Annotated in this window: 54 protein-coding genes (2 of these 54 running past the window's edge); 15 read left to right on the top strand and 39 right to left on the bottom strand. The window is 65.9% G+C overall.

Annotated features, from left to right (window positions below; translation table 11 throughout):
• The 6 genes in view from FGS76_RS04305 to FGS76_RS04330 are tightly spaced (at most 37 nt apart) and all read left to right on the top strand, a layout consistent with a single transcriptional unit that may run on beyond the window.
• Positions 1–502: the end of a FimL-related protein gene (locus FGS76_RS04305; RefSeq protein WP_138771395.1), read on the top strand. 1,196 nt of this gene lie to the left of the window's left edge; the window shows 502 of its 1,698 coding nt (coding positions 1,197–1,698); the start codon falls outside the window, past its left edge; it ends in the stop codon at positions 500–502.
• The gene (gene nudC, locus FGS76_RS04310; RefSeq protein ID WP_240692409.1) at positions 495–1,313 is read left to right on the top strand and encodes an NAD(+) diphosphatase; all 819 of its coding nucleotides are present in this window, start codon (positions 495–497) and stop codon (positions 1,311–1,313) included. The genes FGS76_RS04305 and nudC overlap by 8 nt, the downstream gene beginning before the upstream one ends.
• On the top strand, positions 1,310–1,960 hold the full coding sequence (locus FGS76_RS04315) for a hypothetical protein (protein WP_138771396.1): 651 nt from the start codon (positions 1,310–1,312) through the stop codon (positions 1,958–1,960). The genes nudC and FGS76_RS04315 overlap by 4 nt, the downstream gene beginning before the upstream one ends.
• Positions 1,961–1,997: 37 nt before the next feature.
• Positions 1,998–3,050 carry a protease SohB gene (gene sohB, locus FGS76_RS04320; protein WP_138771397.1) on the top strand — a complete coding sequence of 351 codons (1,053 nt, stop codon included), beginning with the start codon at positions 1,998–2,000 and terminating at the stop codon, positions 3,048–3,050.
• 28 nt (positions 3,051–3,078) lie between these two features.
• Positions 3,079–4,071, top strand: a complete 993-nt coding sequence (locus FGS76_RS04325; RefSeq protein WP_138771398.1) for a YhdH/YhfP family quinone oxidoreductase — start codon at positions 3,079–3,081, stop codon at positions 4,069–4,071.
• A gap of 27 nt (positions 4,072–4,098) precedes the next feature.
• Positions 4,099–5,142, top strand: coding sequence for a zinc transporter ZntB (locus tag FGS76_RS04330; RefSeq protein WP_138771399.1), 1,044 nt, complete (start codon positions 4,099–4,101; stop codon positions 5,140–5,142).
• 75 nt (positions 5,143–5,217) lie between these two features.
• On the opposite strand, the gene FGS76_RS04335 is transcribed toward FGS76_RS04330, so the two are convergent.
• The 4 genes from FGS76_RS04335 to FGS76_RS04350 form a co-directional block, all read right to left on the bottom strand.
• The gene (locus tag FGS76_RS04335; RefSeq protein ID WP_138771400.1) at positions 5,218–5,778 is read right to left on the bottom strand and encodes a DUF934 domain-containing protein; all 561 of its coding nucleotides are present in this window, start codon (positions 5,776–5,778) and stop codon (positions 5,218–5,220) included.
• The gene (locus FGS76_RS04340; RefSeq protein ID WP_138771401.1) at positions 5,771–7,420 is read right to left on the bottom strand and encodes a nitrite/sulfite reductase; all 1,650 of its coding nucleotides are present in this window, start codon (positions 7,418–7,420) and stop codon (positions 5,771–5,773) included. Before FGS76_RS04340 ends, FGS76_RS04335 begins: the two co-directional genes overlap by 8 nt.
• Positions 7,421–7,571: 151 nt before the next feature.
• Positions 7,572–7,823 carry a DUF2970 domain-containing protein gene (locus FGS76_RS04345; protein ID WP_138771402.1) on the bottom strand — a complete coding sequence of 84 codons (252 nt, stop codon included), beginning with the start codon at positions 7,821–7,823 and terminating at the stop codon, positions 7,572–7,574.
• 33 nt (positions 7,824–7,856) lie between these two features.
• Complete coding sequence (locus FGS76_RS04350; RefSeq protein WP_138771403.1) at positions 7,857–9,185, bottom strand: MATE family efflux transporter; 1,329 nt, start codon at positions 9,183–9,185, stop codon at positions 7,857–7,859.
• 161 nt (positions 9,186–9,346) lie between these two features.
• Between FGS76_RS04350 and nfuA the strand changes: the two genes are divergently transcribed.
• Positions 9,347–9,940, top strand: a complete 594-nt coding sequence (nfuA, locus tag FGS76_RS04355; protein WP_138771404.1) for a Fe-S biogenesis protein NfuA — start codon at positions 9,347–9,349, stop codon at positions 9,938–9,940.
• Positions 9,941–10,072: 132 nt separating this feature from the next.
• On the opposite strand, the gene FGS76_RS04360 is transcribed toward nfuA, so the two are convergent.
• From FGS76_RS04360 to FGS76_RS04370, 3 genes are read right to left on the bottom strand one after another with little or no spacing between them, the layout of a single operon-like run.
• Positions 10,073–10,858 carry a M48 family metallopeptidase gene (locus FGS76_RS04360; protein ID WP_138771405.1) on the bottom strand — a complete coding sequence of 262 codons (786 nt, stop codon included), beginning with the start codon at positions 10,856–10,858 and terminating at the stop codon, positions 10,073–10,075.
• A gap of 40 nt (positions 10,859–10,898) precedes the next feature.
• Entirely contained in the window at positions 10,899–12,563 is a 1,665-nt protein-coding gene (locus FGS76_RS04365) for an ABC1 kinase family protein (RefSeq protein WP_138771406.1), read from the bottom strand.
• Between the two features lie 4 nt (positions 12,564–12,567).
• The gene (locus FGS76_RS04370; protein WP_138771407.1) at positions 12,568–14,028 is read right to left on the bottom strand and encodes a haloalkane dehalogenase; all 1,461 of its coding nucleotides are present in this window, start codon (positions 14,026–14,028) and stop codon (positions 12,568–12,570) included.
• A gap of 68 nt (positions 14,029–14,096) precedes the next feature.
• Here FGS76_RS04370 and FGS76_RS04375 point away from each other — a divergent pair, with 68 nt between their 5' ends.
• The gene (locus FGS76_RS04375) at positions 14,097–14,420 is read left to right on the top strand and encodes an SET domain-containing protein (protein WP_138771408.1); all 324 of its coding nucleotides are present in this window, start codon (positions 14,097–14,099) and stop codon (positions 14,418–14,420) included.
• Positions 14,421–14,505: 85 nt separating this feature from the next.
• On the opposite strand, the gene FGS76_RS04380 is transcribed toward FGS76_RS04375, so the two are convergent.
• The 6 genes from FGS76_RS04380 to rimO all read right to left on the bottom strand — a co-directional run bounded on the left by FGS76_RS04380 (position 14,506) and on the right by rimO (position 22,109).
• A complete protein-coding gene (locus tag FGS76_RS04380) occupies positions 14,506–15,243 on the bottom strand; it encodes a pseudouridine synthase (RefSeq protein WP_377900211.1) in 738 nt (245 codons plus the stop codon).
• Positions 15,227–17,608: an endopeptidase La gene (gene lon / locus FGS76_RS04385; protein ID WP_138771409.1), complete on the bottom strand. Its 2,382-nt coding sequence runs from the start codon at positions 17,606–17,608 to the stop codon at positions 15,227–15,229. Before lon ends, FGS76_RS04380 begins: the two co-directional genes overlap by 17 nt.
• Positions 17,609–18,024: 416 nt before the next feature.
• A complete protein-coding gene (locus tag FGS76_RS04390; RefSeq protein ID WP_138771410.1) occupies positions 18,025–18,696 on the bottom strand; it encodes a class I SAM-dependent methyltransferase in 672 nt (223 codons plus the stop codon).
• A 68-nt stretch (positions 18,697–18,764) separates the two neighbouring features.
• Positions 18,765–19,724, bottom strand: coding sequence for an alpha/beta fold hydrolase (locus FGS76_RS04395; RefSeq protein WP_138771411.1), 960 nt, complete (start codon positions 19,722–19,724; stop codon positions 18,765–18,767).
• A 199-nt stretch (positions 19,725–19,923) separates the two neighbouring features.
• Positions 19,924–20,796, bottom strand: a complete 873-nt coding sequence (locus tag FGS76_RS04400) for a DMT family transporter (protein WP_240692410.1) — start codon at positions 20,794–20,796, stop codon at positions 19,924–19,926.
• A complete protein-coding gene (gene rimO / locus FGS76_RS04405; RefSeq protein ID WP_138771412.1) occupies positions 20,793–22,109 on the bottom strand; it encodes a 30S ribosomal protein S12 methylthiotransferase RimO in 1,317 nt (438 codons plus the stop codon). The genes FGS76_RS04400 and rimO overlap by 4 nt, the downstream gene beginning before the upstream one ends.
• Positions 22,110–22,194: 85 nt before the next feature.
• Between rimO and thpR the strand changes: the two genes are divergently transcribed.
• A complete protein-coding gene (gene thpR, locus FGS76_RS04410; protein WP_170214395.1) occupies positions 22,195–22,698 on the top strand; it encodes an RNA 2',3'-cyclic phosphodiesterase in 504 nt (167 codons plus the stop codon).
• Positions 22,699–23,055: 357 nt separating this feature from the next.
• Here thpR and FGS76_RS04415 read toward each other — a convergent pair whose 3' ends face one another.
• From FGS76_RS04415 to FGS76_RS04430, 4 genes are all read right to left on the bottom strand, one after another.
• The gene (locus FGS76_RS04415) at positions 23,056–24,438 is read right to left on the bottom strand and encodes an NAD(P)(+) transhydrogenase (Re/Si-specific) subunit beta (RefSeq protein WP_240692413.1); all 1,383 of its coding nucleotides are present in this window, start codon (positions 24,436–24,438) and stop codon (positions 23,056–23,058) included.
• Between the two features lie 3 nt (positions 24,439–24,441).
• Positions 24,442–24,717, bottom strand: coding sequence for an NAD(P) transhydrogenase subunit alpha part 2 (locus FGS76_RS04420; protein ID WP_067611132.1), 276 nt, complete (start codon positions 24,715–24,717; stop codon positions 24,442–24,444).
• On the bottom strand, positions 24,717–25,940 hold the full coding sequence (locus tag FGS76_RS04425) for a Re/Si-specific NAD(P)(+) transhydrogenase subunit alpha (RefSeq protein WP_138771458.1): 1,224 nt from the start codon (positions 25,938–25,940) through the stop codon (positions 24,717–24,719). The genes FGS76_RS04420 and FGS76_RS04425 overlap by 1 nt, the downstream gene beginning before the upstream one ends.
• A 184-nt stretch (positions 25,941–26,124) precedes the next feature.
• Entirely contained in the window at positions 26,125–27,555 is a 1,431-nt protein-coding gene (locus FGS76_RS04430; protein ID WP_138771414.1) for an ABC1 kinase family protein, read from the bottom strand.
• A gap of 120 nt (positions 27,556–27,675) precedes the next feature.
• On the opposite strand from FGS76_RS04430, the gene FGS76_RS04435 reads away from it, so the two are divergent.
• Together FGS76_RS04435 and FGS76_RS04440 are read left to right on the top strand one after the other, a co-directional pair.
• Positions 27,676–28,449, top strand: coding sequence for an alpha/beta fold hydrolase (locus FGS76_RS04435; RefSeq protein ID WP_138771415.1), 774 nt, complete (start codon positions 27,676–27,678; stop codon positions 28,447–28,449).
• A gap of 98 nt (positions 28,450–28,547) precedes the next feature.
• Complete coding sequence (locus FGS76_RS04440; RefSeq protein WP_138771416.1) at positions 28,548–29,690, top strand: oxygenase MpaB family protein; 1,143 nt, start codon at positions 28,548–28,550, stop codon at positions 29,688–29,690.
• On the opposite strand, the gene FGS76_RS04445 is transcribed toward FGS76_RS04440, so the two are convergent.
• Positions 29,687–31,795, bottom strand: coding sequence for a carboxy terminal-processing peptidase (locus FGS76_RS04445; protein WP_138771417.1), 2,109 nt, complete (start codon positions 31,793–31,795; stop codon positions 29,687–29,689). The two genes, FGS76_RS04440 and FGS76_RS04445, sit on opposite strands and share 4 nt — an antisense overlap.
• Before the next feature lie 148 nt (positions 31,796–31,943).
• Here FGS76_RS04445 and FGS76_RS04450 point away from each other — a divergent pair, with 148 nt between their 5' ends.
• Positions 31,944–33,167 carry a nucleoside recognition domain-containing protein gene (locus FGS76_RS04450; protein WP_138771418.1) on the top strand — a complete coding sequence of 408 codons (1,224 nt, stop codon included), beginning with the start codon at positions 31,944–31,946 and terminating at the stop codon, positions 33,165–33,167.
• 55 nt (positions 33,168–33,222) lie between these two features.
• Here FGS76_RS04450 and FGS76_RS04455 read toward each other — a convergent pair whose 3' ends face one another.
• Positions 33,223–33,855, bottom strand: coding sequence for an alpha-ketoglutarate-dependent dioxygenase AlkB family protein (locus tag FGS76_RS04455; protein ID WP_138771419.1), 633 nt, complete (start codon positions 33,853–33,855; stop codon positions 33,223–33,225).
• Between the two features lie 66 nt (positions 33,856–33,921).
• Between FGS76_RS04455 and corA the strand changes: the two genes are divergently transcribed.
• Entirely contained in the window at positions 33,922–34,872 is a 951-nt protein-coding gene (gene corA, locus FGS76_RS04460) for a magnesium/cobalt transporter CorA (protein WP_138771420.1), read from the top strand.
• A 96-nt stretch (positions 34,873–34,968) separates the two neighbouring features.
• Here corA and FGS76_RS04465 read toward each other — a convergent pair whose 3' ends face one another.
• The gene (locus FGS76_RS04465; RefSeq protein ID WP_138771421.1) at positions 34,969–35,802 is read right to left on the bottom strand and encodes an MBL fold metallo-hydrolase; all 834 of its coding nucleotides are present in this window, start codon (positions 35,800–35,802) and stop codon (positions 34,969–34,971) included.
• Between the two features lie 87 nt (positions 35,803–35,889).
• Positions 35,890–36,366 carry a hypothetical protein gene (locus FGS76_RS04470; protein WP_138771422.1) on the bottom strand — a complete coding sequence of 159 codons (477 nt, stop codon included), beginning with the start codon at positions 36,364–36,366 and terminating at the stop codon, positions 35,890–35,892.
• Between the two features lie 123 nt (positions 36,367–36,489).
• On the opposite strand from FGS76_RS04470, the gene yaaA reads away from it, so the two are divergent.
• Positions 36,490–37,263: a peroxide stress protein YaaA gene (gene yaaA / locus FGS76_RS04475; protein WP_138771423.1), complete on the top strand. Its 774-nt coding sequence runs from the start codon at positions 36,490–36,492 to the stop codon at positions 37,261–37,263.
• Between the two features lie 38 nt (positions 37,264–37,301).
• On the opposite strand, the gene FGS76_RS04480 is transcribed toward yaaA, so the two are convergent.
• From FGS76_RS04480 to ccoN, 14 genes are all read right to left on the bottom strand, one after another.
• Entirely contained in the window at positions 37,302–37,703 is a 402-nt protein-coding gene (locus FGS76_RS04480; protein WP_138771424.1) for an ectoine synthase, read from the bottom strand.
• A gap of 45 nt (positions 37,704–37,748) precedes the next feature.
• Positions 37,749–39,164, bottom strand: a complete 1,416-nt coding sequence (locus FGS76_RS04485; RefSeq protein WP_205717175.1) for an amidase — start codon at positions 39,162–39,164, stop codon at positions 37,749–37,751.
• 169 nt (positions 39,165–39,333) lie between these two features.
• Complete coding sequence (locus FGS76_RS04490; RefSeq protein WP_138771426.1) at positions 39,334–40,245, bottom strand: universal stress protein; 912 nt, start codon at positions 40,243–40,245, stop codon at positions 39,334–39,336.
• A 66-nt stretch (positions 40,246–40,311) separates the two neighbouring features.
• A complete protein-coding gene (fnr, locus tag FGS76_RS04495) occupies positions 40,312–41,028 on the bottom strand; it encodes a fumarate/nitrate reduction transcriptional regulator Fnr (RefSeq protein ID WP_138771427.1) in 717 nt (238 codons plus the stop codon).
• A gap of 105 nt (positions 41,029–41,133) precedes the next feature.
• Positions 41,134–42,507, bottom strand: coding sequence for an oxygen-independent coproporphyrinogen III oxidase (gene hemN / locus FGS76_RS04500; RefSeq protein ID WP_138771428.1), 1,374 nt, complete (start codon positions 42,505–42,507; stop codon positions 41,134–41,136).
• Positions 42,508–42,588: 81 nt separating this feature from the next.
• Positions 42,589–43,317, bottom strand: a complete 729-nt coding sequence (locus FGS76_RS04505; RefSeq protein WP_240692414.1) for a sulfite exporter TauE/SafE family protein — start codon at positions 43,315–43,317, stop codon at positions 42,589–42,591.
• On the bottom strand, positions 43,310–43,459 hold the full coding sequence (ccoS, locus tag FGS76_RS04510) for a cbb3-type cytochrome oxidase assembly protein CcoS (RefSeq protein WP_138771429.1): 150 nt from the start codon (positions 43,457–43,459) through the stop codon (positions 43,310–43,312). Before ccoS ends, FGS76_RS04505 begins: the two co-directional genes overlap by 8 nt.
• Positions 43,438–45,819: a heavy metal translocating P-type ATPase gene (locus FGS76_RS04515; protein WP_240692415.1), complete on the bottom strand. Its 2,382-nt coding sequence runs from the start codon at positions 45,817–45,819 to the stop codon at positions 43,438–43,440. The genes ccoS and FGS76_RS04515 overlap by 22 nt, the downstream gene beginning before the upstream one ends.
• Positions 45,816–46,328, bottom strand: a complete 513-nt coding sequence (locus tag FGS76_RS04520) for a FixH family protein (protein WP_138771431.1) — start codon at positions 46,326–46,328, stop codon at positions 45,816–45,818. Before FGS76_RS04520 ends, FGS76_RS04515 begins: the two co-directional genes overlap by 4 nt.
• A complete protein-coding gene (gene ccoG, locus FGS76_RS04525) occupies positions 46,297–47,712 on the bottom strand; it encodes a cytochrome c oxidase accessory protein CcoG (protein ID WP_138771432.1) in 1,416 nt (471 codons plus the stop codon). The genes FGS76_RS04520 and ccoG overlap by 32 nt, the downstream gene beginning before the upstream one ends.
• Positions 47,713–47,715: 3 nt before the next feature.
• Positions 47,716–48,627 carry a cytochrome-c oxidase, cbb3-type subunit III gene (gene ccoP, locus FGS76_RS04530; protein ID WP_138771433.1) on the bottom strand — a complete coding sequence of 304 codons (912 nt, stop codon included), beginning with the start codon at positions 48,625–48,627 and terminating at the stop codon, positions 47,716–47,718.
• Positions 48,627–48,806, bottom strand: coding sequence for a cbb3-type cytochrome oxidase subunit 3 (locus FGS76_RS04535; protein WP_138771434.1), 180 nt, complete (start codon positions 48,804–48,806; stop codon positions 48,627–48,629). The genes ccoP and FGS76_RS04535 overlap by 1 nt, the downstream gene beginning before the upstream one ends.
• Complete coding sequence (ccoO, locus tag FGS76_RS04540) at positions 48,806–49,438, bottom strand: cytochrome-c oxidase, cbb3-type subunit II (protein WP_138771435.1); 633 nt, start codon at positions 49,436–49,438, stop codon at positions 48,806–48,808. Before ccoO ends, FGS76_RS04535 begins: the two co-directional genes overlap by 1 nt.
• A gap of 2 nt (positions 49,439–49,440) precedes the next feature.
• Entirely contained in the window at positions 49,441–50,874 is a 1,434-nt protein-coding gene (ccoN, locus tag FGS76_RS04545) for a cytochrome-c oxidase, cbb3-type subunit I (RefSeq protein WP_138771436.1), read from the bottom strand.
• Between the two features lie 181 nt (positions 50,875–51,055).
• Between ccoN and FGS76_RS04550 the strand changes: the two genes are divergently transcribed.
• Positions 51,056–51,523, top strand: coding sequence for a MarR family winged helix-turn-helix transcriptional regulator (locus FGS76_RS04550; protein ID WP_138771437.1), 468 nt, complete (start codon positions 51,056–51,058; stop codon positions 51,521–51,523).
• Between the two features lie 745 nt (positions 51,524–52,268).
• Here the strand turns inward: FGS76_RS04550 and FGS76_RS04555 are convergent.
• The 4 genes in view from FGS76_RS04555 to FGS76_RS04570 are tightly spaced (at most 12 nt apart) and all read right to left on the bottom strand, a layout consistent with a single transcriptional unit that may run on beyond the window.
• A complete protein-coding gene (locus tag FGS76_RS04555; protein ID WP_138771438.1) occupies positions 52,269–53,780 on the bottom strand; it encodes a tripartite tricarboxylate transporter permease in 1,512 nt (503 codons plus the stop codon).
• An 11-nt stretch (positions 53,781–53,791) separates the two neighbouring features.
• A complete protein-coding gene (locus FGS76_RS04560) occupies positions 53,792–54,316 on the bottom strand; it encodes a tripartite tricarboxylate transporter TctB family protein (protein ID WP_138771439.1) in 525 nt (174 codons plus the stop codon).
• 3 nt (positions 54,317–54,319) lie between these two features.
• On the bottom strand, positions 54,320–55,285 hold the full coding sequence (locus FGS76_RS04565) for a Bug family tripartite tricarboxylate transporter substrate binding protein (RefSeq protein WP_138771440.1): 966 nt from the start codon (positions 55,283–55,285) through the stop codon (positions 54,320–54,322).
• A 12-nt stretch (positions 55,286–55,297) separates the two neighbouring features.
• A protein-coding gene (locus FGS76_RS04570; RefSeq protein WP_138771441.1) for an N-carbamoylsarcosine amidohydrolase crosses the window boundary here: on the bottom strand, positions 55,298–55,663 show its 3' portion. Its footprint extends 294 nt past the window's final position; only the last 366 of its 660 coding nucleotides appear in the window; its start codon lies off the right edge, out of view — the gene reads right to left on this strand; it ends in the stop codon at positions 55,298–55,300.

Genomic DNA, 55,663 nt, shown 5'->3' on the forward strand with positions numbered 1-55,663 from the left:
CGTGGCCAGCCTTGAGCGCAGCCTGGCGCCCTCCGACGATGTGCGCCGGGCCGCCACCAACAGCAATATTTCCCTGTACCAGCTGGACGACGCCCGCATGACGGTGGTGGGGGAGTGCCGCGCCGGGCTGGCCCTGGCCAAGCGTTCCCTGGCCAGCTATATGGACAACCAGTGGGACCCGATGCACATCACCAACCTGCCGGGGGCCTTCGCCACCATCAGCGGCGGCCTGATGTTCCTGGAACTGGAACGGGCCTGCCAGGTGATCGGTGCCTGCCGGCGGCATATCGAGGAACGTCTGCTGAACGGCACCGAGCCGCCGGGCCTGGCGACCATGGAAACCCTTGCCGACGCGCTCACGGGCATCGACTATTATCTGGAGAGCATGGAGGAGCGCAAACCCATCGGTGAAGGAGTGTTGGACGTGTCGGAACAGGCGGTGGCGGAATTGGGCTATCCGGTAACCGGGCAGGCAGCCGGCCGGGAGAGCGCCCGTGGTTGATACCGATCCCATGGATCTGTCCGCCCCGGAACCCGCTGACGCGGACCAGGGCTGGGTATTCGTGATCCACGACCAGCAGCTGTGCGTGGACACCGCGCAGCTGCCGGAGCCGGGCATCCCGCGGCTGCCCGCCTTTCTGCTGCGCGGCCATCCGGATTACCGCTTTCTCGGCCTGCTCCATGGCGAGCCCTGCTACGTGTGCCGGCAGACCGACCATGAGCTGGCCGACCGGCCGCTGTACCCGACGCCGTTGCGGCAGTTGCTGGGTCAGATGGACGAGGCCCTGTTCACCATGGCGGCCCGCGCCCTGCAGGTGTTGAGCTGGCGCCATAACCACCGTTTCTGCAGCCGCTGCGGCCACCCCACCGAAGCCCATCCCACGGAACTGGCGATGCTGTGCCCGGCCTGCGATTACCGCCAGTACCCACGCATTACCCCCTGCATCATCGCCCTGGTCACCAATGGCGACCACGCACTGCTGGGCCACTCCGCCCGCTTTCCCGAGGGCTTCTATTCCTGCCTGGCCGGCTTTATGGAAGCCGGCGAGACCGCCGAGCAGGCGGTGCGCCGTGAGGTGATGGAGGAGAGCGGCGTGACCCTCGGGCGGCTGAGCTACTTCGCCAGCCAGTCCTGGCCGTTCCCGCACTCACTGATGCTGGGTTTCCACGCCGAATACGCGGGTGGCGAGATTCGCATCGATGACGACGAAATCACCGACGCGCGCTGGTTCCACCACCGGGAACTGCCGCTGATTCCGCCCCTGGGCAGCATTGCCCGCTCCCTGATCGAAGACTGGCGGGCGCGGCTATGAGCTTCAGCGTGGCGCCGATGCTGATTCTGGGCGTCAGCCTGATATTGGTGCTGGTGGGTGCCTGGGTGCTGTTGCGGCATAAATGGGTGTGGCAATGGATCAAGGGCACCGCGGGGCTGGCGCTGGTGGCGGTGGCGGTGTACCTGCTGCTGGTGGCCCTCAATCTGTACAGCTTCCACGAACTCACCGAGGAAACCCCGGTGGCCACCATCAGTTTCCGCGCCACCGGTGAGCAGAGCTACATCGCCACGGTGACCCGCGCCGACGGGGCCAGCAATGACTACCGGCTCAACGGCGACCAGTGGCAGCTGGATGCCCGAATCGTCAAATGGAAGACCCCGTTCTCCCTGCTGGGCCTCAAACCCGGCTATCAGCTGGACCGCATCCAGGGCCGCTACCTGGCCCTGGAGGACGAGCGCTCCAAGCCCCGTACCCTCTACAGCCTGAAGGAGCCGCCGTTGGGCATGGATGTCTGGCAGCACGCCCAGCAGGGCTGGAGTTTCCTGGTGGATGCGCGCTATGGTAGCGCGGCTTATCTGCCCATGGCCGACGGCGCCATCTTCGAGGTGACGGTGCCGCCGGCCGGTGGGCTGATCGGGCGGCCGCTCAACGACAGCGCCCAGCGGGCGGTGGCGGGCTGGCGGTAACCCGAACCGACTTCAACCAGGACAGGTACCCGACACGGTGATCGATTTTCTTTACCAGTACGGCATGTTTCTCGCCAAGGTCGCCACCCTTGTGGTGGCGATTCTGATCGTGGTGGCCGGCATCGCCGCCACGGCGATGCGCAACCGGCAGCGCGTGTCCCGCGATGGCGACCTGCGGGTGCGGCATCTGAACGAGGACTTCGAGGACCTGCGCGACAGCATCACCGACCAGGTGCTGCCGGCGGAGGAGCGCAAGGCGCAGGCCAAGAAGAAACGCAAGGAAGAGAAGGCCCAGGCCAAGCAGCGCAAGAAAGCCGGCGCTGAAACCAAAAGCAAGCCGCGTCTGTTCGTGATGGACTTCGACGGCGACATCCAGGCCAGCGACGTGGAACGTCTGCGCAAGGAAATCACCGCTGTGCTGGAAGTGGCCACCGGCGACGACGAGGTGCTGCTGCGCCTGGAGAGCCCGGGCGGTCTGGTGCACAGCTACGGCCTGGCGGCCTCGCAACTGCGCCGGCTGCGCGGCCGTGGTCTCAAGCTGACCGTGGCGGTGGACCGGGTGGCGGCCAGCGGCGGCTATATGATGGCCTGCATCGGCGACCGTATTCTGTCCGCGCCGTTCGCGGTGATCGGTTCCATCGGCGTGGTGGCGCAGATCCCCAACTTCCACCGCCTGCTCAAGAAGCATGATGTGGACGTGGAGCTGATGACCGCCGGCGAATACAAGCGCACGCTGACCATGCTGGGCGAGAACACCGCCAAGGGCCGGGAAAAATTCCAGGAAGAGCTGGAGGAAACCCACCAGCTGTTCAAGAGCTTCGTCCGTGAACACCGCCGTTCCCTGGACATCGACCAGGTGGCCACCGGCGAACACTGGTTCGGCACCCAGGCCCGCGAGCTGGGGCTGGTGGACGACCTGATGACCAGCGATGAGTATCTGCAGGGCCGCAAGGACCATGTGGACATCTACGAACTGAGCTGGGAATACAAACGCAAACTGTCCGAAAAGCTGGGCTTCTCACTGGAAAGCGCCGCCCAGCGGTTGATCGACCGCTTCTGGCATCGCGGCAGCCAACGCCAGCTTTACTGATCGAGGACCACCACCGGAGGGATACGCCATGACGTTTCAGGCACTGATCACCGAGAAAACCGACGACGGCTATGTAAGCCGGGTAGGGGAGCGCGACTTCAGCGATCTGCCCGAAGGCGAAGTGCTGGTGCGGGTGGGCTGGTCATCACTGAACTATAAGGACGCCCTGTCCGCCAGCGGCAACAAAGGCGTGACGCGGAACTACCCCCATACCCCCGGCATCGACGCCGTGGGCGTGGTGGAGGAGGCCGGCGAGGGCCCGTTCAGCGCCGGCGACGCGGTGATCTGCACCGGTTATGACCTGGGCATGAACACTGCCGGCGGCTATGGCGATTACATCCGCGTACCCGCCGAATGGCTGGCGCCGTTGCCCGCCGACCTGAGCCCCCGGGATGCCATGCTGCTGGGCACCGCCGGCCTGACCGCCGCGCTGTGCGTGGAGGCGCTGCTGGAAACCGGGCTGCAACCGGAGCAGGGCGAGGTGCTGGTCACCGGCGCCACCGGTGGCGTGGGCAGCACCGCCGTGTCGATTCTGTCGCGCCTGGGTTTCCAGGTGGTGGCGGTAACCGGCAAGGAGGACGCCCACGACTGGCTGCGCCAGCTGGGCGCCAGCGACATCATCGACCGGACCGCGCTTGTCGACGGTCTGGAGAAGCCGCTGCTCAAGCCGCGCTGGGGCGGGGTGGTGGACTGCGTCGGCGGTGACACCCTGGTGAGCGCCCTGAAAGGCCTGAAGTACGGCTGCAGCGCCGCCTGCTGTGGCCTGGCCGGGTCACCGAAGCTGGAGAACGCCACCGTGTTCCCGTTCATTCTGCGCGGCGTCAATCTGCTCGGCGTGGACAGCGTGGAGCTGCCCTGCGAAGTGAAGCAGCAGATGTGGCAGTTGCTGGCCGGCGACTGGCGGCCGGACCTGGCGGGTCTGGAGGCGGCGGAGGTGAACCGCTCGCAACTGCCCGAGTGGTTTGGCCGCATTCTCAAGGGTGGCGTGCGCGGCCGGGTGGTCGTGAAAGTCGCCGACTGATACCACTGGAAAACCGGGAACCTGGGGATGGCCGATAATCCCGCCTGGGTCAAACTGGCCCTGCAATTCGATGGCGCCGGTGGCGCCACGCCGTTCAGCCTGGGCGCGCAGTTGCCCGAGACTGAACGGACCCTGTGGGTGAATCTGGATTACACCGACGATGCCACCACTGAGTGGCTGTTGGCTCAGCCCCGGGTGCCGGACTCGGTGGTTGAGGGACTGTCCACGCCGGATACCCGGCCCCGCGCCGCGGAAGTGGGCGGCGGCCTGCTGGTGTACCTGCGCGGCGTCAATCTTTATCCGGACGCCCGTCCGGAGGACATGATCGCCATCCGCCTGTGGATCAAGGACAACCTGATCATCAGCACCCAGAAGCGCCAGCTGTTCACCGTGTCGGAGATCAGTGACGGGCTGCTGAAAGGGGAGGGGCCGCGCAACGCCTTCCAGCTGCTGGCCTGGCTGGCCGATGGCCTGATCTGGCGCATGGAAGGCGTGATCGAGCGCATCGAGGATCTGGTGGACCAATGCTCCGAGGCGCTGGAGCGCAATCCGGACCGGGCCCTGACCCACGCCATCAGCAGCGTCCGGCGGCGCGCCATCGCGCTGCGCCGTTATCTGGCGCCGCAACGGGAAGCGCTCAACCGGTTGCAGGGCGACGCCCGCCTGGACCGGGACGACGAGGAAGTGATCCGCGAGGCCGGTGACCGCCTGCAACGCCTGTTGGAGGATCTGGACACCGCCCGGGATCAGGCCACCCTGCTGCAGGAAGAGGTGTTCTCGGTACAGAACGAAGCGATCAACGATCGCATGTATCTGCTGGCGATCATCAGCGCCATTTTCCTGCCCCTGGGTTTCCTCACCGGGCTGTTCGGCATCAATATCGGCGGCATGCCCGGTGTCGAGGACCCGGATGCGTTCTGGTGGTTCCTGGGCTTCCTGGGCGGGCTTTCGGTGCTGTTGCTGCTGTGGATGATGCGGCTGCGCTGGTTCGGCGACCGGGCCAGCAAGGCAGTGCGTCTGGGCCGGCTGGGGATACTGACCAAGAGCAGTTGGTTGTTTCGGAAGAAGTGATTAGCAGCAAGTGATCGCGGCTGAAGCCGCTCCTACACGGGAATCCCGTAGGAGCGGCTTCAGCCGCGATTGCTTTCAGGCGCCCTGCAAGTCGTCCCGGCGCAGATACACCGGCCGGGGATCGTGCACATCGCCCTGATAGGTGATGGTGAAAGGACGCAGCCCGTTTTCCAGGGCTTCCTCGATATCCCGGTCGGCGCGCACCTCGAAGGCGTTGAAACCCACCCGGTGCATATAAAACAGCTGATCCTGCAGCACGTCACCCACCGCGCGGACCTCACCGGCAAAGCGGTAGCGGGTGCGCAGTTCCCGGGCATAGGAGTAGCCACGGCCGTCCTTGAACGCCGGGAAATGGATCGCCACCAGTTCCAGCCGGGGCAGGTCGTCGGCCAGATCCGCCGGCTCCTCGCCGGGCTCCAGGCACACCCCCACCGCGTCGGCACGGGCCAGCAGGGCGTCCCGGTTGGCCAGCCAGTAGGCCAGCGGCACGATCACCGCGCCCTGTTCCGGCAGGGCGTCGGTTTCCAGCTGTTCGGCGCTGAAGCGCCGCCATTGGTTGTCGACGATCCGGCCGTCGACGATCACCCGGCCGGGGGTGCCATTGGCTTCGTTACCGATATTGGTTTCGTTACCCATAGACACTCTCCTTGAACGGGTCCATACCGATGCGCTCATAGGTATCGATGAACGGCTCGTTCTCCAGGCGCTGATCCACGTAGGTGTTGATGATCTTCTCGATCACGTTGGTCACCTCGTGGGACTCGAAGGAGGGGCCCATCTTCTCCCCGATGCGGGACATCTTGTCGCCGCGTCCGCCCAGGGTGATCTGATAGAACTCCTTGCCTTTCTTGTCCACGCCGAGAATGCCGATATGGCCGATATGGTGGTGGCCGCAGGCGTTCATGCAGCCGGAAATATTGATGTCCAGCGCGCCCAGGTCGTGGACGAAATCCAGGTCGTCGAAACGGCGCTGGATGCCCTCGGCGATGGGAATCGATTTGGCGTTGGCCAGCGAGCACAGGTCGCCGCCGGGGCAAGCCACGATGTCGGTGAGCAGGCCCAGGTTGGGGGTGGCCAGACCGAGGGCGTCCAGTTCCCGCCAGAGGGCGAACAGATCGTCCTTGGCCACGTCCGCCATCACCATGTTCTGCTGGTGGGTGTTGCGCACCTCGCCGAAGCTGTAGCGGTCGGCCAGATCGGCCACCTTCTCGAACTGGCTGTCGCTGATATCACCGGGAATGCGGCCGGTCTTCTTCAGCGTCAGGGTCACCGCCCGGTAGCCGTCGTTTTTATGGGCGCGGGTGTTGGTGTGGTACCAGCGGTTGAAGGCACGGTCGTCGTCCAGCGCCTGCTCCAGGGCGCCGTGGTCCACCTGGTCGCGGTAATCCGGCTCGGTGAAGCACTGGCGGATGCGCGCCACTTCCTGTTCGGTGAGCGTCATCGGGCCGTCCTTGAGCTCGGCGAATTCCGCCTCGGCAAGCTCGCGGAACTTGTCGGCACCCAGGGCCTTGACCAGGATCTTGATGCGCGCCTTGTACTTGTTGTCCCGGTTGCCGTACTTGTTGTACACCCGCAGGATCGCTTCCAGATAGGCGAGCAGGTGCCGCCAGGGCACGAATTCGCCGATCAGGGAGCCCACCACCGGGGTACGGCCCAGGCCGCCACCGGCCCATACCTGGAAACCGGTTTCGCCATCGCTGCCGCGTACCACCTGGACACCGATGTCGTGCACGCCGATCACCGCCGGGTCCGCGTCCGGCACCGCGTTCACCGCGATCTTGAACTTGCGGGGCAGGTAGGCGAATTCCGGGTTGAACGTGGACCACTGGCGGATGATCTCGCACCAGGGGCGCGGGTCTTCCACCTCGTCCGGACGCACGCCGGCCAGTTCGTCGGTGGTGATGTTGCGGATGCAGTTACCGCTGGTCTGAATGGCGTGCATCTGCACGGCGGCCAGCTCGGCGAGGATATCGGGTACGTCCTCCACCTCCGGCCAGTTGAGCTGGATATTCTGACGGGTACTGACATGGGCGAAGCCCTTGTCGTACTCGCGGGTGATCCGGCCCAGGGTGCGCAGCTGCTTGCTGGCGAGCATGCCGTAGGGCACCGAGATGCGCAGCATCGGCGCGTAACGCTGAATATAAAGCCCGTTCTGCAGGCGCAGCACCAGGAACTCATCCTCGCTGAGCTGCCCGGCCAGGTAGCGGCGCGTCTGATCCCGATACTGAGCCACCCGCTCTTCCAGAAGGCGTTGGTCGTAGTCCTGATAAACGTACATGGTGCCGTCACGCTCTGATTAATGCGTTGATTCGTAAAGAGTAATCTCTTTACCCATCGAATTTGGGCGGGAATGTAGCAAAGCGTGCTTATACTTAAAAGAAATATATTGCTATATCGCTAGGCGTTACCCGTATAAGAAACCGGCCCGATCAACCGCCGGTGGCGGAGCTGATCACGATGCTGACGACGATGAATACCGTCACCACCAGGGCGATCACCATGATCACATAGACGCCGATATAGTCGCCGGCCTTGCCTTTCTGGAAGTCCCGTTCCCGGTTGGCGCCGCTTTGCACGCCGAACAGGGCGGCCAGCACGCTGTGAAGCACCTGCAGGAAGCGCGGGCGATGATCCGGTTTATCCTCGGGGGTGTTGTCGTTGTTAGGGTCGCGGTCGCTCATGACGGTCCTCAAAGGCACTCAGAAGGGTCGGGTTCACAACTCGATCGCGGTCCAGCCGCGCCGGGTCCACAGCCCACACAGCAGCACCGACGTGATCAGCCGCTGCACCGCCTGGGCCAGCCAGATGCCGAGTAACCCGTAACCCAGCACCGGGCCGATGATATAGGCCAGGGGCAAAAAGAAAAACCACTGCACCGCCAGAGTGACGATCATTACCGAGCGGGCGGCGCCGGCCCCCAGCAGGGCCTGGGTAAGGACGATGGCGACGCCGTCCAGGCAGATCGCCAGCCCGGTGATCATCAGCGGCACCCGCCCCAGTTCCACCAGCTCCGGCTGCTTCAGGAACAGGCCCAGGATCAGGTCCGGCACCAGCCACATGGGCAGGGCGAGAACGAACAGCAGGGCCATGGCCACCCGGGTCACGTCCCAGCCCCACCGGTAGGCGTCGTCCGTGTCGCCGCGTCCCAGGGCCTGGCCCACCAGCGACGCCGCCGCCAGCCCCAGGCCGATGGCCGGCAGGATCAGGAACAGCACCAGGGTGATCAGGATGTGCGCCACCGCCACTTCCTGGGTGCCCACCCGGCCGATCACCCAGAACAGCAGGGTCAGGCCGGCGGCGAAGAAAAACTGCTGCACCCCGTTGGGCACGCTGACCCGCAGAATGTGCCGGAAGGTGGCGGCGGCGGGCCATTCGCGCAGGAAGCCATGGGCGCGGCCACCGCCGGCCCAGGTTTGCAGCAAGTACATCAGGCTGCCCAGATACAGGGCCAGGCTGGTGCCCAGGCCGGCGCCGGCGGCGCCCAGCTCGGGCAGCCCGAAATGGCCGAAGATCAGGCCATAGCTGAGCGCCACATTGGCCACATGGGTCATCACCAGGGTGCGCATATAGACGCCGGGGCGGTTGATGCCGTTCCAGTAGCCCCGGTAGCCGAAGTTCATGGCCACCGCCCACACGCTCAGTAGACGCATATCCAGGTAGTCGGCGGCCACCCTGGCGGTGCCCGCGTCCGGCGCCAGCAGGGCCATGCCCGGATCGCTCACCGCCAGGAACAGCAGTGAGATCGGCAGCGCCAGGGCGAAGCCCAGCACCAGCCCGGCGTTGAGCGGCACCGCGTACTGGCTGGCATCGCCTTCGCCCTTGCGGCGGGCCACCATGGCCTGTACCCCGGCGCCCAGGCCGATCACCACGCTGATCGACATAAAGGCGGCGTAGCCACCCAGGCCGACCCCGGCCAGGGCCTGGCCGCCCAGGCTGCCGACCATGGCGGCGTCCACCAGATTCATCAGGCTCTGGCTGGCCATGGCCGCCATGATGGGCAGGGCCAGGGCGAGAATCCGTCGGCTGCGGGAGAGGTCGGGCAAGGTCAAAGCGGTCCGTGTCAGAAAGCGCGCACCATAGCAGAAAGGCGGCGGCTACCCCAGCGATAGGCTAAGGCTGTCGGCGCGTTCGGATCGCCATGTGCCCATTGCAACCGGCCAATACCTGACTAAAATGGTCAGGAAAGTCGCAACCGGAAACCGGCATGACCGAAACGCTTATCCGCATTACAGATTCCGCCCAGGAGTACCTGCGCGACCTGCTGTCCCGCCAGGATCAGGACGGCATCGGGGTGCGCATCTTCGTGGAGCGCCCGGGCACCCCCCACGCCGAGTGCTGCATGGCCTATTGCCCGGACGGCGAACAGGAAGACGACGACGTACGCTATGACTACGAGGGCTTCCACGCCTTTATCGAAGGCAAGAGCGTGCGTTACCTGGAAGACGCCGTGATCGACTTCAAGAAGGACTCCATGGGCGGCCAGCTGACCTTCCGCGCGCCCAAGTCCCGGGTACCGGACATCAGCCCGGACGCCTCCCTGGAAGAGCGCATCAATTACATCCTGTACGCCGAGATCAACCCGAACCTGGCCGCCCACGGCGGTAACGTTCAGTTGCTGGAACTCACCGAGGAGAAGGTGGCGATTCTGGAGTTCGGCGGCGGCTGCCAGGGTTGTTCCGTGGTGGACGTGACCCTCAAGGATGGGGTGGAACGTACCCTGATGGAGCAGATTCCGGAGCTGACCGGGGTGCGTGACAAGACCGACCACACGGTTACCGATAACGCTTATTACCAGTAGTGCCCGCCGGTTGATCGCGGCTGAAGCCGCTCCTACAAGAATCGGCTGGCGGGTTTTGTAGGAGCGGCTTCAGCCGCGATAAAAGGGCCCCGAAGGAGCGGCTTCAGCCGCGCTACTCCTCCCGCGACACCTTTATCCGCAATGCGGCGTGCGCCCGGCGGCCCGGGCCTGCTGATAGATCGGCCGTACCTCCGGCAGCCGCGCGCGCAGCCCCTCGATGCGGCTCTGGTTGCTGGGGTGGGTGGACAGCAGTTCCGGCGGCGCGGCACCGCCGGAGGCGGCGGCCATGTTCTGCCACAGGGCCACGCTCTGATCCGGATTGAAGCCGGCCTCCGCCATCAACTGCAGCCCGATCACATCCGCCTCCGCTTCGTGCTTGCGGCTGAACGGCAGCTGCACCCCGTACTGGGCACCTACCCCGAGCAGGCCCATCAGGGTTTGCTGTTCGGCGCTGTCGCCACCGGCCAGGGCCGCCACCAATTGCGTGCCGGTCTGGGTGGCGTACTGGATCGATACCCTTTCGTTGGAATGCTGGGCCAGCACATGGCCCACTTCGTGGCCGATCACGGCGGCCAGCTGATCCTGGTTCTTGGCCACCTTGAGCAGGCCGGTGTGCACGCCGATCTTGCCGCCGGGCAGGGCGAAGGCGTTGGCGCTGTCGTCCTTGAACACGGTCACTTCCCACTTCTGGTCGGAATCCAGCACGCTGGTGATGGCGTTGGCCACGCACTGCACGTAACGGGCCTCGGCGGTGCCGGTCTCGATGGGCTGCTCCTTCTTCATTTCCGCGTAGGCGGTGGCACCCATCTGGTCCATCTCCGAGGCGGGCATCAGCAGGAATTGATGCCGCCCCAGCGGCGAGGTGGCACAGGCGGCAAGCAGCAACAGCCCGGCGGCGGGCAGGGCAAGACGTTTCATGGTGGTGCTTCTCCTTATCGGGCCCTTGGGTCCCTGTCGTTCATTTCCATTCGCGCAGATGGCGGCGGGCCACCCAGAGTAGCCAGGAGGACCACAGCCCGCCAGCCAATAATAGCAGCACACCGGGCAGGGAAAGATCCCAGGGTGCCGGCGGCACCCGGCCGGCCAGCATCAGGCCGCCGCTGATCAGGGCGGCGGCGGTGAGCATGCCCTGGGTCTGCCGGTACTGGCCGCGCTCCAGGCGCGCCACCAGGGATTCCAGATGGCGCGGGTCCAGACCGCCGGCCTGGCCGGGCCGGGGCGCCCCCGGCGCCACCGGCGGGGCATAGGCCCGGTCGACCAGATCCAGGGCCCGCAGGCCCAGGCTGCGCGCCAGCCGGCTCGGGGCGTAGCGCTGCCGCACCAGCCGCTGCAGCAGGGGCTGCGCTTCCTCGATCAGATCAAAGTCCGGGTTCAGCAGGCGGCCAAAGCCGTCCAGGGTGAGCAGGGCTTTCAGCAACAGGGCGATGTCGGCGGGCAGCACCAGGCCGTGGTTGCGTACCAGCGCGGTGATGTCGCCGAGCAGGGCGCCCAGGTCAAGCTGGGACAGGGGCATGCCGTAGTACAGCGACACCACGTCCTCCACGTCCGCCACCAGCATCTCGAAATGCACCGGCTGGCCGTCGGACCAGCCGGCCAGTACCCCCGCCGCGTGCTCGGAATCGCGGGTGAGGATGGCGCGCACCAGGCGCACCACCTGATCGCGGCGGCCGTCGCTGAGTTTGCCGACCATGCCGAAGTCGAGCATGGCGATGCGGTTGCCGGGCAGAATCAGGAAATTACCCGGGTGCGGATCGGCGTGGAAAAAGCCATCTTCCAGGGCCATCTTCCAGGCCACCAGGGCGCCCCGGCGGGCGATCAGCGGCCGGTCCAGGCCGGCGGCGTCCAGCTGGTCCAGGGCCCGGGCCGGGATTCCCTCGATGCGCTCCTGCACCTGCAGGGTGGCGCTGCTCAGCGCCAGGTTCACCCGCGGCACGGTGAGCCATTTAAACGCCCGCAGATTGCGCCGGATGCGCTCCGCGTTGCGCGCCTCGATGGTGAAATCCAGTTCCCGGGTCAGCGACCGGCGGAACTCCCGCACCAGCTCCACCGGCCGGTAACGGCGCAGTTCCTCGGAATTGTCCGAGGCCAGTTTGGCGAGCTGATCGAGCAGCCGCAGGTCGGAGCGGATGGTGGCCTCGATGCCCGGCTTGCGCACCTTGATCACCACCCGCTCGCCGGCCCGGGTCAGGGCGCCGTGGACCTGGGCGATGGAGGCCACCCCCAGGGGCTGTTCCTCGACCTGGGCGAAAACCCGCTCCAGGGGCCGGCCCAGGGCCGCTTCCACCGCCGGCCGCAGGGTCTCGAAGGGTACCGGCCGGGCCCGGTCCTGGAGCTGCTCGAACTGGTCGATCCAGTCCGGCGGAAACAGATCCACCCGGGTGGCCAGCACCTGCCCGAGCTTCACATAGGTGGGGCCCATCTCCTCCATGGCGTGGCGCAGCCGCTCGGCGGTGCTCAGCCGTAGCAGGCGACGCTCGCCACCGGCGCGCACCAGCCGTCCGGCCTGTTCCACCGGCGTGGCCAGGCCCAGGCGGCGCAGCATGTCGGCGAACCCGTATTTGAGCAGGACGGTGGCCAGTTGATTGATACGCCGCAGATCACGACCGGTGTGCAGCAGATTCATTGTTTCAGAGGTCCTTGATGCCTTCGTCGGCCAGCAGCGCCTTTTTGCGCGTCACTCCCCAGTGGTAAGCGCCGGGCCCGCCGGCCCGGGGTACCACCCGATGGCAGGGTACCAGCAAGGCGATGCGGTTGGCGCCCACCGCGTTGCCCACCGCCCGGGCCTGGCTGTTCAGTGGCCCGGCCAGTTCCCCGTATTGGCGGGTCTGGCCGGCGGGTATGGCGAGCAGGGCGCGCCACACCGCCCGTTGAAAGGGCGTGCCCACCAGGTGCAGCGGGGTGGCCGCCGGCGCCGCCATCAGGGTATCGATGGCGTCCGGGTCGGCGGGCTCCAGGGACGCCTTGGGAAAGCGCTTCTCGATCTGGGCGCGGCCGTCCTCGGCGTCGGCGGCGAAGCACAACTGCACCAGCCCGGCCTCGGACCAGGCCGCCGCCAGGCCGCCGTGGTGTTCCGGCGACCAGCGCCAGCGCAGCGGACCGGCGTAACGGTCGTCCTCGGCGGCTATCCTGGGTGTCGAGGTGGGTGCCGAGGTGGGTGCCGACGCAGGTGCCGGGGCGGTGGTGGAGGTGGAGATGGGGGTGGAGACAGCGGCGGGATCGGAGAGCCGGTCCAGCCAGGTTTCCAGGGCGGCGGCGATGGTCTGGGGGCGGTCTTCCTGCACATAGTGCAGACCGGCACCGCCGTCCACCACCTCCAGGTGAGGAATGCGCCGCGCCAGCCAGTCCACCCGGCCGCGGCTGAGCACCGCGCCGGGTTGGAAATGCAGCAACAGCATGGGCTGGATCATGCGCGGCAGGTTGGCCTCGATCTCGGCGATGGCGCGGTGGGTCTCGCCGGGCCGGTCGTTGAGCGGCAGCTCCGAGGGGAATACACGGATCGGCAGGCGGCTGCGGGCATCCGGGAAGGGCGCCCGGTAGGCGGCCAGAACACTGCGTGGCAGCGGCCGCAGCACGCTGAAGCGCAGCACCAGGTCCACGAACAGGTTGTGGCGTTGCAGCAGCCACGGCGCCAGCCGCTTGTCCCGGAACGCGAACACCAGGGGCCGGGCCGCCAGTGGAAACTCCTCCCAGTCAAAGGTGAACGGGAAGGTCTCCATGAAACACAGCCGCGCCACCCGCTCCGGTTCCCGCTGGGCCAGGCGGAAGCCCAGCGGGCCGCCCCAGTCGTGCAACACCAGGGTCAGGTCCTTGAGATCCAGTTCGGCCACGAACCGCTGCAGATAGTGATAGTGGGTAAGAAAGCGGTAGTCGATGTGGGGCTTGTCGCTGCGCCCGAAACCGATCAGGTCCAGGGCCACGCAGCGATAGCGTGCGCGCAGGGGCTTGATGATGTTGCGCCACAGGTAGCTGCTGGTGGGGTTGCCGTGCAGGAACAGCAGGGTCGGTCCGCGACCCTCGTCGATATAGTGCAGACGGTGTCCGTCCACACTCAGGTAGCGCGAGCTGAACGGGTAATCGGCGAATCCCATGCCATGCGTCCCAGCGGCTTTTCTGGCAAGATGCCACGGCCCCGATCACCACTGCAAGCGTGAAAACCATGGCCAAACCCTTTGTGCGAAAGGACCTGGTGGAAGTTAAGGAAAGCCCGATCCACGGCCGCGGCCTGTTTGCCCGCGCCGCGATTCCCCGCGACACCGTGCTGGGGGTGCTCAAGACCAAGCCCGCCAAGGGCGACGGCCCCTATGTGCTGTGGCTGGATGACGAGGGCGAGGAGCGCTACCGGGTGCTCTGCGACCTGCGCTATATCAACCACCACAAGAAACCCAATGTGGCCTATTACGAGGACCTCACCGTGGTGGCTCTGAAGAACATCAAGGCCGGGCAGGAGTTGGTGCACGATTACGGTGAGGATTGGAGTTGATCGCGGTGGGTTTTATCGCGACTGAAGTCGCTCCTACAGTGGTTACCGAGGATCTGTAGGAGCGACTTCAGTCGCGATCACCTAATCAAAACGGCACGGGCGAATGAAACTCGCTCCATAAACCGGTGACCGGGTGATTGAACGCCAGGCTTTCCGCGTGCAGCAGCAGGCGGTCGCTGCGGCCCAGCACCGCCGGTGGCGCGTACAGGTCACAGCCCAGAATCGGGTGGCCGATTTCCCGGCAGTGAATGCGCAGCTGGTGGCTGCGGCCGGTGACCGGCATCAGCCGCAGGCGGGTGCGTTGCCGCGCCGGCTCACGCTCCAGCACCCGCCATCGGGTGAGCGCCGGCTTGCCGCTCTCGAAGCAAACCTTTTGCAGCGGGCGGTTGGGCCAGTCCGCACACAGGGGCAGGTCGATGCGGCCTTCCTCGTCGTCCACCACGCCTTGCACCACCGCCTGATAGGCCTTGGCCACCCGCCGTTGCTGGAACGCGCGGCTCAGCCCGCTTTGCGCCGCCCGGGTCAGGGCGAACACCATCACCCCGGAGGTGTCCAGGTCGAGCCGGTGCACCAGCCGCAGGTCCGGATGATCGCGCTTGAGACGGGTGGTGACGCAATCCCGGTTTTCCGGGGCGCGGCCGGGCACGCTGAGCAGAAAAGGGGGTTTGTTGACCACCAGGATATGGGCGTCCCGATACAGCTCGGTGACCGCTTCCCGGCACTCCGGCACGATATAGCGTTCAGGCTGTTCGGCACGGGTGGGGCGGCGCGGTCGGCTGGCCGGCCGCCCCTGGTCCCCGTCCGGGTTATTTGCCCCAGACAATCCGGTGCACGTCCTGGTAGCGTTCCGCGAAATGCACGGTCATGCCCTTTTTCAGGTAGTCCGGCAGTTCCTTGTAATCGCGCTCGCAGGCCTTGGGCAGGATCAGCTCGCGGATGCCCACCCGGCGGGCGGCGATCACCTTCTCGCGGATGCCGCCCACCGCCAGTACCTGGCCGGTAAGGGTCAGTTCGCCGGTCATCGCCAGCTTGCGCGGCAGGCGCTTGCCGGTGGCCAGGGAGATCAGGGCGGTGGCCATGGTCACCCCGGCGCTGGGGCCGTCCTTGGGGGTGGCGCCTTCCGGCACGTGCAGGTGCACGAAGGACTCGTCGAACCAGTCGGCGCTGCCGCCGAACTCGGGCAGGTGGCTGGCCACGTAGCTGTAGGCGATCTCGGCGGATTCTCTCATCACATCACCGAGCTGGCCGGTTTGCTTGAAGCCGCGCCGCTGGGCATGCACCTGGGAGGCCTCGATGGACAGGGTGGCGCCGCCCATGGCGGTCCAGGCCAGGCCGGTGACCACGCCCACCCCGCGCTGGGTTTTTTCCTTCTGGAAATAGGGCTGGCCCAGGAACTCCTCCAGGTTCTTGCCGGTGACGCTGAGTTTCTTCTCCCCGGAGAGCAGCCGCACCGCCGCCTTGCGGATAATCTTGTTGAGCTGCTTCTCCAGGTTACGCACGCCGGCTTCCCGGGCGTAGCCCTCGGCGATTTCCTTGAGCGCGCTGTCGCTGATCTTCAGCTGGGCCGGTTTCACCCCGGCCCGTTCCAGCGCCCGGGGCCACAGATGGTTGCGGGCGATGGCCACTTTCTCCTCGGTGATGTAGCCGCTCAGACGGATCACTTCCATGCGGTCCAGCAGCGGGCCGGGAATGGAATCCAGAGTATTGGCGGTGCACACGAACAGGCAGTGGCTCAGGTCCAGGCGCTGGTCCAGATAGTGGTCCAGGAAGTCCTGGTTCTGTTCCGGGTCCAGCACTTCCAGCAGCGCCGATGCCGGGTCGCCCTGGAACGACTGGCCGAGCTTGTCGATCTCGTCGAGCATGATCACCGGGTTGCTGGTGCCGGCGTCCTTGAGCGCCTGGGTGAGCTTGCCGGGCAGGGCGCCGATGTAGGTGCGCCGGTGGCCCTTGATCTCCGCTTCATCGCGCATGCCGCCCAGGCTGAGGCGGTAAAAACGCCGGTCCAGGGCCTCGGCGATGGAACGGCCGATGCTGGTCTTGCCCACCCCCGGCGGGCCCACCAGCAGCAGGATCGAGCCTTTCATCTCGCCGCGCATGGCGCCCACCGCCAGGAATTCAATGATCCGGTCCTTCACATCGGTGAGGCCGCTGTGGTGCGCTTCCAGGGTTTGCCGGGCATGGTCCAGGTCCAGGTTGTCGTCGGAGTAGACGCCCCAGGGCACGCTGGTCAGCCAGTCCAGGTAATTGCGGGTAACCGCGTATTCCGGTGAGCCGGATTCCAGCACGCCGAACTTGCGCAGTTCTTCCTCGAAGCGCTTCTGTACCGCCTCCGGCGGCGACAGCGCTTCCATGCGGGCACGGAATTCGTCCGCGTCGGCGGTGCGGTCGTCCTTTTCCAGGCCCAGCTCGCGCTGGATCACCTTGAGCTGTTCCTTGAGGAAAAACTCACGCTGATGCTTGGAGATCTTTTCGTTGACCTCCTCGCGCAACTGGTTCTGCAGGCGCGCCACTTCCACTTCTTTTTTCACCAGTGTCAGCACCCGCTCCATGCGCGGGCGCAGCGGCACGGTCTCCAGGATTTCCTGCAGCTCATCGCCGCTGGCGCTGGTCAGCGAGGCGGCGAAGTCGGTGAGCGGTGACGGGTCCCGGGGGGAGAAATTCTGCAGATAGTGCTTGAGCCCCTCGTTGTAGAGCGGGTTCAGCGGCAGCAATTCCTTGATGGTGTTGATGATCGCCATGGCATAGGCGCGCAGGCTGTCGTCCAGCTGGTCCCGGGGTTCCGGGTAGCTGACTTCCGCCATGAACGGACGCTTGCGGCTCAGGTAGCCTTCCACATGGAAGCGGGCCAGGCCCTGGGCCACCACCTGCAGCTGATCGTCCTCGCCGTTGACCGCGTGGATTTTCACCAGGCAGCCGTACTGCGGAAATTGTTCCGGTTCCACCTGGTCCGGGTCGCGGTCGCCCACGTACACCAGGCCCAGGGCATGGTGGGGCGTCTGGCCGACCCGTTCCAGGGTGGCACGCCATTGCTCGGCGTCGAGCAGCAGCGGCTGCACCAGGCCGGGCATGAAGGGGCGCTCGCGCACCGGGATCAGATAGACCCGTTGCGGCAGGGTCTTATCCGGCAGCGCCAGGGCGCCTTGCGGGGTACCTTGTTCGATGGTGGTCTGATTATCGTCCTGACTCATTGACTCGACTCGCTGACACGCCTGAAGAAAGTAAACGCAATGCGGTAGAAATGGCGTCGGCCTCCGGCTTTTCAATGGTTGCGGTAGGAGCGACTTCAGTCGCGATGAAGTTGGCACCGACGTTAGTCGCGTAAAGTACCCCACGACAACACCTTGCGAGGTGGCGGCGAATACGCCCGTGTTTTTGTAGGAGCGACTTCAGTCGCGATCGGTTCCGGTGCCATCTTCATCGCGACTGAAGTCGCTCCTACAGCCCCCCTACACCCACCGGAGGGACGCTACCTCTTCCGGGACCCAGGGACTGTGTTTTTGTAGGAGCGACTTCAGTCGCGATCGGTTCCGGTGCCATCTTCATCGCGACTGAAGTCGCTCCTACAGCCTCCGCCGCGTCCCGGATAAAGACACCTCGAACCGCTTCAGTCCCGCTCGACGATCAGCAGGTCGGCGCTCAGCGAGCGGGGGGTCTGGGTGCGGCGCTCCACCACCCGGGCGTTGAAATGCTGTTCGCAGCGCTCCGCCAGTTCATAGAACGGCGAGCGGCCCGGGTCGGCGATGATGATCCGCTGCACGCCCTGGCCCAGGGCGCGGCGGATCAGGTTGAACAGCACCGGGGTCAGTTCATCCCAGAAGCAGATGTCCGCGCCGGTAATGATATCCACCCCGGCGAGGCGCTTTTTGGTGAGCCGCTCGAAGCGGCAGCGCAGGGTTTCCACTTCCACTTTGTTGACGGCGGCGTGCAGGGCCAGATAGGGAAACACGTCCGCGTCCGCGTCCACCGCCGTGACCCGGCAGCCCAGCCGTTTGGCGGCGAAGATCGACAGCGGGCCCCAGCCGCAGCCGATGTCCATCAGGTGGCTGTGGGCGCCGATTTCCCCGGCGCGCCGGCGCCGGTTCAGTTCGTCCATGATCAGAAAACTGGAATTCCACACCTTGTTGCCGTGGATGGAGGGCTCATGCTCGCGCTTGAGGCGGCGTATCGCCCGGTGGCCGCTGCGCAGCAGGGTGATGCCACGGGTCTGCACGGTGTGGGGTTCGCCGCGGCGCACCCGCGGCACTTCGAGATCGGGAAAATCGGAAAGCAGGGTCATGGGAGCCGCCGGCGCCTGAAAAAAGAAACGACCTTAAGGGCGCCGGCGGGGTTGATCAAGTGATCGGCTCAGGGAGCGGCCTTGCCATCCACGTCGCGCCAGAATTCGGCGAAGGCCTCGGCGCTCTGTTCCGGGGCCTCGGCCATCGGAATATGGCCCACGTCATCGAGGATCACGGCGCGGCTGTCCGGCAGTTCCTTTTGGAAGATGTCCACGTTTTCCAGGCTCAGCAGACGGTCTTCCCGGCCCCACAGAATCAGGGTGGGGGTGGTGATGCGCGGCAGCACGCCGCGCCCTTTGAGGCGCAGGGCCGGGTCCAGGTTCATGTCCTGCCAGACCTTGTCCGCCACCTCCGCGTTGGCGGCCTTTTCCTTGCCCATCTCGGTGATCACGAAGCCGGGCACGCCCACGGACTGGCTGGCGGCCCAGTCCAGGGTGGTGTGAAACTGCTCGGCGTTGCGCGGAATCAGGGGGTTCTTGTCGGACTGCTCCAGGGCGTTGAGAAACTCCGGGGTTTGCACGGTGATGCCGGCGGCGTCCACCAGCCCCAGGGACAGCAGCCGGTCCGGCTGGCGCCGGGCCATTTCGATGGCGATGGCGCCGCCCATGGAATTGCCGGCCACATGGAAGCGGTCCACCCCGATTTTGTCGAGCAGGGTGAACACCCGCTCGGCCTGCTCGCTGATGCCGTAATTCAGGTCGGTGGTGCGCGGCGTGGTGCGGCCATGGCCGGGCAGGTCGGGGATCACGAAGTAATACTGGTCTTCCAGTTGATTGGCGAACTTCACCCAGTTGGTGCCGTCGGCGCCGAAGCCGTGGATCAGCACCACCACCGGCGCCTGCACCGGGCCCTTGCTGGCCAGCACATGCCAGTCGAACCCGTCGCGGGTTTCCACCTGACGGTCTTCCAGACCGGCCCGCCATTTCTCGAAGGCCATGCCTTCCTGGTACGCCCAGTGGCGGGTGGTGTCGCAACCGCCCAGCAGCAGCGCCGCCGCCACCATCAGCAAAAACCTGTGTATCGCCATGCCGGCCTCCCTTTGTTCTGTGATTGTGGTCTTCCTTGGGAAGGGTCAGCGTAGTTGATCCGCGTGGCCCTGGGCAGCGCTGGAAAGGTCAAAATCGGTAAACTCTGGCTCCCCGTAGGAGCGGCTTCAGTCGCGATCAGCCCGGTGATGGCGGGATCGCGGCTGAAGCCGCTCCTACAACAGGTGCGATGGAGCAGCTTCAGCGGGTTTTCAGGTTCCAGATGCCGGCACCGATGATCAGCAGGGTGCCGAGCAGGGTGGAGAGCACCAGGGTCTCGCCCCAGAACAGCCAGCCCAGCAGCGCCGCCCACACCACCGCTGAATAGTTGTAGACGCCCACCTGTCCCGGGCGCGCCAGTTGGTAGGCGGTGGTCATGGCGAACTGGCCGCCGATGGCCACCAGACCAATGGCCAGCAGCCACAGGCACTGGCCGGGGGTGGGCGCCTGGTGGACCCGCAGCAGCAGCAAGGCGGAAATCACCGTGGCGAACAGGGAAAAGTAGAACACCACCCGGTGGGCGGGTTCGCTGGCCGCCATGCGGCGAATACTGACCTTGGCCACGCTCATGATCATGGCCCCGGCCAGCGCCACCAGTATGACCGGGTCCACGTTGCCCTGGTCGGCGCGCATGATGAAGCCGACGCCGACGAACCCCAGGGCGATGGCGAACCAGGTATGCACACTGATGCGGTCGCCCAGCCACAGCCAGGCCACCAGCGGCAGGAAGAACGGCACCGTCATTTTCACCAGCACCGCCTCCGCCAGGGCAATATGGGCGATGGTGAAGAAGAAACAGAACATGGCGGTGACGCCGGTGAAGCCGCGAATAAAATGCAGCCCCAGGTGGCGGGTGCCCAGATCGCGGATGCCGCCACTGGCGATCAGTATCGGCATCAGCACCAGCAGGCCGCACAGGTTGCGACCGAACACGATCATCTCGATGGGCAGGGTTTCGGAGACGTGCTTGATCATCGCCGCCATCACCGCCAGCAGGCCCTCGCCGAGGATCAGCAGCAGGGCGCCGCGCAGGGGCTGGTCCGCCGGGGCGCCGACGGACCGCTGGTCGCTCACGGGGCGGGCCGGGCCCACAGGTCGTGGTCGTCCGCGTCCTCGACGATCACCTTGAGACGCTGGCCGGGGCGCAGATCAGCGACGCCGGGCAGATGCACCTGGCCGTCGATCTCCGGGGCATCGCCCTGGGTGCGGGCCAGGGCGCCGTCCGGGCCGGCCTCGTCCACCAGCACTTCCAGGGTGCGGCCGATCTTGCGCTGCAGCTTGTCGGCGCTGATCCGCGCCTGCACGTTCATAAAGCGCTCCTGGCGCTCCAGGGCCAGATCTTCATCCACCGGGTCGGGCAGGGCGTTGGCGGCGGCGCCGTCCACCGGCGAATAGGTGAAGCAACCCACCCGGTCCAGTTGCGCCTCTTCCAGCCAATCCAGCAGCCGTTCGAAATCGTCGTCGGTTTCCCCGGGGAAGCCGACGATAAAGGTGCTGCGCAGGGTGATGTCCGGGCAGATCTCCCGCCAGCGGCGAATCCGCTCCAGGCTGTTCTCGGCGTGGGCCGGGCGTTTCATGGCCTTGAGAATGCGCGGGCTGGCGTGCTGAAAGGGAATGTCCAGGTAGGGCAGGATATGGCCCTCGGCCATCATCGGAATGATGTCGTCCACGTGGGGATACGGGTACACGTAATGCAGCCGCACCCAGGCGCCCAGCTGGCCCAGGGCCTGGCACAGCTCCAGCATGCGGGTCTTCACCGGCATCCCCTGCCAGAAGCCGGTCTGGTACTTGCGGTCCACGCCGTAGGCGCTGGTGTCCTGGCTGATCACCAGCAGCTCCTGCACGCCGGCCTTGACCAGCCGTTCCGCCTCGTCGAGCACGTCGCCCACCGGCCGGGAGTCCAGCTTGCCGCGCATGCTCGGGATGATGCAGAAGCTGCATTTGTGATTGCAGCCCTCGGAAATCTTCAGGTAGGCGTAGTGGCGCGGGGTCAGCTTGATGCCCTGCGGCGGCACCAGATCCACGAACGGGTCATGGTCGCGGCTGGGTGGCACCACCTGGTGCACCGCGCCCACCACCTGCTCGTACTGCTGCGGGCCGGTCACCGCCAGCACCGACGGATGGGCCTGGCGGATCACCGACTCCTCCACGCCCATGCAACCGGTGACGATCACCTTGCCGTTTTCCGCCAGCGCTTCGCCGATGGCGTCCAGGGACTCGGCCTTGGCGTCGTCGATAAAACCGCAGGTATTGACCACCACCACGTCGGCGTCATCATAGCTGGCGGTGACCTGATAACCTTCGGTGCGCAGCTGGGTAAGAATGCGCTCTGAATCGACCAGGGCCTTGGGGCAGCCCAGGCTGACGAACCCTACTTTTCCGCACATAAACACCTCGAACTTGGGGTGCGGCATTCTAACGCCGGGCCACCGCCCTGACCATCCATCATCGGACCCTGGAGGACCACCCGGAATGCGCTGTTTCATCGCTGTCCCGGTGCCCCCGGCGCTGGCCGTCACCCTGGGCCAACAGGCCGTGCCGGACCAGGGCCGGCGGTCCGCCGCCACCGATCTGCATCTGACCCTGGCGTTTCTTGGCGAGCGCGACCCGGATTGGGCGCGGCGGCTGTGGCCGGCACTGGCCGGCCTGGCCGCCGCCACCCCCGCTTTCAACCTGACCCTCACGGAAATCGGCCCCTTTCCCCACCGGGAAGGGCGCATCTGGGCGGCCCGGGCCGAGCCGGCGCCGCCGTTGATGGGCCTGCACCGGAACCTGTGGCGCTGTCTGGAGGAGAGTGGGGTGGCCGGGGAGGAGCGCGCCTTTCTGCCCCATGTGACCCTGGCCCGCCTGCCCGGACCCACCCGCGCCGCCCCCGTGCCCGGCCCCTGGCACTTGCCGGTGACGGAGCTGGTCTTCCAGGAGAGCCCGCCGGACGGCGGCGGCTACCGGACCCTGAAGCGCTGGGCCCTGCAATAACCCCGCCGCAGGGGTGCTTGTAGGAGCGACTTCAGTCGCGATGACGATGGCACGGCTGGTGATCGCGGCTAAAGCCGCTCCTACAGGGTTCCTAGGGGTGTTTGTAGGAGCGACTTCAGTCGCGATGAAGATGGCACGGCGGGTGATCGCGGCTGAAGCCGCTCCTACAGGGCTCCTAGGGGCGCTTGTAGGAGCGACTTTAGTCGCGATTAAGATGGCGCCGGAGGGGATCGCGGCTGAAGCCGCTCCTACAGTCATTTTCGGGCCGCGGGGATCGGCGTCCCGGATAGATGCGCGATGAGGTAAAAAAAGCCCGGCGCGAGGCCGGGCTTTTTTCGGGTTGGCGGATCGCGGGGATCAGCCTTCCTTGAGGGCGGTGGTGATGTCCACCACGGCGCCCTTGCCGTCGCCGAACAACATCAGGGTGTTGTCCTTGGCGAACAGCGGGTTGGGCAGGCCGGCGAAGCCCGGGCTCAGCGAGCGCTTCACCACCACCACGGTCCTGGCCTTGTCCACGTTGAGGATCGGCATGCCGTAAATCGGGCTGCCTTTGTCCTCGCGGGCCAGCGGGTTGGTCACGTCGTTGGCGCCGAGCACGATGGCCACGTCGGTTTGCTCGAAGGTCGGATTGATGGTGTCCATGTCCTTGAGCTTGTCGTAGGGCACTTCCGCTTCCGCCAGCAGCACGTTCATGTGACCGGGCATACGGCCCGCCACCGGGTGAATGGCGTACTCCACCTCGGTGCCATTGGCTTCCATGGTGTCGGCCAGGTCGCGCACCGCGTGCTGGGCCTGGGCCATGGCCAGGCCGAAGCCGGGCACGATCACCACCCGCTGGGCGGTTTCCAGGACCATGGCCACTTCCTCGGCGGAGGTGGACTTGATCTTGCCTTCGTAGACCTCGTCCTGATCCATGGCTTCGCCGGCTTCCGCCATCACGCCGAACAGCACGTTGGTGAGGGAGCGGTTCATGGCCTTACACATGATCTGCGTAAGGATCAGGCCGGAGGCGCCCACCAGGGACCCGGTGACGATCAGGGCGCTGTTGCCCATCACGAAACCGGCGGCGGAGGCGGCGAGACCGGAGTAGGAGTTGAGCAGCGCGATCACCACCGGCATGTCGGCGCCGCCGATGGGCAGCACCAGCAGCAGGCCGAGGACCGCGGCGGCGATGGCCAGCGCCCAGAACACCGTGGGGGTGCCGGGGTTGGCGACCAGATAGGCGATGGCCAGCACGGAGCCGATCAGCAGGATGGCGTTGACCACCTTCATGCCCGGGAAGCCCATGGGCTTGCCGTCGATCAGTTCCTGCAGCTTGGCGAACGCCACCAGGGAGCCGGTCAGGGTCACCGCGCCAATCAGCACCGCGGCGCCGGTGGCGATGATGCCCACCATGTCCGGATGGCCGCCACGGAAGAATTCCGCCGCCGCCACCGCGAAGGACGCGCCGCCACCGAAGCCGTTGAGCAGGGCCACCAGCTGGGGCATGGCGGTCATCTGTACTTTCTTGGCCAGGATGGCGCCGATCACGCCGCCGACGATGACGCCGGCGATGATGATTTCGTAGGTAACGATGTCGCGGTGCAGCAGGGTGATCACACAGGCCACGCCCATGCCGGCGGCCGCCAGCAGGTTGCCGCGCACGGCGGTCTTCGGCTTGGTCAGACCCTTGATGCCGAGGACGAAGAGAACCGCCGAAATCAGATAGGCGATATCAATCCAGTTATCGGAAATCTGCATGGGTTACTTCCTCTTGAACATCGCGAGCATGCGATTGGTGACCATGAAGCCGCCAATCACGTTGATGGTCGCCAGCACCACGGCGATAAAGCCGAGGACGTTGATCAACAGACCCGCGTCGGAGCCGGCGGCGATCAGCGCGCCCACCAGGGTAATGCCGGAGATGGCGTTGGAGCCGGACATCAAGGGGGTGTGCAGGGTCGGCGGTACCTTGGTGATCAGTTCCACACCGAGGAAGATGGCCAGCACAAAGAGGGTAAGCTGTGATACGAAGTCCATTACTTGTCCTCCTCGCCGTTGGAATCACCGCCTTCGGCGGGGGCTTCCGGTTCGGCTTTTTTCAGTTCCGGCAGGCCCAGCATCTCGCGCAGGCGCGCCTGCGGTACGTCGCCATCGTGACTGATCACGGTGTCGGCCACGATCTGGTCCTCGAAGTCCAGCTGCAGGTCGCCGTTGTCGTCGAGCAGCAGCTTGAGCAGGTTTTCCATGTTCTTGCCGAACATCTGGCTGGCATGGAAAGCCACGGAGGAGGGCACGTTGGTGGGGCCGATGATGGTGACGCCATGCTCAACCACGGTTTCGCCGGCCTGGGTCAGCTCGCAGTTGCCACCGCGCTCCGCCGCCAGATCGACAATCACCGAGCCGGGCTTCATGGCCTTGACCATGTCGGCGGTGACCAGAATCGGGCTCTTGGCGCCGGGTACCGCGGCGGTGGTGACCACCACGTCCATTTCCTTGATCACCTCGGTCATCAGCTCGCGCTGACGCTTGAGGAAATCCTCGCCCTGGGCCTTGGCGTAACCGCCGGAGCCTTCCGCTTCGCCGGTGTCCAGGTCCAGTTCCACCGGCTTGGCACCCACCGACAGAATCTGTTCACGGGCGGCCGGGCGAACGTCATAGGCTTCCACGATGGCGCCCAGGCGCTTGGCGGTGGCACAGGCCTGCAGGCCGGCCACACCGGCGCCCATCACGAACACCCGGGAGGCGTTCAGGGTACCGGCGGCGGTCATGTTCATCGGGAACATGCGGTGCGAGGCGTTGGCCGCCAGCAGCACGCATTTGTAGCCGGCGATCATGGCCATGGAAGACAGCACGTCCATGGACTGGGCCCGGGTGATGCGCGGCACCAGCTCCAGGGCGATGCCGGTCACCTTATGTTCGGCCAGGGTCTGGGCGAATTGCGGGTTGGCCAGCGGATCCGTCATGCCAATCAGGAACTGATCGGCTTTCAGGTTGTCCACGTCTTTATCGCCGTTGGTCGTATTGCTACCCGGAGTCTGCACTTGCAGGATAGCCCGAGCGTTGGAAAAGATCTGATCCCTGTCGACAAGCTTCGCACCGGCGGCTTCGTAATCGCCGTCCTGGAAGCCCGCCGCCTCGCCGGCGCCTCGTTCGATAAGAATCTCGACGCCTTGCTTTTTCAAAAGTGCGCCGACGTTGGCGGGCGTCAAAGCGACGCGCTCTTCGCCGGGGCAGATTTCCTTGGGTACACCGATAATCACCTGCGTTACCCCCATTTTATGGTTCGTTAAAACCGGTCCCGGGAATTTTCCGGGGACCTCGAAAAACGGCCGGTTTATCCAAACCGGCCGCTGAGCAGGGTGCTAACCTTATTGTGGAGCGACGAGCTTGGCAAACAGGAAATGGCCACCCACTGGACAAACGGTCAATAATTGAGCGGAAATATCAGCCTTTTTTCCGTTTTTCGTTCATTTTTTGTTCGACAATCGCCCGGTCCGAATCCTCCCGCATGTGTACGAACGGCTCCAGAATGGTGTTTCCGCGCACTTCCGCCTTGATCACGTGTAAAAAGGTGTAAGCACCGAGCAGCTTGCGGAACAGAAAGATGAATTCCTTGGGCGGCACGTCGAAATGCACCGACAAAGCGGTGCGGCTGGCCCGGTTCATGACCCGGTTCGGCAGGTCGCTCTCGCCCCACAGATACTCCCCACGATCATTCACCACCGACGGCGGCGGCGGGAACCGTTCCGGGTCCTGCAGTGCCTCGATGGCCTCGAAGCAGAGCGCGGCGAAATCGTCCAGCAACCGCTTCGGCACGTCACCGGAAAGAAAGCCCAGCGCGCGCATGGCGCGGGTCAGCCGCTCGCCGTCGTGGTACCAGGCGCCACGGATCATCTCCCGGCCGGGCCCCAGCACCTCGTCGTCGAAATCACGGATGGCGCCGAAATCCAGCAGCACGATCTGATCGCGGCCGTTCTCGTCCACGCGCATGAGGTAGTTGCCGAAGTTGGGATCGGTTTGCATTTTGTCCCACTCGAACACCTCCCGGCAGCACAGCTCCATGATCGCCCGGCCCAGGAAGTTACGACGCTCCTGGCTCAGCTCGGTGACCGAGGGGTCACTGATGTGCACGCCTTCCTCGTAGGACAGGCAGAGAATATTGTGGGTGGAGTAGTCCGCGAACACCTCCGGCACCACGAAACGGGGATCGTCGCGGAGGATTTCACGGAAGTGCCGGGTGGTGTGCGCTTCCAGATCGTAGTCCACCTCGCGGCCGAGCATGGCCCGTACTTCGTCCAGCCATTGATTGAACTGCTCGGTGATCGGCACCAGCCGGCTCAGCTTCAGCAGCCGCACCAGGGCGCGCATGTCCGAATCGATGGCGTTGGCCACCCCGGGATACTGGATCTTCAGCACCAGCTCGCGGCCGTCGCTTTTGCGCCGGGCCCGGTGCACCTGGGCCAGGCTGGCGGCGCCCAGGGGCTGCGGGTCCACCTCCAGATCACGCAGCTTGACGGTGCCCAGCTGCTGTTTCAGGTGTTTCTCCACCGCGGACCATTCCAGGGCGGTGGTGCTGTTTTCCAGGGTGTGCAGCGCGGCGGTGACTTCCTCGGGCAGGAAGTGCTCGCCGAACAGGGCCATCATTTGCCCGATCTTGACCACCGATCCCTTCAGCCGGCCCAGCTCATCGACCAGTTCCCGGGCGCGCTCGGACAGGTTCTCCCGGCGCCGGGCTTCCCGTTTGTCGGCGCTGCTGAACAGGCCGCCGGCGCTGGTGGTGGCGTAGCGCGCGCCGGCCAGAAAGCCGGCGCGGGCCATGGAAAAGCGGCGCTCCAGGGAGCCCGTTTTTACCCGTTTTACGGTTTTTCGTGCCATAGTGCCTCGCGGGTGGACGGCATCAAACGCCTGGCATTCTATCTTGCCCGGGCGTTCCAGTTATACAGGTGAGCGACTTCAATGCAGGGAAATGGCGCGAGCGGCCCGTCGGCGGACGGTATGACAACCTGGGTATTGCTGCGGGGTCTGGTCCGTGAGCAGGCCCATTGGGACGGTTTCGCCGAGCGCCTGGCCGGCGCTCTCGGCAACGGCCACCGGGTACTGCCGGTGGATCTGCCCGGCAACGGGGCGCTGCACCGTCGGGCCAGCCCCACCCGGGTGGCGGGGATGGTGGCGTGCCTGCGCGAGACCCTGCGCCAGCAGGGCGTGGAAGGCCCGGTGCGGCTGGTGGCCCTGTCCCTGGGCGGCATGGTGGCGGTGGAATGGCTGCGCCATCACCCGGAGGAAATCACCGCCGCCGCGCTGATCAACTCCAGCGCCGCCCCCTTCAGCCCGTTCTGGCGCCGGCTGCGGCCGCGCAATTACGGGCGCATTGTGTTCCAGGGCCTGCTGGCCCGGGACCGGGAAGCCCGGGAACGGATGATTCTGGAGATCACCACCAATCACCTGAGCGCCGAGGAGCGCGGCGTGATTGCCGAGCGCTTCGCCACCGTGAACGCCCTGCGGCCGGTGTCGGCGCTCAATACCGTGCGCCAGCTGTGGGCGGCGGCCCGCTTCCGGGCGCCGGCGGCGCTGCCCGCCGGCCCGGCGGTGCTGATCGTCAACGGCGCCGGGGATCGCCTGGTGCATCCGCGCTGCTCCCAGGTGCTGGCCCGGGCCTGGCGGCTGCCCCTGGCGGTGCACCGGGATGGCGGCCATGACCTGTCGCTGGACGCCCCGGACTGGCTGGCCGACACCCTGACCCAGTGGGCGCGCGGCGAGGGCGGCCGCTGACGGCCTTGCCGACAGCCGGGGCTTGACCCGGCCACGGCGGGCTCTTAGCGTGTACAGAACCCGCCGGTTCTGAGGCGTACCCGCAAGGAGAGCAGCGCATGGCCACCCCCGCCGAACGGGCCCGTCACCGGGCCGGCCCCCGCACACCGGTGGAACACATCTGGTTTGACCGTTACGCCCCCCACCGCCTGCAGGCCTGGCGGCGGGTCCAGGACCCGCTGGCCGACCGCTGCCTGACCGACATTCCCTTTCAACGGCCCTCCGGCCTGCTCGACGAGGTGGAGCGCCGTGCCGCCGAGCGGGGAGGGGTGTACCAGGATTTTCTCGACCACTGTTTCACGGTGCCCGGCTGGGTGGACTTCGAGGCCATGGAGCTGGGCCGGCGCATGTACCGCCGCCACGGCGCCCTGCAGGGACTGGTGCTGATGTGTTCCAGCCTGGTGGAGGGCTATGCCCACAACAAGCCGTCCCAGGTGCTGGTGGCCACCGGCCGTCTGCAGAAGGACGTGTCCCGGCGCATTTATGAAACCGGCCAGATGCTGCATAACATCGCCGCTCCGGAAGGCCTGCGCCCCGGCGGCCTGGGCCACCGCACCCTGATGGAGGTGCGCCTGCTGCACGCGGCGGTACGCCGCTTTCTGGCCGAGCGCGGCGACTGGGACCAGGCCCGCTATGACCTGCCGATCAATCAGGAGGACATGGCCGGCACGGTGCTGGAGTTCGATTACATGGTGGTGCGCGGCCTGAAACGGCTGGGGCTGCATATCAGCGTGGAGGAGCACCGGGCGATGCACTATTTCTGGCGCTATGCCGGTTACCTGCTGGGCGTGGACGAAGCGCTGCTGACCACCAGCGTGGAGGAACAGGAGGTGCTGGCGATGCAGCTAACGGCGCATCTCTATGAGCCCACCGGCGACAGCGAAATGCTGGCCAAGTCGCTGCTGCGCGACATGGCCAACAAGCCGCCGTTCCATCTGCCCTACGATGTGTTGCTGGCGTTCAGCCGGTTTCTGGTGGGCGACGAGGTGGCCGACGATCTCAAGCTGCACAGCAAGGTGTCGTCGGCGGCGGCGGTGCGCCTGGTTCGGGCCGGCCTGGGCGCCGCCAGCCTGGGCCAGCGGTTGCTGCCGGAAACGGCCAAGCGGCGCCTGGAGGATTTCAATCACGATCTCGGCCGGCGCACCCTCAAGGTGGGCCTGGGCAAGGACCCGGCCCGTTGGGGGTTCAAGGCGCTGAGCTAGGAACCCTCGCTGGCCACCCGCTGCTCGCGCAGCAGGCCGACCATGTCCGCCAGGATGTGGCCGGTTTCGCGCAGGTAGGGGTCCTGCTTCATGGGCTCCTCGCCGGCCTCCGGGTCCAGGGCACGCTGTTCTTCCAGCTTGCGCAGATCCTCCATCTTGGCGATCGGCTCCTCGCCCCGGTATTTACGCAGCGCGTTCTCGATGGCCAGCCGCTTCTCGTCGTACTGATCCTGCCAGGCCTTGCGCTGCTCCGCGTTCAGTGACAGCTCGTGGCGCTGGTTGGCATCGGCCACCAGATCACGCAGGTGCTCCACGTAGAGGAACTCCGGGTTGTCGCGGATACGCTTGTCGTGGCGTTCGCGCAGGGCCGGCAGCAACGGCATCAGGTCCTGGTAGCGCTCGTAATCCGCCGGCTGGATTTCGTCCCAGGGCAGGGCGTTGGGCAGGCTGCTTTCGCCCACCTGGTCCTTGTCGATCAGCGACGGCATGTTCACGTCCGGCACGATGCCCAGGTTCTGGTTGCTGGAACCGGACACCCGGTAGAACTTGGCGTTGGTCATCTTCAGTTTGCCGTGGTTCAGATCCAGCAGGGTCTGCACGGTGCCCTTGCCGTAGGTCTGATCCCCGACGATCAGGGCGCGGCCATAGTCCTGCATGGCGCCGGCGAAGATCTCCGAGGCCGAGGCGCTGTAGCGGTTGACCAGCACCGCCAGCGGCCCGGCATAGAGCATGCCCGGGTACTGGTCGTTCTCGACGCTGACCCGGCCGCCGGCTTCGCGCACCTGTACGGTGGGGCCCCGGTTGATGAACAGGCTGACCAGCTTGTTCACCTCCAGCAGGGAACCGCCGCCGTTATTGCGCAGGTCGATGACCAGGCCGTCCACGTTTTCCTTACGCAGCTCCACCAGCAGCTTGGCCACGTCGCGGGTAGTGCTGGTGTAGTTCGGGTCGCCCCGGTGGAAGGCGTTGAAGTCCATATAGAAGGCGGGGATCTCGATGATGCCCAGCTTCATGGTTTCGCCGTCGTGGTCGAATTCGATCACTTCCTTCTTGGCGGCCTGCTCCTCGAGCACCACCTTATTACGGGTGATGGTCACGGTGCGGGTGTCGTGCTCGCTGGCGCTGCCGGCGGGAATCACCTCCAGCTGCACATTGGAGCCCTTGGGCCCGCGGATCATGTCCACCACTTCGTCCAGCCGCATGCCGATCACATTGACCAGATCGTCGTCGTCCTGGCCCACCGCCACGATGCGGTCGGCGGGCTTGAGGCGGCCCTGCTTGGCGGCGGGGCCGCCGGGCACCAGCCGCACCACCTTGGTGTAACCGTCCTCGTACTGCAGCACCGCGCCGATGCCTTCCAGGGAGCGGCTCATGCTGATGTCGAAGTTTTCCGAGTTGTGCGGCGTGAAGTAATTGGTGTGCGGGTCGAAGGACTGGGCCAGGGCATTCATGTAGGTCTGGAACACGTCCTCGGAGGTGTTCTGGCGCACCCGGTTGAGCTGGCTCTCGTAGCGATTGGAGAGGCGTTCCTGGATGGCCGCGTCCTCGGTGCCGTTCAGGCGCATGGACAGCACCGCGTTTTTCAACTGGCGGCGCCAGATCGCGTCCAGGGCTTCATCGTCGGCGGCCCAGGGGGCTTCGCCACGGTCCACCAGCACCTCTTCGTCGCCGTCGAAATTCCAGTCCTCGAAACCACCCTTGATGTCGGCGAGGATTTCGGTGAGGCTCGCCTCCAGACGGGTCTGGAAGCGGTTGAAGATGGTGTAGCCGGCTTCCAGCTCGCCGTCCTCCAGCTGGTCATCCAACTTGTCCCGGTAGACCTGGAAGTCGTCGATGTCCTGGCGGGTGAAGTACAGGCGGTTGGGGTCCAGATCCTTGAGATACTGTTCCAGCACCCGCTCGGACAGGGCGTCGTCGAAGCTCAGCCGGCTGTAATGCAGGTCCAGCCGATCGACGATCTCCTCCGCGGCTTCCCGGTGCACGGCCTGGGGCTTGAGCGCGCCTTGCACTTCCGGGCCGGCTTTGAGGTCGCCGCCGACCTTGAGAGCGCCCCCCAGCAGCAGGGCCGCCAGGAACACGCCAAACAGCTTACGAAATACGAACATCGGCACACTCGATTTTATAATGGATCAAAGATTTTGCCCCAGTATAAGAGCCTGAGGAGCATCTTTACACCACATCCCCGCCCCCATAGGCAAGGCCGGCGCGGCACGACATACTGTGCCCTTTGCCTGGCCGAGGACCGGAGACCCCGTGCACCGCTTATTCACCGGCTTTTTTCTGATCGGCATCCTGGGTGCCCTGGCGCAGCTGCTGACCGGCGACCTGGAGGCGCCGTCGCGGGTGGTCACGGCGCTGTGGCAGGCCGCCGATCTGGCGGTGGAGGTCAGCCTGGGTCTGATCGGCGTGCTGGCGCTGTGGAGCGGGCTGTTCCGGCTCGCCGAGCAGAGCCGTCTGGCGGACCGCATGGCCGGCGCGGTGCGGCCGCTGCTGGGACGGCTGATGCCATCCCTGCGCCGGGACCCGGGGGCCGGCGGCGCGGTGTCCATGAATCTGGCCGCCAATATGCTGGGCCTGGACAATGCCGCCACCCCCCTGGGGCTGAAGGCCATGGAGGCGCTGCAACAGCATAATCCGGAGCCGCGCCGGGCCACCGACAGCCAGATCATGTTCCTGGTGCTGAACACCTCCTCGGTGACCCTGGTGCCGGTCACCGTGCTTTTGTACCGGGCCCAGCAGGGCGCCGCCGATCCGGCGGCGGTGTACCTGCCGATGCTGATGGCCACCACCGTATCCACCTTCGTGGGCGTGGCGCTCACCGCCCGGGTCCAGCGCATCCCGCTGCGCGACCCGCTGCTGTTGGCGGTGGCCGGCGGCTGGCTGTGCCTGCTCGGGTTGCTGGCCCTGGCGGTGTATTTGTCGCCGCCGGAGCTGGGGGCGGTGCTGTCGGGTCTGATCGGCAACGGCATCCTGCTGGCGGTGATCGCCGTGTTCTTCTGGGCCGCCTGGCGGGCCCGCATCGACAGCTACGATTGTTTCGTGGAGGGGGCCAAGGAAGGGTTCACCCTGGCGGTGAAGCTGATCCCCTATCTGGTGGCGATGCTCGCCGCCATTGCGATGCTGCGCGCCAGCGGCGCCCTGGAACTGTTTCTCGACGGCGTGCGCCACGGCGCCGCCGCCCTGGGCTGGGACACCCGCTTCGTGGACGCGCTGCCGGTGGCGCTTCTCAAACCGTTGAGCGGCTCCGGCGCCCGGGCGGCCATGCTTGATGTGATGCAGACTCAGGGGGTGGATTCCCTGGCCGGGCGCATGGCGGCGGTGATGCAGGGTTCCACGGAAACCACCTTCTATGTATTGGCGGTGTATTTCGGCAGTGTCGGCATCCGCGATATGCGTTACGCGCTGTGGTGCGGCCTGGGCGCGGACCTGGCCGGCCTGCTGGCCGCCATCGGTTTCAGTTACCTGTTTTTCGGTTGAGCGCTATCGCGGCTGAAGCCGCTCCTACAGCAGCAGCGCTTTTGTAGGAGCGGCTTCAGCCGCGATCCAGCCCCTGAATCTCGCGGAAGGTCAGATTCAAACGGGGCGCGTCGACCCGGCGGCGGCGGGGCAGGGCATGCTCGAAGTGGTGCTGAACCCGCGGCGACATCACCAGCAGGTCATCGTGGCGTAAAGTCAGCACCCGACACTGGCGGTGCTCGCCGTGGCGGCGCAGGGCGAAGTCCCGGGCCGCGCCCAGGTTGTAGGAGAGCACCCAGGGCATCGGGCCCAGCTCCGGTTCATTGTCCCGGTGCCAGCCCATGGTATCGTCGCCGTCGCGGTAGAGATTGGCGAGCACGCCATTGGGGGCGCGGCCGGTAAGGGCGCCCAGCCGGCGGCGCAGGGTGGTCAGCGCCTCGGGCCAGCCCCGGCCTTCGTGGACCAGGCCGGAGTAGCGATAGCGCACCCCGGGGTCCGCCAGCCAGCAGGTCAGGCGCGGCACCGGGTGCTGCCGGCCGAACACCCGCACCCGGGGGCGCTCCCAGGGCAATTCGTTACAAAGCGTGTGGAACAGGGCGTCGGCGTGATCGCCGAGAACCCCGGAAAAAAGCCACAACCGGGCGCCTTGGCCCAGCTCCGTGGGGGTCGGCCAGGTCGGCGGGCATGCTAGGCTGGAGTTGACACTCATGACGGGCTGCTCTATCTAACCGCTGTCGCCGGCGGCGACCTTACTTTACCGATCCGGGAGTCTAGCATGCTGCACGTCTACGACATTGAAAACGGCGTCCTGCGCGAGCGTGATGTGGCCGATCTGACCCCCGCCACCTCGGACGAGGCCAGCTGGATCGACCTGGTGGACGCCACCGACGAAGAGCGCCATCAGGTGCAGCACCTGTTCCGCCAGGCGCTGCCGGCCTCCGAGGACGTGGAGGAAATCGAGGCTTCCGCCCGCTTCTTCCATGACGAATACGGCCTGCACGTTCACTCCCTGTTCGTCTATCAGGCGGAAGGCCGCCATCGCACCGCCACCGTGGCCTTCGTGCTGCAACCCGGCCGCCTGCTCACCTTCCGTGACTCCCGCCTGCCGGATTTCCGGCTGATGCGCCTGCGGGTGCGGCGCGGCTGGGTGCGGGTGCAGGAACCGCTGGATATCCTGCTCAATATTCTCGAACAGAAAACCGAGAACCTGGCGGATACCCTGGAAGACATCCACCGGGACCTGGAGGATGTCAGCTATCTGGTGCTGGAGGATGAGGAAGCGGCACTGGAGGACGGCATCGAAAAGCTGGCCCACCTGGAGGACAGCAACGGCAAGGTGCGCCTTTGCCTGATGGACACCCAGCGTTCCATTTCCTTTATTCAGCGTTACGTGCGCGCCGACAAGGACCGCCGCCGCACCTGCTCGGAAATCCAGCATGACCTGGACACGCTGATGTCCCACGCCACCTTCCTGTTCGAGAAGATCAACTTCCTGATGGACTCCACCCAGGGCTTCATCAACATCGAACAGAACCAGATCATCAAGATCTTCTCCATCGCCGCCGTGGTGTTCCTGCCGCCGACCATGATCGCCAGCATCTACGGCATGAACTTCCGGGTAATGCCGGAGTTGCAGTGGGAGTTTGGCTATCCGATGGTGTTGGGTTTGATGGTGTTGTCGGGGATTGCGCCGTATTGGTATTTCAAGCGGAAGGGGTGGTTGTAGAAGAGAGTTGAAAGTTAAAAGTTAAAAGTTGAAAGGGGCACGGCGGTGATCTGAAGCCGCCCTTTTAACTTTGAACTTGTAACTTTCAACTGCCCTTCAAACCGACCATTTACCCTGTTCGTGGCTGACCCGGCCTTCGTCGCGGAGCTTGATCAAATGCGCTTCCAGCGACAGGCAGGCCACGCCGTGGAGGAAATCCGGTACGTCGGCGTAGACCCGGGTGACCAGTTCCTGCACCGTCACCGGGTCGTCGTCCAGGGCGTTGAACACCTTCTTTTCCCGTTCGCGGCGGTGGGCCAGGGTTTTGTCCACGGTGGCCATGGGGTCGACGATCAGGTCGCCGTGGCCCGGGGCCATGGTGTCGATGCGGTAGTCGCGCAGCAGCGCCAGGGAACTCATGTAGGCGGCCATGGAGCCGGAGGGCGGGGCGATCACCACGGTGGAACCCTGGATCAGATGGTCGCCGGTGAACAGCAGGGCCTGCTCGGTCATCAGGTAACAAAGATGGTTGCCCACATGGCCGGGGGTGGCGATCACTTCCACCTCCACGCCGCCGCAATCCAGTACTTCGCCATGGCGTAACCGCCGTTGCGGTGCCCAGCTTTCGTCCTGCAGACCGTCGTCCGGTGTGTCCGGCCCGAGCAGGGTGGCGCCGGTGGCCCGGGCCAGGGTGGCCGCGCCCGGCGAATGGTCGCGGTGGGTATGGGTAACCAGGATCTGTTCGATGGGTTTACCCAGGGCGCCGGCGGCATCGACCAGGGCACGGGTGTGCTCCTGGTCCACCGGACCCGGGTCGATCACCGTGAGGGTCCGGTCACCGACCAGATAACTGTTGGTGCCGGGCCCGGTCATCATTCCCGGATTGCGGCCAAGCACCCGCCAGGCGTGGGGGCCGATGGGGGTGGCTTGGCCAGGAATGAGCGCTGCCATGATCTCTCCTACCCGCTGCTGTGCGTGGGAAGGCCGGCATTGTGAACCGTTCGATTTGCCTTGGCCAGCCCCTTGCACGGTGGGCGGCTAGTGGCCGTAGACTTCCACGCTCAGCACCCGCAGACGCCAGCGCTGGGCCTGGATATCGGGAGCGGGGCGGGGCACCGACAGATTGAGCGGGTAGCGGCCGCCGGGCGGAATATGCATGGAGACCGTTTGCGGCGCCTGGTAGAGCACTTCGCAGGTCTTCGCCGGCGGGCAATGCAGGGCCTCGGCCACCAGTTGCACCCGCGCCACCGGAAATTCACCCTGGTTGGCGATGTCGCCGGTGAGCCGGTAGGTGGTTTCGGTGCCGTGCACCGACTGCACGTTGGCGATCACGCTCTCCGGTGCCGCCGGCACGCGCCTTTCCTGTTCGGTGAACAGGGTGGCGAAGGCGAACAGGGTGCCGGACACCACCACCCCGGCCAGGGCCAGGTAAAAAGGCCGCCGGCCCGCTTGCCAGCTGCCCCAGAGCAGTATCACCACCGCCACGGACACGGTCACAATCAGCAGGAAACGCATGTTTTTCGGAACTCCCCGGTGGCGGCCCGGCACCACCATCATGGCAAGGCAATCGGGCCGATAGCTTTCTTCTCACTGCGCTCTTCTTATAATCACTGTCGCGTCATGTAAAGGAGAACACACATGCTGATCGTTGTTTCACCGGCGAAAACCCTGGATTACGAAACGCCGCTGCCCGCCGTGCGCGCCACCCAGCCGCGCCTGCTGGAGGACAGCGAAGTACTGGTGGAGCGGGCCCGGGCCCTGTCCCCCGCCGACATCGCCGGGCTGATGAAGGTCAGCGACAAGATCGCCCATCTCAACGCGGAACGGTTCGCCCAGTGGTCGCGGCCGTTCGACAAGAACAACGCCCGGCCGGCGCTGTTCGCGTTCAAGGGCGATGTCTATACCGGCCTGGATGTGTCCCGCTTCGACGGCGATGACCTGAAGGCGGCGCAGCAACGGCTGCGCATTCTCAGCGGCCTGTACGGACTGCTGCGGCCGCTGGATCTGATGCAGCCCTACCGCCTGGAAATGGGCACCCGGCTGGACAACGAGCGCGGCAAGGACCTGTACCAGTTCTGGGGCGAGACCATCACCGACCAGCTGGCCAGCGACATGAAAGCGGCGGACACCGAGGTGCTGATCAACCTGGCGTCCAACGAGTATTTCAAATCCGTGCACCCGAAACGGCTGCCGGGCCCGGTGATCGAGCCGGTGTTCCAGGATGAGAAGAATGGCAAGTACAAGGTGATCAGCTTCTACGCCAAGAAGGCGCGGGGGCTGATGGCGGCGTGGATACTGCAAAACCGGGTGGAAAAGCCTGCGGACCTGAAAAAATTCCGCGAGGCGGGTTATCGCTATGACAAGGAGGCGTCCACCGATACCCGGCCGGTGTTCCGGCGCCCGGAACAGTAGCGGCCAGCGCCGCCCGAGGGCGGCGCCGAGGTTGCCGGTCAGTGTTGCACGATGCTGCCATCGTCGTCGTAGAACGGGTAACTGCCCCGTTCGTCGTGGTCCTCCGGACCCACCAGGGACGGTGAGAACACACACAGCACGGTCATGCCTTCCTCGCTGCTGAGGATGTGCTTCTGGTTCTTGTCCAGGGCATAGAGCACGCCGGGCTTCAGGTCCCAGCTGCCGCCCTCGGTGAGGTCCTCGATGCGGCCTTCGCCTTCCATGCAGATCACCGTTTCCTTGTGGTTGCGGTACCACATGTGCAGCGACTGGCCCGGCTTGATGTAGGTTTCGTGCACCGAATGCCCCATGCCGTCGGCGCGCAGGGTGTAACGGCGGCTGACGAATTTCTCTTCGTCCACTTGCGAATTCTTGGCGTCCTTACGGTCTCTGACGATCATCCTGGTCTCCTTGTCAGGGCTAATGTGAATCAAGCGTACTTTCCATCAGGCGTACTGGGCCGGGTCCGGCACACTGGGAAAGCGCGCCGGGAAGGCGTTCATGTAGGCGTGGCAGGCGCGCAGCACCTTCGGGTCCTGATAGCGGCCGGACACGATCTGCATGCCCACCGGCAAGCCCGCGTCGGTGACACCACAGGGCACCGAGGCGGCCGGCTGCTGGGTCAAATTGAACGGGTAGGAAAACGGCGTCCATTGTTCCCAGTCGGTCAGTTCACCATCCGGCGGCACATTGTGATTGGCCTGGAACGGCTCGATGGGCACCGTGGGCGTCACCAGCAGGTCGTAGCGCTCGGTGAAGTGCTCCATGCTCTCGGTGAGCGCGGCCCGGTCGGCCAGGGCCCGGAAATAGTCCAGCGCGGTGCACTTTTCCGCCCGTTTGCCGTCCGCCACCAGGCCCGGGTCCAGCCGTTGCTGCTCGCTGGCGTCGCTGCTGGCGAGAATCTGCTGGGAGGCGGTGAACCAGAGAATGCGAAAGGTCTCCAGGGGCGATTCGAACCCGGGGTGCACTTCCTCCACCCGGGCACCCAGCTCCTCCAGCCGGCGTACCGCGTCGCGCACCCGCCCGGCGATCTCCGGATCGACCCGGGCGTAGCCCAGATCCGGCGAGTAGGCGATGGTCAGACCGTCCAGGTCGTCGCCCAGCTCGGCGCCCCAGTCCCGCGGCTGGCCCCGGGTGGCATAGGGGTCCCGGTAGTCATAGCGGCCGATCACATTGAGCATGCTCACCGCGTCGCCGACGGTGCGGGTGAGCGGGCCGATGTGCGACAGGGTGGGGGCCTTGGCCGGCGGCCACTGGGGCGTCCAGCCGAAGGTGGGCTTGAAGCCGAACACACCGGTGAAGCTGGCGGGAATGCGGATGGAACCGCCGGAGTCGCCACCCTGATGCAGCACGCCCATATTCAGCGCCGCCGCCACCGCCGCGCCACCGGAGGAGCCGCCCGGGGTCAGGCTGGTGTCCCAGGGGTTCAGGGTGGTGCCGTAGACCCGGTTGTCGGTGACCGCTTTCCAGCCGAATTCCGGCGTGTTGGTTTTGCCCAGCAGCACCGCGCCGGCCTCGCGCAGCTTGCGCGCCGGCGGCGCATCCTGGTCGCACAGGTCGCCGGGTACCGTCAGTGAGCCTTCCCGGGCGGGCATGCCGGCCACTTCGGTGAGGTCCTTGAGCGACACCGGCAGCCCGTCGATGGCGCTCAGCGGTTTGCCCTGGCCCCAGCGGCGGGCGGAGGCACGGGCGGCCTGTTCGGCGCCTTCCCGGTCCACGTAAGTGTAAGCATTGACCTGGTCATTGAATCGATCGATGCGCTCCAGGGCCGCCCGGGCGGCTTCCAGGGGCGAGGCCTTGCCGTTTTCAAACAGGCGGGTGAGGGTGGCGCCGTCCAGGGTACCGAGATCGGTGTCGTCCACGTCCATGTCCTCCTGGTGGTTGCGGAAACTAGTCGATATTCCGCGCCCACCCTAAGGGCGACTCCGGTCAGCGCAACCGACGGCGGGCCGGCGGGTCCGCCCCGAAACGGCGCGAGGCCCGTCATGACGGGCCTCGCGGGGATTGCTAAAAGCGGTAAAAGGGCGGCGGTCAGGTCCAGTCGCTTTCGAAATCCTCCGGTTTAACCACCAGTACATCGTTGCCGGTACGGGTCAGCAGGGATTCGGCGGTGGCGCCCAACAGCAGCCGTTCCACGGTGTTGCGGCGCACCGTGCCCACCACCAGCAGGTCACAGCCTTCTTCCTCGCAGTAATCCACCAGGGTGCGGGTGACCGGACCTTCCAGCAGGGTGGTGTTCTGGTCCGGCAGGTTCTCGCGCCGGGCGAACTCGGCCAGCGCCTTGGCGTGGTAGTCGCGGATGCTGTTGGCGCTGGCGGCGTACTCCGGCAGTGCTTCGCCGGCCACCAGCAGCAGGCTTTCGTCCGGGTGCTCCAGCACATGCACGGCTTCCAGTTCGCCGTGCAGCTGTTCGCTCCAGTAGCGCGCCTGATGGATTACCGCCGCGTCCAGGCCGCCGGGCTGTTCTTCCGGTTCCACCGCGGCGGTGATGCGCGGCGGGTCGCTCCAGGCCGGCGAGTGCACGCACAGCACCGCGCAGGGGGCATGGCGGATCAGCAGCCAGTCACGGGGGGTGAACAGGTGCCGTTTCAGGGTGCCTTCCTCACTGGTGTGCACCACGATCAGCGAAGGCTTGCACTCCAGCACCGTCTCGCGCAGGGCGGTTTCCGCGTCCCGATGGGCGCCCACCCGTTTTTCCACCTTGGTCTCGCCGACCAGATCGTCGATGCGTTTTTCCCAGGCCCGGGCGATCTGGCGCTCCGCGTTTTGCTGGCGCTGCTCGTCGAAACCCACCGCCCGGCGCATGGCCGAGGAGTCGCTGTTCACCGCCACCGTCAGCGGCAGGCCTGCGGCCCGGGCCAGCCGCATGGCTTTTTCCAGGGCCGGCTGGGGCGCTTTCAGATCACGGTCGAGAAAAACCAGAATACCGTTGTTGGCGTTCATACTGCGGGTCCTCGTTGAAGACGCGGATGTGCCCAAGGCACGCTCAATCCCGGCGGCGGGGTGGCCTCAGGCGTTTTCCACCGGATGCAGGCCAGTGCTGCCGCACAGTGCCGGACGATCCAGAATCTCCACCTCACGGCCGTCCACCCACAGCATTTTCTGCTGCTGGAAGCGGGTGAAAATGCGGCTCACGGTTTCCACCGCCAGACCCAGGTAGTTGGCGATGTCATAGCGCGACATGGGCAGGCGGAAACGCTTGTTGCTCAGGCCACGGCGCTGCTGGCGTGCCGCCAGGGACAGCAGCAGTGATGCCACCCGGTCATCGGCGCTTTTCTTGCTGAGCAGCATGTGCAGTTCCCGGTCGGCACGGATTTCCTTGCTCATCAGGCCGAAGAAATGGTGCTGCAGGGTGGGGATTTTCTGGGACAAATCTTCCAGGCGCTGGAACGGAATCTCACACACGGTGGAAGTTTCCAGGGCCTTGGCGTTGGACAGGTGGCGGGCGGTGCTGATGCCGTCCATGCCGAGGATTTCACCGGGCAGATAGAAGCCGGTGACCTGCTCCTCGCCCTCGTCGGACAACACATAGGTTTTAAGCGCGCCGGAGCGCACCGCGTACACCGAATTGAAGCCATCGGCGGCGCGGAAAAGATGCTCGCCACGCTTAAGCGGCCGGCCACGCTGGATAATCTGATCAAGCTGGTCGAGCTGGGCGGGTGCCACCGCCAGTGGGAGACAGATGGGGCTCAGGCTGCAATCGTTACAGGATACCGTCCTAGGCATGTGGACCCCTTCATCTTGGCTGCGTATCAAAGTAGCTGCGTAAGTCATTATAAAAGGCCTTATTGGCTGAACAAGGGCGGACGCCGCAAAAAAAGCGAAACGTCCTTAAATAATCCGGCTGAAACGCTCCCCCTGGGCGTTTGCGGTGAATCGGTCGAACGGCTGCACCAGAGCCCGCGCCACCAGACGCCCGGCGTCGGTGATCACCAGCTGGCTGCCTTCCATGGTGAGCAGACCCAGGCTTTCGAATTCACCCAGGGCTTCCAGGGCGTCGGCGAAATAATCGGTGAAGTCCACTTCCCAGCGCTCGCGGAAGGCGGCCAGGTCCAGCCGCAGGTCGCACAGCAGGCCCATGATCACCGAGCGGCGAAGTTCGTCGTCCCGGTTCAGACGGTAGCCGCGCTCCAGCGGCCAGTGGCCGGCCATCACCTCCTGCTGCCAGTCTTCCAGCCGTTTCGGCGCCTGGGTGTAGAGATTGCCCAGATCGCTGATCGAGCTGACGCCGAAGCCGATCAAATCGGCGTCGCCGTGCAGGGTGTAGCCCTGGAAGTTGCGGTGCAGGCGGCCTTCGCGGCGGGCCACCGCCATTTCATCGTCCGGCAGGGCGAAGTGGTCCATGCCGATCAGGTCGTAACCGGCCTGCTGCAACAATTCGCCGGCACGCAGCTGCATCGCCAGTTTCTCCGACGGGCTGGGCAGGGTGCGCTCGGCGATTTGTCGCTGAACCTTGAAACGCGCCGGCAGGTGCGCGTAGTTGTACAGGGAAATGCGCCCAGGACGCAGTTCGACCAGCTGTTCCAGGGAGCGCGCCAGGCTCGACTCGCTCTGCCAGGGCAGCCCGTAGATCATGTCCGCGTTAAGGGAATGGAAGCCGAAATCGGCGGCGTCCTCGAACACCCGGCGGATCATGTCCAGGGGTTGGACCCGGTTGACCGCCTGCTGCACGCGAGGGTCCAGGTCCTGCACGCCGAGACTGAGCCGGTTGAAACCCAGGCCCCTGATCAGGCCCAGGCGGGAGCGGTCCACGGTGCGTGGATCGATCTCCATGGCGTAATCGCCCCGGTCATCCTCCAGCAGACGGAAGTAGCGAGCCAGGTCATAGACCAGCTCGGTGATCTGCGCGTCATTGAGGAAGGTGGGGGTACCGCCACCCCAGTGCATCTGCACCACCGGCCGCTGCGGATCGACCAGCGCCGCCTTGGCGCGCAGTTCGGTCTTCAGATAGGACAGGTACTCCGCGGCCCGCTGGCGGTTGCCGGTGACAATGCGGTTGCAGGCACAGTAGTAGCACACCGTGGCGCAGAACGGGATGTGGCAGTAAATGGACAGATCACGGTGTTGCCGATTACCGGCCTCCACCGCGTCGGCCACCTGGGCGGGCCGTATCTCCTCGTGAAACTGTGTGGCCGGTGGATAGGAGGTATAGCGGGCCCCGGGCCCGCCGAAGCGGCGAATCAGATCCGGGTTCCAGAGGGTCATGGCAAAGCTCCAGGTCAGGTACAGGCGCCATCATGCCAGGGCCGCTCGCGGCCACCTTGATACAGGTCAACCGCGCCGCGCTCAGCAGAACGGCAGCGGCAGGGCGCCGTGGCCGCCCCACAGGCCCTGTACCAGGAACCACACCGCCAGACCCAGGCTGGCGGCGCCGGCCCAGCGCCGCCGGCGACCGCCATCCCCGGCCAGCCGGCCGCCGGCCACGCCGGCCAGTGCCACCGGCGCCACCGTGACCAGACCGAAGGTCAGCATCACCAGGGCGCCGGCGGCGGGGTGGCCGGTGGTGGCGGCCAGCAGCAGGGCGGAGTACACCAGGCCGCAGGGCAGCAGGCCCCAGAGCGCGCCCAGGGCCAGCGCCTTGTAGCTGCGGTCCACCGGCAGCAGCCGGTCGGACAGCGGCTTGAGCCGCCGCCACAGCCGCGCGCCGGGCCGTTCCAGCCGGCGCAGCAGGGCGCCGTGGCCAAGAAAATGCCAGGCCAGCAGGCCCATCAGCAGGGCCGAGAACAGCGCCGGCCAGGCCGGCCCGCCGCCGGGCAGGCGGCCCAGCAGGGCCCCGCCCAGAGCACCGGACAGGGCCCCCAGTATCATATAGGCGCTGACCCGGCCGGCGCCGAACAGGGCCTGCCAGTACCACAGCCGGCCGCCGGCCCGGCGTTGGGCGGGAATGGCGAAGGTCAGGGCGGCACCGATGCCGCCGCACATGCCGGCGCAGTGCAGCAGCCCGCCCAGGGCCAGCATCAGCGCCCCCATCACCAGGGGCAGCACGGTTTGCAGCGTCGGCAGGGCGTCAATCATGGTCCCGGTCCTCGAACACCACCCGCCAGGCTTCGTGGTCCAGGTCCTCGAACTGGCCCCGGCGGATGGCCCAGAACAGCGCCCACAGGGCCAGGCCCAGGAACAGCAGCGCCAGGGGAATCAGCAGAATGATGATGGCCATCGGGACAACCTCGCCGCGTTGAAGGTAACGATCAGGGAACTGGCCGACATGCCCAGAGCCGCCGCCCAGGGCGGTACCCAGCCGGCCATGGCCAGGGGCACCGCCAGCAGGTTGTAGCCCAGCGCCCAGGTCAGGTTCTGGTTGATGCGGTTGCGCGCCTTGCGGGCCAGCCGTGGCAGCCGGGTGAGCGGCGTCAGGTCGGCGCGCAGCAGGTAAAGGCCGGCGGCCCGGCGGGCCAGGCTGGTGGAATTGGCGGTGGCCACGGACACCGATGCTTCCAACAGCGCCGGCGCGTCGTTGATGCCGTCGCCGACCATCACCTGGGGGCCTTCGTCCCGTTGCAGCGCGCGCAGCCAGTCCACTTTCTGCTCCGGGGTGCAGCGCGCCCGGTACTGGTCCAGCCCCAGCTTGCCGGCCAGGGCCGCCACCGCCGCCTCGCCATCGCCGCTGGCCAGGCGCAGCTGCCAGCCGCGCTGGCGCCAGGCCTCCAGCAGCGGCGCCGCCTCCGGCCGGGTGCGGTCGCGCAGGAACAGCAACAGCCGGGGCACGCCGTCCTCGCGCAGCAGCAGCGCCGAGGTGCCGGCGGGGGCGGCGGCGTCGCCGGGCGCCGGGCCAATTTCCCACAGCCGCCCCTGCTGGCGGCCGCTGGCGCCGCCGGTGAGCACCCGCACTTCGCTCAGGTGGGCCGCCGGCAGATCGTCGAAGGCCCGCGCCAGCGGGTGCGGGTGGCCGTGCTCCAGGGCCGCCGCCACCGCCAGCAGGTCGCGGTGATGGTCCGGGTCCTGGTCGCCGTCCGGGGTGCGGCTGCCGGCCAGCTCGAAGCGGCCCTCGGTGAGGGTGCCGGTTTTGTCGAACAGGGCGCCTCGCACCCGGTCCAGGGCCAGCAATTGCGCCGGTGACGCCACCAGCACGCCGTCCTTGAGTGCCGCCCCCAGGGTGGCGGACACGGTCAGCGGTACCGCCAGGGCCAGGGCACAGGGGCAGGTCACCACCAGTACCGCCAGGGTATGTTCGAACGCCAGCGCCGGGCCGGAGGACCAGTGCAGCGCCAGGGTGATCGCCGCCAGGCCCAGCACCGCCAGGGTGAACAGGGGCGCCACCCGGCCCCAGTCGCGCACCAGCGGCAGCCGTTCGCTTTGCGCCCGCGACACCTGCTCGCCGATGCGTGCCACCAGGCTATCGGCCGCCGGCGCGGCGGCGTCCAGCAGCAGCGCGCCTTCCACCAGCCGGGCGCCGGCGTGCAGCAGGTCGCCGGCGCCGGCCGGGCGCGGCAGGGGTTCACCGGTGAGGGCGCTTTCCGCCACCTGGGCGGTGCCTTCCACCACCACGCCATCCACCGGAATCACCTCGCCCTGGCTCAGCGACAGACGGTCGCCGGCGCGCACCTGGCGGCTCGCCACCCAGGTTTCGCCGTCACCGTCCAGGCGCCGTACCACCAGCGGCAGGGCGTCCTCCAGGCGCCGCCAGGTGGCACGCACCCGGTGCCGCTGGCGCTGTTCCAGCCAGCGGCTGAGCAGCAGGAAAAACACGAACATGGCGGCGGAGTCGAAATACACATGGCCGCCACCCATGGCCATGTTCACCAGCGAGCCGGACCAGGCCAGGCCCAGGGCCAGGGCCACCGGCAGGTCCATGCCCGGATGGCCGGCGCGCAGGCCGCGCCAGGCGCCCTGGAAGAACGGCCAGCCGGCGTAGAACACCACCGGCGTGGCGACCAGGAAACTGGCGATGCGGAACACCCAGGCGTAGATCTCATCGTCGCCGTCCAGCACGCCCAGGTAGAGCGCGGCGGAATACATCATGGCCTGCATGGCGCCAAGGCCCGCCAGGGCCAGACGGCCGAGCAGGCGGCGGGCTTCGCGGCGCTGGTCGGCCTCGGCGACCGGGTCACCGGGCAGGGTCACGCCGTAGCCCAGCTTGAGCAGCCGTTCGGCCACCGCCCGGGGTACCTCGGGGCGGTGATAGGTCAGGGTCAGGGTCATGGCGGCCAGATTGGTGCGCACCGAGACCACCCCGGGGATGTCGCCGGCGGCTTTCTCGATCAGCCAGCAGCAGGCGGCGCAGGTCAGCCCGGACAGGGCCAGGGTCAGGCGTTCACCGGCCGGGTCCGGTTGGCGGTGGGCGGCCAGCAGCTCGGGAACGTCGAACAGGGCCAGGGCGCGGTCGCGCTCCTCCAGGTCCGGGGCGGCGGCGCCGTCGGCGCCACGCAGGCGGTAATAATCATCCAGGCCCAGATCGTGGATCAGGGCCATGGCGGCGGCGCAGCCGGGGCAGCAGGCGGGGCGTTCGCCGCCGTCGCCTGGAGCCAGAAACGGCGGGGTGGGTGCCACCTCGCCGCAATGCGCGCACAGTATCGTCACCGGGGCGGCCCCATGGCGCCCAATTGAGCGCCGTCCGGGCCCAGCCGCAGCCGGTGATAGAGGCGCCAGGCGCCGCCGGGCGGTGCCAGGGTGACGCTCCATTCGCCGGCCTCCGGCAGGGCGTCGTCGGCGGCATAGAGGCCGTCGCCGAGATGGCGCAGCAGCAGGTGGCGGTCACGGTCGGCGAACGCCGGGTGGCGCAGGCTCAGCTCCAACTGGTCCGGCCAGGGCACCGCGATCTGGCTGCTCAGCCGTACCCGGCCGTCCTGGTCCAGGGCGGCGCTCAGCCCCAGGCGGGCGGCCCGGTTCTCCGCTTCCAGGGAGCGGTTGATGGCCTTGCCGTCGCGGTACCAGTTGTCGTCCACGGTGCTGTCCGCGTAGGTGATGGCGATGGCCAGGGTCACCAGCCCGCCAATGATGGCCGAGGCGGGCAGGGCGATCACCAGCCACACCAGCGGGTGGCGGTACCAGGGCGCCTCAGGAGCGGGGGGCGATAAAGCGGGATTCATGGGCCATCTCCATATCGGGGGCCTCCGCGTCGGCGCCCTGAACGGCGCGCACACGGAAACGGATGTCGGCGGATTCCACCGCGCCGGCGTAGGGATCGGCGCTCACCGTCACCGGCAGGCTGCGGTGCTCGCCGGCACTCAGGGTGAAGCGGCGGGGAGCGTTCACCAGGGTCAGGCCGGCGGGGGCTTCCAGGCTCAGCTGGTAGCTGTGCGGGCTCTGGTCCTTGTTGAGGATCTCCAGCCGGTAGCTGTTCTCGATGGTGCCGCTGCCGGTGACCCGGTACAGCTGGTTGCGGTCGCGCAGCACATCCACCTGCAGCGGCACCCGGGTTACCAGGCTGCCGGCGAACAGGCCGATCAACACCAGGATCACCGCCCCATAGGCCAGCAGCCGTGGGCGCAGCAGATGGGTTTGGCGACCGTCAAGGGCGTTCTCGGTGGTGTAGCGGATCAGGCCCTTGGGCCGGCCGATCCGTTCCATCACCTGATCACAGGCGTCCACGCAGGCGGCGCAGGTGACGCACTCGTACTGCAGGCCGTCGCGGATATCGATGCCGGTGGGGCAGACCTGCACGCACAGGGCGCAGTCCACGCAGTCGCCGGCGGGCTCCTCGCTGTGCTTGCGGGCACCGCGCCGGCGCGGTTCGCCCCGGGCCTGGTCGTAGCTGACGATCAGGGTGTCGCGGTCGAACATAACGCTCTGAAAGCGCGCGTAGGGGCACATGTACAGGCACACCTGCTCGCGCATGAAACCGGCGTTGCCGTAGGTGGCGAAGGTAAAGAAGCCGATCCAGAACAGCCCCCAGCCGCCCACCTGACCGGTGAAGAAGTCAGGCACCAGCTCGCGGATCGGTGAGAAATAGCCGACGAAGGTGAGGCCGGTGGCCAGCGCCAGCACCAGCCAGGAGACATGCTTGCCGGTCCGGCGCGCCACCTTGCCGAGCCGCAGCGGTGCCTTGTCCAGCTTGATGCGCTGATGGCGGTCGCCTTCGAAGAACTGTTCGATGGCCATGAACCAGCGGGTCCAGGCGGTCTGCGGGCAGACATAGCCGCAGTACACCCGGCCGGCGAACACGGTGACGAAAAACAGGGCCAGGGCGGAGATGATCAGTGCCCAGGCCAGGAACAGAAAATCCTGGGGCCAGAAAGTAATGCCGAAAATGTTGAAACGGCGGTCCGGCAGGTTGAACAGAATCGCCTGCCGGCCGTTCCAGGTAAGCCAGGGGAGCACCAGGTAGAGCACCACCACCACCCGCACACTGGCGTCGCGCAGACGCTGGTAGTGCCCTTTCACATCCTTGATCTGGATGCGCTGCCGTTTGGCGTACAGCCCGTTGGCTTCGGGGTGGGATTGTTCCACCGGTATGCGGCGCCCTGCGTTCATGGGTTACTCCTGTTGGTCTTGCGACAGACCGTAGACGTAGGCGGCGAGTACGTGCAGCCGTTGCTTGGACAACACGCCCTCATGCTTGGGCATATGGCTGTTGCGGCCCTCACGGATGGTGGTTTCGATGTCCTCCAGCCGGGCGCCGTGCAGCCAGATGCCGTCGGTCAGGTTGGGCGCGCCCAGGGCCTGGTTGCCGGTGGCATCCTGGCCGTGGCAGGCGGCGCAGACGGCGAACTTGGGCTTGGCCCGCGCCACCGCGGCGGCCACTTGCGCATCCTTGGTCATGTCCGGACGGCTCAGGCTCTGCACGTACAGGGCCATGTCCCGCACCGCCTCGTCGGTGCCACCGATGGCGGCGGCCATGGGCGGCATCATGCCGTTGCGGCCCTGGGTGATGCTGGTGAGGATGGCATCGGCGCTGCCGCCGTACAGCCAGTCATGGTCGGCCAGGTTCGGGTAGCCCTTGGCGCCACGGGCGTCGGAGCCGTGGCAGATGGCGCAGTTGTTGGCGAACAGGCGGCCACCCACGTCGCGGGCTTCCGGGTACTGGTAGAGTTCTTCCACCGGCACCTTGGAGAACTGCTCGAACAGCGGTCCGGCTTTTTTCTCCACCAGTGCCACTTCCTCTTCCCACTGGGTCACGCTGCTCCAGTTGAGCAGGCCGCCGAACCGGCCAAGCCCCGGGTACAGCACCAGGTAGATCACCGAGAAGATCAGGGTGCCCACGAACAGGAACAGCCACCAGCGCGGCAGCGGCTGGTTACGCTCCTGGATACCGTCGAAGCTGTGGCCGGTGGTTTCGTTTTTCGCTTCCTCCGGCGACATCTTCAGGTTAACCAGCAGCAGGATGGCGCAACCCGCCAGGTTGAGCACCACGATGGCGATGATGTAAACGCTCCAGAACTGGCTCATCAGTGATCTCCCTCGCGGTGGTCAGGCTCGCCCCGGGAGGTCGGGCCGAGCGGGTCGGTATTCAGGGGAATCTCGCCCAGACGCTGGTAGTCCCGCTTGCGCGAGGGGCGGTAAACCCAGGCCACCAGGGCCAGGAAGGCGACAAAGAAAATCACCGTCAGTAAGGCGTGGTAGTTCATCAGCGTTCCTCCCGCCGGGCCTGGCCCAGAGACAGCAGATAGGCGACCACCGCGTCTTCTTCGGTGGCATCGGCCCATTCGCCATTAACTTTCTGCATCTGCTCGGCGATGTCCTCATCGGTGTAGGGCACGCCGAACTGGTTCTTGAACACCTTCAGGGTGCGTTCCATGTGCGACCAGTCCACGGTGTTTTCCGCCAGCCACGGGTAGGCGGGCATGTTGGACTCGGGCACCACCTGGCGCGGATCACGCAGGTGCTCGCGGTGCCACTGCTCGGTGATCGGCCGCAGACCGACCCGGTCCAGGTCCGGCCCGGTGCGCTTGGAGCCCCACAAGAAGGGGTGCTCCCAGACATCCTCGCCGGCCACGCTGTAGGGGCCGAAGCGCTCGGTCTCGGCGCGCAGCGGCCGCACCATCTGGGTGTGACACACGTGGCAGCCTTCGCGGATGTAAACGTCACGGCCGGCCATTTCCAGCGCCGTGTAGGGGCGCAGGGTAGCCATCGGCTCGGTGGTCGCCTTCTGCCAGAACAGCGGCACGATTTCCGCCAGACCGCCGAAGCTGACCGCCACCAGGGTGAGCACGATCATCAGGCTCACATTCTTTTCGATTACCGAATGATAGTTGGCCATGTTTACGCCTCCGCCCCGACCAGATTGAGTTCGCCTTCGTCGCTGCGCGTACCGCGAATGGTCTTCCAGACGTTCACCGCCATCAGGATCATGCCGGCCAGGAAGATCACCCCGCCGATCAAGCGCACGATGTAGAACGGTTGCCGCTCGGACAGCTCCTGCACGAAGTTGTAGGTGAGGGTGCCGTCGTCATTGACCGCCCGCCACATCAGGCCCTGCATGATGCCGGACACCCACATGGCGGCGATGTAGAGCACCGTGCCGATGGTGGAGAGCCAGAAATGGGTGTTGATCCAGCGCACCGAGTACATGCGCTGACGGTTGAACAGGCGCGGCACCATCACGTAGACGGAACCCATGGTGATCATCGCCACCCAGCCGAGGGCACCGGAGTGCACGTGGCCGATGGTCCAGTCGGTGTTGTGGCTGAGCGCGTTGACCGTCTTGATCGACATCAGCGGCCCCTCGAAGGTGCTCATGCCGTAGAACGACAGGGCCACGATCAGGAAGCGGATGATCGGGTCGGTGCGCAGTTTGTGCCAGGCGCCGGACAGGGTCATGATGCCGTTGATCATGCCGCCCCAGCTGGGCGCCAGCAGCACCAGCGAGAACACCATGCCCACCGACTGGGCCCAGTCGGGCAGGCTGGAATAGTGCAGATGGTGCGGGCCGGCCCACATGTACACGGCGATCAGCGCCCAGAAGTGCACGATGGACAGCCGGTAGGAATAGATCGGCCGCTGCGCCTGGATCGGCACGTAGTAGTACATCATCCCCAGGAAGCCGGCGGTCAGGAAGAAGCCCACCGCGTTATGGCCGTACCACCACTGCACCATGGCGTCGATGGCGCCGCTGTAGGCGGAGTAGGACTTGGTCAGCGAGATCGGCACCGCCGCGCTGTTGACGATGTGCAGCAGCGCCACGGCGATGATGAAGGCGCCGTAGAACCAGTTGGCCACATAGATGTGGCTGGTGCGGCGACGGCCGATGGTGACGAAGAACACCAGGGCGTAGGCCACCCATACCACCGCCAGCAGGATGTCGATGGGCCACTCCAGCTCGGCGTACTCCTTGGCGCTGGTGAAACCCAGCGGCAGGGTGATGGCGGCCAGCACGATCACCGCCTGGTATCCCCAGAACACAAAGGAGGCCACCCGCGGGAAGGCCAGGGTGGTTTCACAGGTACGTTGAACCACGTAAAGTGACGTGCCGATCAGCGCGCTACCGCCGAACGCGAAAATCACCGCGTTGGTATGTAGCGGCCGCAGCCGGCCGAAGGTCAACCAGGGGATTTCCAGGTTGAGCGCGGGCCAGGCCAGCTGGGCGGCGATCCACACGCCGACCAGCATACCCACCACCCCCCAGACCACGGTGGCAACCGTGAATTGCCGCACCACCTTGTATTCGTAGGCGGGCGTCGCAGCGGTGTCTTGCATGATGTTTCCCTTCTGATAAGCGGCCGGACGGGCCGGATCGAGGCGGGATGAACGTTACCAGCGGCGCCTGTCGGTACCGTTGACTTGGGTCAAGAGAGGCGTGGTGAAGGCGGGATTTCCGGCGTGAGCCGGGATGTTTATAATGCGTACCCTATAAATCATGCAGCGGAGCGGATGCCCCATGGCCAAAAGGAACAAACCCCACACGCCTTCCGAATACGGCTACGAATTTTCGGAACAGGTGGGGCATCTGCTGCGCCGGGCTTATCAGCGCCACACCTCGATCTTTCAGCGTCACGCCATCGACAAGCAGCTCACCGCGATACAGTTCGTCACCCTCTGTACCCTGGTGGAGCGGGGTTCCTGCTCGCTCACCGACATCGTGCAGGCCACCGCCATCGATCCGGCCACGGTGCGCGGCGTGATCAAGCGCCTCAAGGCCAGGGACTGGATCGCGCTTTCCACCTGCGAGCGGGATCAGCGCAAGGTCATGGTGACGATTACCAAGGAAGGGGAAGATCTGGTCGAGGACATGGTGCCGGCGGCCCAGCGCATCTCCGACCTGACCATGGAGCGCCTCAACCCGGCGGAGCGGGTGGCCCTGCTGCACCTGCTGGCCAAAATGAGCGGCGCCCCCGAGGACGAATAAACACCGCTCCGAAACCCGTAGGAGCGACTTCAGTCGCGATAGGGATGGCGCCGCAGGGGATCGCGGCTGAAGCCGCTCCTACAACCCCCCAGCACCACCCGATGCGTGGGTCCTTTATGTAGGAGCGACTTCAGTCGCGATAGGGATGGCGCCGGAGGGGATCGCGGCTGAAGCCGCTCCTACAGCCCCCAAGCACCACCCGATGCGTGGGTCCTTTATGTAGGAGCGACTTTAGTCGCGATAACGATGGCGCCGGAGGGGATCGCGGCTGAAGCCGCTCCTACAACCCCCCAAGCATCACCCGATGCGCGGGTCCTTTATGCAGGAGCGACTTCAGTCGCGATAATGATGGCGCCGCAGGAAATCGCGGCTGAAGCCGCTCCTACAACCCCCCAAGCACCACCCGATGTGCGGGTCCTTTATGTAGGAGCGACTTCAGTCGCGATAGGGATGGCACCGCAGGAAATCGCGGCTGAAGCCGCTCCTACAACCCCCCAAGCACCACCCGATGTGCGGGTCCTTTATGTAGGAGCGACTTCAGTCGCGATAGGGATGGCACCGGAGGGGATCGCGGCTGAAGCCGCTCCTACAGCCCCCAAGCACCACCCGATGTGTGTAGGAGCGACTTTAGTCGCGATTCCCACAGCAGCCGTCCGCTGGAGATCTCCGGGCAAAAAAAATCCCCCTGGGCGGACACCGGGATCGCCGGTGGCCGCGCAGGGGGCAGTTTTGAGGTAACGGGTAATTACCGGTAGGTACGACGCAGATCGTTGCGGAGACGTACGAACCAAGGTGCCACCAGGGGCAACAGAATCGCCCCCGCCGACATCAACAACAGCGTCAGCGCAATCGGGCTGTCGATGAAAATCTCCCAGGAACCGCGTCCCAGGATCAAACTGCGGCGCAGATTCTCTTCCAGCAAAGGCCCGAGAATCAGCCCGAACGCCAGCGGCGCCGCCGGTAACCGCAGCAAATTGAGCAGGTAACCGATCACGCCGAACGCCAGCATGATGTACACATCGTCCATGGTGTTGCGGATGGCGAAGGAGCCCACCACGCACAGCACCGCGATCACCACCATCAGGATATGGGACGGAATGCGGGTCACCCAGGCCACCCAGCGCATCAGCAGCAGGCCCACGATCAGGGTCAGAATCAGCGCCAGGAAGAACGACGAGTACACCCCGGACACGAACTCCGGATTGCTGGTGAACAGCCCGGGGCCGGGACGCAGGCCGTGGATCAGCAGCGAGCCCATCAGCACCGCGGTGATGGCGTCCCCGGGAATGCCCAGGGTCATCATCGGAATCAGGGTACCGCCGATGCTGGAACTGTTGGCGGACTCCGGCGCCACCACGCCCTCGCTGACCCCGGTACCGAACTTCTCCGGCCGTTTCGAGAAACGCATTTCCTGGGCGTAGGCGATGGCCACGGCGATGGCGGAGCCGGCGGCGGGGATCGCCCCCACGCCGGCGCCGATCAGCGAGCCGCGCAGCATGGTTTTCCAGTGCGACAGCAGCTCCTTCATGGGCGGCCAGATCTTGCCGATGGTGGGCATCACACCCTTAGCGGAGGAACGGCCGGCGGCGCCCACGTTCTTGAGCACCTCGGCGAAGCCGAACAGACCCACGCACAACGGCACCAGCTCGATACCGCCCTGCAGGGCGGTGCTGTCGAAGGTGAAGCGCGGGATGTCGGTGAGCTTGTCAAAGCCGACCATGCCGCACAGCAGGCCGAAACCGCCCACCATCATGCCGCGAATGGTGGACCCCGGTGAGGCGTAGGCCAGCAGCACCAGGCCGAACACCGCCACGGCGGTGAACTCCGGGCTGCGGAACTTCATGGCGGCGGCGGCCAGCAACGGTGCCACCAGCACCAGCGCCACCAGCCCGATCAGGCCGCCCAGGGTGGACGACACCAGGGCGTAGGTGAGCGCCTGCCCGGCCCGGCCGGAGCGGGCCATGGGATAGCCGTCCAGCTGGGTGACGATGGAGCCCGGTGTGCCGGGAATATTGATCAGAATGGCGGTAACCGAACCGCCATAGACGCTGGCGACGAACACGGTGAGCAGAAACAGGATCGCCAGGTGTGGGTCCATGCCAAAGCTGATTGGCAACAGAATCGCCAACGCCATGGTGGAACTGACGCCGGGCATGGCGCCCAGCAGAATGCCAAGCAAGGTCCCGATAACCGCCAGCACCAGCCCCCAGGGGGAGAGCAGGGTGGTGCCGAGCGCGGCGAGAAAATCGGTCAGCATGGATTACCTCGTCAGGCCAGCGGCACTTTCAGGATCGAGACGAAAGTGACGTAAAGGAATAAACACAGCGCCGCGCCCAGAACCAGACCGACCATGGCGGCGCGCAACGGACGACCGGTACGGCGCCAGCTCAGCCAGGCGGTCCAGGCGGTGCTGAAGATAAAGGTGGCGGGCAGAAAGCCGATTACGCCCGCGCCGCCACCGAGAAGAATCATGCTGACCAACAGAGCGGCGGCGGACCCGTGGTCGCCGTGCTCGATGGACCGCCCACCGCGCCCTTGCCGGGCCAGGCGGTAGATACCCTTGATCAGGATCAAGGTGGCGCCCACGGAAAGCAGGCTTAATACCACCACGGGCAGGAAAGCGGCGCCGGGGTCCAGGCCGCTGTCCAGGCTGGCCATCAGGCGTTTACCGCTGAGCACGGAGAACCAGCCGGCGGCGCAAATGATCCCGAACAGGATAGCGACGCCGAGGTCCACCACCGGACTCAGAGGGAGCTGTTCCCCGTTACCTTGGGTGTCGGTGGGCTGAGTCATGATTTATTTTTCGATCAGGTTGGCGTCTTCCAGGATCTGTTTTACTTCCTGGTTGCGCTGTTCGAGGTAGGCGCGGGTGCCGGCGGCGTCGCGCGGCATGATCACCAGGCCCAGTTCGGCGGCTTTTTTCTGGAATTTTTCGTCGCTGAGCAGCTTGTAGAAACCTTCCTCAAGTTTGGCGCGACGGTCTTCCGGAACGCCCTTGGGCAGGTACAGCATGTAGAAGTCCTCGGCGATGAAATCGTAGCCCTGTTCCTTGAAGGTGGGCACGTCAGGGGCGAACGGGTGACGTTTTTCAGCGGCCACGCCAATGATCTTCACCTTGCCGGCTTTGTGCTGTTCGGCCAGCAGCGGGATCGGCAGGGTAGTGGACATCACCTCACCGGACACCAGCGCGGAGGCGGTGGGGGCGTAGCCCTGGTAGGGCACCTTGGACAGTTTAACGTTGAAGTGGTTTTCGAGCATGGTGGCGGCAATGTAGGAGAAACCACCGGGGGAATCATTGCCGTTGATGATCGAGCCGGGCTGCTTCTTGAGCTGGTCCAGGTACTGTTTGACGTTTTCAATGCCGGTATCGTTGGATACCGCCAGGGAAGCGGGTTCGGGACCGATGAACACCAGCGGCTCGATGTCTTCCAGCGGCGTGGCGTTACGGTTCATGTAGCTCTGGGCGATGGCGTGGGTGCCCATCATGCCGATGGTGTAGCCGTCCGGATCGGATTTGGCCACATGGCGCACGCCATTGGAACCGGCGGCACCGGTCACGTTGGTAACGATCATGGAAACCGGCAGATTTTCCGGCGGGTTTTCGGCCATCAGACGGGCGGACAGATCGTAGGCGCCGCCGGCGGGCCAGGGCACCACGATGGTAATGGTGTCTTCGGGAAATTCGGCCAGAGCCTGGGTGGTCAGGGCACCGCTGAGCAGTACCGAGGCTGCGGCGGTGGCCAGTGCTTTAATCATTTTCATTGGTTTTCCCCTTTAGTCTTGGGTGACTTGATTCAGGTGAGCGATGGCTTCGTCAAGAGAGATGACGTCGCCGTACTTGCTGTCGATATCGAACAGGTTGGCTTCGTGGGGCGCGGGATGACGATCGCCCACGGCTTCACGCACAACCATCACGCGAAAACCGTATTGCAGACCGTCCACGGCGGTGGCTCGAATGCAGCCACTGGTGGAACAGCCCATGACGATCAGGGTATCCACGCCCAACGCCACCAAAGTGGAGGCAAGAGACGTGCCGAAAAACGCGCTGGCGTATTGTTTCGTAATCACCAGCTCGCCGGCCGCCGGCTCCACCGGTCGACAGAACTCCGCATCGGGGTTGCCGTCCTCCATGGCGCTCAT

Source organism: Alloalcanivorax gelatiniphagus (assembly GCF_005938655.1).
Classification (GTDB): domain Bacteria; phylum Pseudomonadota; class Gammaproteobacteria; order Pseudomonadales; family Alcanivoracaceae; genus Alloalcanivorax; species Alloalcanivorax gelatiniphagus.

Coding starts and splice junctions, on each gene's coding strand:
- FGS76_RS04315 (WP_138771396.1), top strand. CDS start 1,310: ATGAGCTTCAGCGTGGCGCCGATGCTGATTCTGGGCGTCAGCCTGATA.
- FGS76_RS04325 (WP_138771398.1), top strand. CDS start 3,079: ATGACGTTTCAGGCACTGATCACCGAGAAAACCGACGACGGCTATGTA.
- FGS76_RS04330 (WP_138771399.1), top strand. CDS start 4,099: ATGGCCGATAATCCCGCCTGGGTCAAACTGGCCCTGCAATTCGATGGC.
- FGS76_RS04335 (WP_138771400.1), bottom strand. CDS start 5,778: ATGGGTAACGAAACCAATATCGGTAACGAAGCCAATGGCACCCCCGGC.
- FGS76_RS04340 (WP_138771401.1), bottom strand. CDS start 7,420: ATGTACGTTTATCAGGACTACGACCAACGCCTTCTGGAAGAGCGGGTG.
- FGS76_RS04345 (WP_138771402.1), bottom strand. CDS start 7,823: ATGAGCGACCGCGACCCTAACAACGACAACACCCCCGAGGATAAACCG.
- nfuA (WP_138771404.1), top strand. CDS start 9,347: ATGACCGAAACGCTTATCCGCATTACAGATTCCGCCCAGGAGTACCTG.
- FGS76_RS04360 (WP_138771405.1), bottom strand. CDS start 10,858: ATGAAACGTCTTGCCCTGCCCGCCGCCGGGCTGTTGCTGCTTGCCGCC.
- FGS76_RS04365 (WP_138771406.1), bottom strand. CDS start 12,563: ATGAATCTGCTGCACACCGGTCGTGATCTGCGGCGTATCAATCAACTG.
- FGS76_RS04370 (WP_138771407.1), bottom strand. CDS start 14,028: ATGGGATTCGCCGATTACCCGTTCAGCTCGCGCTACCTGAGTGTGGAC.
- FGS76_RS04375 (WP_138771408.1), top strand. CDS start 14,097: ATGGCCAAACCCTTTGTGCGAAAGGACCTGGTGGAAGTTAAGGAAAGC.
- lon (WP_138771409.1), bottom strand. CDS start 17,608: ATGAGTCAGGACGATAATCAGACCACCATCGAACAAGGTACCCCGCAA.
- FGS76_RS04390 (WP_138771410.1), bottom strand. CDS start 18,696: ATGACCCTGCTTTCCGATTTTCCCGATCTCGAAGTGCCGCGGGTGCGC.
- FGS76_RS04395 (WP_138771411.1), bottom strand. CDS start 19,724: ATGGCGATACACAGGTTTTTGCTGATGGTGGCGGCGGCGCTGCTGCTG.
- rimO (WP_138771412.1), bottom strand. CDS start 22,109: ATGTGCGGAAAAGTAGGGTTCGTCAGCCTGGGCTGCCCCAAGGCCCTG.
- thpR (WP_170214395.1), top strand. CDS start 22,195: ATGCGCTGTTTCATCGCTGTCCCGGTGCCCCCGGCGCTGGCCGTCACC.
- FGS76_RS04415 (WP_240692413.1), bottom strand. CDS start 24,438: ATGCAGATTTCCGATAACTGGATTGATATCGCCTATCTGATTTCGGCG.
- FGS76_RS04420 (WP_067611132.1), bottom strand. CDS start 24,717: ATGGACTTCGTATCACAGCTTACCCTCTTTGTGCTGGCCATCTTCCTC.
- FGS76_RS04430 (WP_138771414.1), bottom strand. CDS start 27,555: ATGGCACGAAAAACCGTAAAACGGGTAAAAACGGGCTCCCTGGAGCGC.
- FGS76_RS04435 (WP_138771415.1), top strand. CDS start 27,676: ATGACAACCTGGGTATTGCTGCGGGGTCTGGTCCGTGAGCAGGCCCAT.
- FGS76_RS04440 (WP_138771416.1), top strand. CDS start 28,548: ATGGCCACCCCCGCCGAACGGGCCCGTCACCGGGCCGGCCCCCGCACA.
- FGS76_RS04445 (WP_138771417.1), bottom strand. CDS start 31,795: ATGTTCGTATTTCGTAAGCTGTTTGGCGTGTTCCTGGCGGCCCTGCTG.
- FGS76_RS04455 (WP_138771419.1), bottom strand. CDS start 33,855: ATGAGTGTCAACTCCAGCCTAGCATGCCCGCCGACCTGGCCGACCCCC.
- corA (WP_138771420.1), top strand. CDS start 33,922: ATGCTGCACGTCTACGACATTGAAAACGGCGTCCTGCGCGAGCGTGAT.
- FGS76_RS04465 (WP_138771421.1), bottom strand. CDS start 35,802: ATGGCAGCGCTCATTCCTGGCCAAGCCACCCCCATCGGCCCCCACGCC.
- FGS76_RS04470 (WP_138771422.1), bottom strand. CDS start 36,366: ATGCGTTTCCTGCTGATTGTGACCGTGTCCGTGGCGGTGGTGATACTG.
- yaaA (WP_138771423.1), top strand. CDS start 36,490: ATGCTGATCGTTGTTTCACCGGCGAAAACCCTGGATTACGAAACGCCG.
- FGS76_RS04480 (WP_138771424.1), bottom strand. CDS start 37,703: ATGATCGTCAGAGACCGTAAGGACGCCAAGAATTCGCAAGTGGACGAA.
- FGS76_RS04490 (WP_138771426.1), bottom strand. CDS start 40,245: ATGAACGCCAACAACGGTATTCTGGTTTTTCTCGACCGTGATCTGAAA.
- fnr (WP_138771427.1), bottom strand. CDS start 41,028: ATGCCTAGGACGGTATCCTGTAACGATTGCAGCCTGAGCCCCATCTGT.
- hemN (WP_138771428.1), bottom strand. CDS start 42,507: ATGACCCTCTGGAACCCGGATCTGATTCGCCGCTTCGGCGGGCCCGGG.
- FGS76_RS04505 (WP_240692414.1), bottom strand. CDS start 43,317: ATGATTGACGCCCTGCCGACGCTGCAAACCGTGCTGCCCCTGGTGATG.
- ccoS (WP_138771429.1), bottom strand. CDS start 43,459: ATGGCCATCATCATTCTGCTGATTCCCCTGGCGCTGCTGTTCCTGGGC.
- FGS76_RS04520 (WP_138771431.1), bottom strand. CDS start 46,328: ATGAATCCCGCTTTATCGCCCCCCGCTCCTGAGGCGCCCTGGTACCGC.
- ccoG (WP_138771432.1), bottom strand. CDS start 47,712: ATGAACGCAGGGCGCCGCATACCGGTGGAACAATCCCACCCCGAAGCC.
- ccoP (WP_138771433.1), bottom strand. CDS start 48,627: ATGAGCCAGTTCTGGAGCGTTTACATCATCGCCATCGTGGTGCTCAAC.
- FGS76_RS04535 (WP_138771434.1), bottom strand. CDS start 48,806: ATGAACTACCACGCCTTACTGACGGTGATTTTCTTTGTCGCCTTCCTG.
- ccoO (WP_138771435.1), bottom strand. CDS start 49,438: ATGGCCAACTATCATTCGGTAATCGAAAAGAATGTGAGCCTGATGATC.
- ccoN (WP_138771436.1), bottom strand. CDS start 50,874: ATGCAAGACACCGCTGCGACGCCCGCCTACGAATACAAGGTGGTGCGG.
- FGS76_RS04550 (WP_138771437.1), top strand. CDS start 51,056: ATGGCCAAAAGGAACAAACCCCACACGCCTTCCGAATACGGCTACGAA.
- FGS76_RS04555 (WP_138771438.1), bottom strand. CDS start 53,780: ATGCTGACCGATTTTCTCGCCGCGCTCGGCACCACCCTGCTCTCCCCC.
- FGS76_RS04560 (WP_138771439.1), bottom strand. CDS start 54,316: ATGACTCAGCCCACCGACACCCAAGGTAACGGGGAACAGCTCCCTCTG.
- FGS76_RS04565 (WP_138771440.1), bottom strand. CDS start 55,285: ATGAAAATGATTAAAGCACTGGCCACCGCCGCAGCCTCGGTACTGCTC.